This window comes from Shewanella sp. 10N.286.51.B7 (genome assembly GCF_002873615.1).
Classification (GTDB): Bacteria; Pseudomonadota; Gammaproteobacteria; order Enterobacterales; family Shewanellaceae; genus Shewanella; species Shewanella electrodiphila.
On sequence record NZ_MCUF01000025.1, the window covers coordinates 1 to 57,671 of the forward strand.

Below are 57,671 nucleotides of genomic sequence, written 5' to 3' on the forward strand. Positions count from 1 at the left end.
TGTGGACGATATGCCCATGTGCCCTTACAAGGATAGTAAAAATAGGTCATCGCTAAGAGCCCCATATCTTTAAAATTAGTGCCTCTTAATTGAGAGCAGTTAGCCCGTTGCTCACGTAACGGGCTATTTTATGTGTGGAATTATGATATTTAAACTAAGATCTATGGGGAATTGTTAGTGTGCAAAAGATGAATTAACGAAGTTGTTAGTTGTGCTTCAAGTCGAGTGTTGACATAAATCTTGTTGATTAGGCTGAAACAACTCAAATGCCTAACTTAATTAGCTATCAACTCCAAAAGTTTATCAATTATTGGTTGGTTAGCTTTTGGGAAATTATAATTTTTAAGTTCTGAACAAGGAATCCATTTAATTTGTTGTCCTTCGATACCTTCTGCATTGCCTTGGAAGTCTTTTACTAGGTGTATGTCTAGCAATACATGCTTATCAGGATAATCATGTGATATTTCCATAAACGAAGTCGTAGCGTTAATATCTAAATTTACTTCTTCTTTAAGCTCTCTAATTAGAGCCTGGGAGACACTTTCATTATTTTCCACCTTGCCACCTGGAAATTCCCATTTACCACCTTGGTGAAGGTGCTGGTGTCTTTTAGCAATTAATATCTCTTGCTCTGCATTAACTATAATGCCAACCGCAACATGGATTCTTTTCATTTTTTTCCTATTCAATGTTTAAAAAAATCGCCTTCATCGAAACCTTCACTATCGAGTGTTTCGTGATCAAATTCTGGCTTCACAGGTATGGCATGTTTTTCACTTGCCCAGTCACCCAGATCTATCATTTTGCAACGCTCACTACAAAAAGGTTTAAATTTTTCGTCAGGCGTCCAGTCAACATTTTCTTGGCAGGTTGGGCATTTTACAGATATAGGCATATAAATTACTCACTGTTAGTTACAGGGAGATAGTAAAGACTTTAGTGGCAAGTAGCTAGTTTGAATTTAACTAAATTATCTGTGTGTTTTTGGTTCTCAAAACCGACAAAGTGGATGGCGTATCTATTTTTATGGCCGCTAATTGTTGGATAACAACTTTGGTTGCAATTTATTTTTACTCTGATCAAAGACAAAGTTTGAACGCTGTTTCCTTGATAAAACCCCTGCTGCGCTTCAGAGGAGCGGAATTCAGCAGTACTTCTCGTTAGATCTAACAATAGCTTTATCGGTGTCAATATTGGTAAAAAATTTTCAACCCAACTGCGAAGATCTGCTTGTCTTTGTGTCCAATCCTTTGATAACCAAAAATGCAATTGTGGTAAATCAAAATTGCAGCAGGCTCCTGGCATGCCAAAGCGTTGTTTCAGCGCTGCAATAAACCTATCTTTTTTTAAATGACAACCAATTCGCTCATTGGTTTGAAGGGGGGCTTTTGAGGCATTGAGTTGATCGATGATATGTTGAATTTGTTTTTTATCTACGTGAGGTAAAGCGTGCCACTTACTTAAAACAATGAGTTGCTTATCAATGTCTTTGAGAATATCTGTTCGATAATCACATCTGTCTGTTAATTCGGCAAGAGAAAATAATGGATAAAAACAATGGTGTTGATGATCTGATTCAGTGTGCATCGCTAACTGGTCAGCCAAATACTCTAAACGAAGGTAGCTCCTCGTTTTTTCGTTAAGCGGTTGCTCATAAATCAGTTCGTTATTCATTATTATTATCTATGCTGTTGATGCTTGGTCAAGGTAGCTTGAATGTAATAACTGAACAGTTTTACGTACTTCTTCTAGGGGAAGTGTGTTGTCAATGACTGCATCAGCCTTTGATAATCTTAATTTCCTAGATATTTGACGGTTTATGATTTTTTCAACTTGTGTTGAATTAACCCCATCTCGCTTAGCTGTTCTTGCTACCTGTTCATGTGGTGGAATATCCACCACTAAAGTCGTATTGACTAAACTATCTAACCCATTCTCAAATAGCAAGGGTACAACCATAATAACATAGGGAGAATTAGCATTTTTGACTGCTGCTAACATTTGTTTTCTAATCAAAGGGTGCAGTAAATTATTTAACCATTGCCTTTCTTGCTCATCGTCGAAAACTTTAGACCTTAATTTAGTTCTATCGAGCTTTCCTGATGAATCTAAAATATCCATGCCATAGTGCGAAACAATCTGACTTAAACCTGTTGTGCCTTGCTCAACTACTTCTCGGGCAATCATATCGGCATCAACAAGTTCAATTCCGAGTTCTGAAAATTGATTCGCTATTGTGGTTTTGCCTGAGCCAATCCCCCCAGTTAAGCCAACTATGAAGTTTGCCATATTAAACCAGCGTTCCTAAATACCAATTAATGATATCTTGACCCCAAATAAGTGCTATCCAACCAGCAATCGCAATATAAGGACCAAACGGAATTGGATTATCTCTACCGAGGTTTTTAGCCAGCATCATTGATATACCCACAATTGCGCCAACTAAAGATGACAGCAAAATAATTAAAGGAAGAAATTGCCAGCCTAGCCATGCACCAAATACAGCGAGTAACTTGAAGTCACCGTATCCCATGCCTTCTTTTCCGGTCACTATTTTAAACAGCCAAAATACAGACCAAAGGCTTAAGTAACCCGCAGTTGCACCAATAATAGCGTCTGCTGGACTTGCATAAATTCCTTTGAGGTTAATAATCAGGCCTAGCCATAAAAGAGGTAAGGTTAATTGATCTGGCAATAACATTTCATCTAAATCAATGCCGGTAAGTGCTACTAATACAAAAGTAAGTATTGAAGCAAACAGGAATTGCCACGTTGGCCCGAAATGCCACGCTAATGTGGCAATAAGCAAACCTGTGATTAATTCAAAAACTGGATATCTGGCACTAATTTTAATTTTGCAGTTAGCACATTTACCGCCCAGCGCTAGCCAGCCTAAAATTGGTAAGTTATGCCAAGGCTTAATATCTGCTTTACATTTAGGGCAAGCGGAACCAGGAACAACTAGATTATATTTCTTTGGAAAATCATCAATGGGTTTATTGAGTCTTTTCTCACCCACTTCTTTGACGATATCAGGATGGTACTCAGCTAGATAATAATTGCACTCACTTTGCCATTCCCGTTTCATCATCACAGGGAAGCGATGAATGACTACATTTAAAAAGCTGCCAATAGTAGCTGCAAAAATAAAGCTTATTGAAATAAAGAGCCAAGGGCTTTGGCTCATAGAGCTTATAAAACTATTAATAAAATCATTCATTCTTATTCTTATTCTTATTCTTTTATATTGTTATATGAACTGGTTGCTAACCAACAACTTTACCCATTTGGAATATAGGTAGATACATGGCCACAATAAGTCCACCCACAACAGTACCAATGACGACCATCATGATGGGTTCAATTAGGCTTGATAAGCCGTCAACTGCGTCATCAACTTGCATTTCATAAATATTGGCAACTTTATTCAGCATGTCATCCAAGCCTCCTGATTCCTCACCGATCATCACCATTTGGGTCAGCATGTCAGGAAAAAGGCCTGTGGTGCGCATGGCTACATTCATCTGCATCCCCGCCATCACTTCTTGGCGAACCTTTAGTAATGCCTTTTTATATACTGCATTACCAGAAGCGCCAGCAGCTGACTCTAATCCGTCGATTAAGGGGACACCAGCAGAGAATGTCGTTGCAAGTGTACGGGCAAATCTTGCCATGGCTCCTTTATGTAAAATAGGACCAATTGCAGGAATTTTTAAAATTAATATATCAACTTGATCTCTTACTGCTTGTGAATTTCTGTGAGCCCTTACAAATGTAAATACTAACGCAAAAATAATAGCAGCAATGATGTACCAAGATGATTCAAGTGCTCGTGAAATCTTTAATACAAATTGAGTGAAAGCTGGTAATTCAGCACCAAATCCTGCAAATATTTCTTCAAATTGAGGTACGACAAATAGTAGTAATAATACTGTAACGGCTATGGCTACAATTACTACTGCAGCAGGGTAAAACATTGCTTTTTTAATTTTGGATTTAAGCGCCTCTGATTTTTCACGATAAGTTGCAATTCTATCAAATACAGCATCAAGTGACCCTGAATGTTCTCCAGCTGCGACGAGATCAACATATAGGTCATCAAAATATATTCTATGAGGACGCAATGAATCTGATAATGGGATACCTGATTGCACATCATTTAGAATAGTACTTAGAAGTTCTCTTACTTTAGCTTTTTCGTGGCCTCGGCCAAGAAGTTCGATGGTAGTCACTAAAGGGACGCCGGCAGATAGCATGGTTGCTATTTGTCTCGTAATCATCGCAATGTCCATTGCAGTGATTTTTTTCTCAGATTTGAATAAGGAAGCGGACTTTTTACGGACACCTTTAGGGGTAACGCCTTGGGCTTTTAATATACTTCTAATTTCAGATATTGTAGCACCTCGAAGTTCACCTGAGGTTCTTTGGCCATCCCTGTTGACACCCTTCCATTCAAAAGTAAATGTTTTTGGTTGATGCTTAACATCTTTTTTCGACTTTTTGTTTAATCGTGGCTTTCTTCTAGTGGTTGCTGTTGCCATAAAGCAAATCCTTTTCTATTTATTATGTGCAATGCTTAATTCAAGTAATAATTATTTAATTGAAGCTTGTTACTCGATTTACTTCTGCAATACTTGTAATGCCTTTAGTGACTTTTAGTAAACCTGATAAGCGTAAATCTCGCATACCACTAGCCTTAGCTTGACTCGCTATTTGCAAAGAGTTGCCCCCTTCCATAATGGTTCTTGATATTTCGTCTGTCATTTTCATCACTTCATAAATACCAACGCGGCCTTTGTAACCACCAGAACAGTGCTCACAACCAACAGGTTTGAACACAGTAAAACCTTCAGAAATTAAATCTTCAGAGAAACCTAGGCGCTGTAGTTCTTCTTTTGGTACATCTTCTGGTGCTTTACATTCAGGGCATAACCGTCTTGCTAGACGCTGGGCGATAATCAAATTAACTGAGCTAGCAATATTATAGCCAGGCACACCCATATTGATTAAACGAGTCAATGTTTCCGCTGCCGAGTTGGTGTGAAGAGTTGATAACACTAAGTGACCCGTCTGTGCAGCTTTAATGGCGATTTCTGCGGTTTCTAAATCTCGAATCTCACCGACCATGACCACATCGGGGTCTTGGCGTAAAAAAGAACGTAATGCAGAGGCAAAGGTTAAACCAGCTTTTAAATTAATATGAACTTGGTTAACCCCTTCGAGGTTTATTTCGACCGGATCTTCAGCGGTAGAAATATTTCGCTCTTCGGTATTAAGAATATTGAGACCAGTATATAGGGATACGGTTTTACCAGAGCCCGTAGGCCCTGTAACTAAAATCATACCTTGAGGTTTGGCAAGCATTTCCTCATAAAGCTCACGTTGATCATCTTCATAGCCTAATTTTTCAATACCTAATTGTGCTGAAGATGAATCCAAAATACGCATTACAATTTTCTCGCCCCAAATGGTGGGCAAGGTACTGACACGAAAATCTATCGATTTAGTTCGTGACAGTTTCATTTTAATCCGGCCATCTTGTGGCACTCGACGTTCGGCAATGTCGAGTTTTGACATGACTTTTAAACGGGCAGAAATGCGGTTTGATAGATTGACTGGTGGCTCAGACACTTCATGTAATATACCGTCGATTCTAAAGCGAATGCGATAACGCTTCTCGTAAGGTTCAAAATGTAAATCTGATGCACCCTTTCGAATTGCATCAGTTAGAATTTTATTGATATAAATGACAATGGGAGCATCATCGCTACTATCAGTTTGCTCTTCTTCGTGCTTGTCAGTGTCTGTAACTTCGATATTTGCCAGAGCTTCCTCATCAATGCCGTCAAGCCCGAGACCAGAAATATCCTCTTCAAGTATTTTTTCTAAGGCAAGGATAAGTTTATCATCTTCAACAATAATGGCTTCAGCATGCAAGCCTAAGCTAAATTGAAAATCCTCTAATGCAGCTATATTGGTAGGATCGGAAGTCGCAATAAATAGTCGGTTACCGCGTTTGAATAATGGTAAACACTTATGATTTGCTATGAGTTTTTTATTGAGAATGTCACCTGGAATATCATTAAAATCAAATTCTGATAAGTCTAGTAAAGGAGCGCCATATTCTTCATAACACAGTTCAGCTATTTCACGGGAAGAAAGTAATTTTGATTGTATTATTGTCGTAACAAGTGATTTTTTTGATTTTCTAGATTGACTAATGGCGTCTGCAACTTGTTCTTCAGTTAACAAGTTTTTACGGATAAATAATGTAGATAGACCTAAGTTTAGACCAGACGTCGCCATGTTTTTTTGCTCTGCTAACATAATGATATAATTTGATTATGGCACAATAATAGAAAGCTTCCAAAGACAAAAAAAGCAGCAATATGCTGCTTTTTGTCAATTATACTTTAAAGTTTTAGGGATAGTTTGTGCTAACTACTAAAGTTATACACCTGCACCATCAGCACATTGAGTAGCAGTTGCACCTGATGCACCTGAAACTAAGGTTGCAGCATAAGTTACTGTTCCCGTATTTGTAATAGTTGCAGTTACTACACATGTACCATCAGAAAACGCTACATCTCCACCAGCCCCTTCTGCAAGAGTTGCTGAAGAAGTTAACCCTGCAGTTGCAGTAACTTCAGCATTGATTGTGTCACAAGAAATACCTGATTGAACACAAGTAACAGCTTTGGTTGTGAATGACGCTACACCTTTCATGGCTGCACCACCGTGTGCTGCACCTACATAGTCGCGGTAAGCAGGTAAAGCAATTGCTGCAAGAATACCGATGATCGCTACTACGATCATTAATTCAATAAGAGTAAAACCCTTAGCGTTTTTGATTTGGTTAATGCTTTTCATTTTTTATCTCTCTCTTTTTTGGTGCTTTAGTGTTGCTTCGGGTTTGTTCTTATCCTTGAAACTTAACATTAGTAAAGGCCCTTAATAATGTTAACTGGTGTCCTATCACCACAATCCTTCTAGCATTAATAAACTAGTGTATTTTTTATTAACTTTTTAAAACTGTTAATGCTTTTAAAAGTGCGACTCACCAAATGTTGCTATACAACGATGAAAGTAATTTGGTGGGTCAACCTATTACTTCATTCTTTCAAGTTTACAGTTACAGGATAGAGTAGAGATTAAATAATCGCCACTTTATCTACTAACGGCAACAAACAATATAACTTTACTGAAATATTGTTAAAGGAGTGTTTCAGTCAAGGTGACTTCAATCAATTACTATCAAAAACCAACAATTGTTACGCTTGTAACGCTTTGAAAAGTAATTTGTAAAAAAGTTTAGCTTGAAATTATACTCGCCTGTAGTGAACGTTATTATAAAGTTATCAAAAAAGGAATACCTTGCAGGCTTAAAGTGTAAAAAAAGCCAAAAAAATGTAATATAAGCCCTTGTTGGCACTGGTTTCGCAACAAAATGATGACAATTTTTGAGGTGTCGTGGATTAATTGACTGAAGTTTTTGAAAGTCAAAAATATGGCTTGTTCAGAAAATAAAATTAGTAGAAAAATGTACTATATCTTTAGTGCTTAAATATATGGTAAGACCACTTGAGATGATTTGAATACTTCAAAAAGTTAAGCGAATGCAATATTGAGAGTTTAGATTTGTATTTTGATGCTCAGCAACAAGAGGTTATCAATATAAGCTATTCTTAAGTATGTAACCTTAGATAAACAAACTAATTCAAGTAAGCTAATACAAGCTAGCTTAGATAAGTAACCCTAAGTTAGTTAATCATCTCACTGGATGGATATTATTTTACTTTCTAATTAGCTTTGAGATGAAGTATTAAAAAAGCACTCTTGAGTAGAGTGCTTTTTGTTGGATAATTTATAGTATTAGGCAGACTCAATACCGTTACTAGTGTTATGAAGTATTAGAATGTAAACCTCGATCGTTTAGCTCTAACGTCTAGTTGCCAAATGCTAATAACTGAGTGCTAAAACTAGCCTTTTAACCTTAACGACAAATCCAACGCTTTTACATGTTTTGTTAGCGCGCCTACAGAAATATAGTCCACACCTGTTTTCGCAAAGTCAGCAATGGTATCGATGGTGACATTACCCGATACTTCAAGCTTTGCTCCTTTCCCTTGCGCTTTGAAGTCATGGTTAAGTGCCACTGCTTCTATCATCATAGTGACATCAAAATTATCCAGCATAATAATGTCAGAGCCTGCTTCTAATGCTTCGGTTAGCTCGGCAATTGATTCGACTTCTACTTCTACTGGTTTTTCATTATCTAGCTCTCGAGCCGCTTTAATCGCTAAATCAATGTTGCCGCAGGCCATGATATGGTTTTCTTTGATTAAGAATGCATCAAATAAACCAATGCGGTGATTCTTGCCGCCGCCGCAAGTGACTGCATATTTTTGTGCTGTACGCAGGCCCGGGATGGTTTTTCGAGTGTCTAGTAGTCGAGTGTGGGTACCCGCTAACTTGTCAACATAGTGTTTGGTTAAGCTGGCAACACCCGATAAGGTTTGGATGAAGTTCATTGCCGTGCGCTCGCCAGTTAAAATAGCTCGAGCTGGCCCTGATAATTCACACAGCACTTGGTTGGGTACTAATAAGTCACCGTCATCAACATGCCAATGCAGCGCTACATCTCCTCCGAGTTGATTGAAGACTTGTTCAGCCCATGCTTTTCCGCAAAAAACGCCTTCTTCTCGAGTGATTAATACAGCTTCTGCGTATTTATCGGCTGGAATAAGTTGTGCGGTTATATCAGCAGCTAAAATATCTTTGGGTGTATGGGAAGGGGTATGACCTAAGTCTTCATCAAGCGCTGTTTTTACGGCTTGTCGGATATCGTTTTCAATCATGTGCTTAGTCCTTGCTATTACAGCGACATCAAGCTGGAGTATGTCAAATTCAGCCAGCTGATAATAAAACAGGTATGCAGGCAACTTTACCACAGTTGTTATTTTAAAATATAGCATTGAGCTGTTACATTGAGCTTGTTTAATTAACTACAAAGTTCTTTTATTATCTTCTCTTTACTCGGCATTAAGTGACTTAACTGTAATATGAAAAACATGATTCAAGCTGGGTGGCATCAAGCCGCCCGTATATGTAAGTCGCCACACTTTAATCAACGACCTTTAAATGAAGTGAGTGGCTTGGTGATTCATAACATCAGTTTACCTGCGGGTTGTTATGGTTTACCTCATATCGACGGTTTATTTCAGGGATGTATAGATGCCACTGCTGATCCTAGTTTTAGCGAATTAGTGGGACTTGAAGTCTCTGCTCATTTTTTAATTCGCCGTGATGGGGAAGTTGTGCAATATGTAAGCTGTGATGACAGGGCTTGGCATGCAGGGGTTTCTAGCTTTAATGGCCGTGAAAACTATAATGATTTTACCATTGGTATAGAGCTTGAAGGGACTGATACAGAACCGTATACCAATGAGCAATATCAAGTTTTAGTGCAATTAACCTTGGAGTTGTTTAATGAATATCCTATGCTTAATCAAAGTAAAATTGTAGGGCATTGCGACATAGCACCTGGACGTAAAACAGACCCAGGGGAGAGCTTTGATTGGCAACGCTATTTGGGAATGCTATCGGGTTAAGTGTGAGTCTCAATTAATGCACATTCTCGATTGCAGTTGATTCATATACCAACATCAACCAGATTTTTTAAGCTTTCACTTCTAAAGCTGTAAACAGGAGTCACATGGCACTATTTTCTTTATTAATTGCGATCATGGTCGAAAGGCTTAAGCTTTTACCTGCCAATTGGCAGTTTGATTCAATGCTAGCCAAGTATCAGCAATTGTTTTGGAAAGATAACAAGTTTGATTCACCGCTTGCTGTTTCTGCAGTGGTGTTAATTCCTGCCATTATTGTTTTTCTTATATTATTTCTCATAGACGGTGTGTTTTATGACTTGGTTACCCTGTTGTTATGGGTTGCAATTGCTATTTTTTGTTTAAGTCATCAATCTCTTCGTAGTAGTTTTAAAAAGTACATGTTGGCGGCCTGCCGTGGAGATGTACAAGCTTGTTACCATTACGCTGAGCACCTAGATTGTACTGAATGTTTAGATGCCATTGATGAAAAAGATTTAGGCCAGCAAATCGGTAAAACGGTTGCTTGGGTTAATTACCGCTATTACGGCGCAGTGGCATTATTTCTGATTTTCTTTGGCCCTGTTGGCGCAGTACTTTATTGTTCAGTTCGTTTTTATGAGCAATATAATCAACAGAATAAACTCGATATGCCATTTATCAGTCAATTACTCTTTTTGCTTGATTGGATCCCGAGTCGGGTGTTCAGTTTTGGTTTTGTGTTGAGTGGGCATTTTGCATCTGGGATCTCTGAATGGCGCAAGCAAGTATTTAACGCTAACAATTCAGCTAAAAATATTGTCACTTATACCGCGCTCGCCGCTGAAACACTTCCTGAGTCAACTTCAGCTCCTGTTTGTGTACAACCAACACTGGCATTACTGGCACTCAGTAAACGTAACTTTATTTTGCTGCTTACCGTACTATCGGTGCTAACGATTTTTGGATTAGTGAGTTAGGTTGACGCGAGATTGCTAATCTTTATAAATACGAATGATTAATATTAATTAATGTATAACTAATATTAAATTGAAATAGAAAAACAGTTTTTATTTTTTAACCATTCAATTGCTGCATTTACTGCTAATGTTTAACAGAAATTGTGGCTGATGTAATCACTTTAAATAGGTTTACTTGATTCGCAGCCCTTCCGTGGTCACGTTTAGTAAATGGTCAGACCCCTTTGAAGGTTTTTTTCGTTATGCTCTTATTCTATTACGAAGTCGAGCGTTTAAAACCTTCACCTAACATCCATTCAACACTAGCCTAACTAGACATCAAATGTTTGATTTGATAAAGTGCGCTATCTCATATAAATTGGTAAGACCAATTGACAACGGAGCTGAGGGCCAAATGGCTTATAGCAAAATAACCCAGCCTAAAATTTCAGATGTGATCATGGAGCAACTAGAGCGCATGATCCTTGAAGGTAGTTTACAGCCTGGCCAGAAGTTACCGCCTGAGCGTGAACTGGCTTTGCAGTTTGAAGTGTCTCGCCCTTCATTACGCGAAGCGATCCAGAAGCTAGAAGCCAAAGGGCTTTTAATGCGTCGCCAAGGTGGTGGCACCTATGTAAAAGAACAACTATGGCAAAGCCTCGCCGATCCTATTGTTGAGTTGATGCATAACGATTCAGAAAGTCAGTACGACTTACTGGAGTTTCGTCATGCTACAGAAGGGATGATGGCTTATTTTGCCGCACTTCGAGGAAATGACGCTGATATGCAAAGCATTAAGCGTTCTATCAACGAAGTGGAAGCTGCAGCAAATGTTGAAGCACAAGCAGATGCGATTGTACGTTTTTATCGTGCAGTTGCCGAAGCTTCACATAATGTGGCGATGTTACACCTAGTACTTAGTTTAACCCCTGTGTTGCACAAGAACGTAGCACAGAACTTAGAGCTTCTAAGCCGCCGCGAAGAAGCATCTACAATGGCGAATGAGCACAGACGAGCATTACTCGCTGCTATCGTTCGTCGCGACCCTGATGCGGCACGTGAAGCCTCGAACGAACATTTAAGTTACATCGAGGAAGTCATGTTGTCTGTGAGGGAAGAAGACAGTCGGTTGCAGCGTAGCTTGCGCCGTTTAAAGAGCGGTGTTTGATACAAATTATAGTGAAACCTCATTATAAATTGACCGAAACACATTAATTATCAGTATCTAGAGAAGGACAGCGACATGTCTGAAGATATGCTACAAGACTTAGATCCATTAGAAACTCAAGAGTGGGTAGATTCACTGCAAGCGGTATTAGAGCAAGAAGGCCCTGAACGTGCGCATTTTCTACTTGAACAATTAATCGATAAAGCTCGCCGCAATGGTACTCATCTACCATATAAAGCGACTACCGCTTATTTGAATACGATTCCTTCAGGCCAAGAGCCGCATATGCCTGGCGATCAGGAAATGGAACGTCGCATTCGTGCAATCGTTCGTTGGAATGCACTTGCAATGGTATTACGTGGTTCTAAAAAAGATTTAGAACTAGGTGGTCACATTTCAAGTTTTGCCTCTAGTGCGACTATTTATGACGTGTGTTTTAACCACTTCTTCCGTGCTCCAAATGAAAAAGACGGTGGTGATTTAGTTTATTACCAAGGTCATATCGCACCGGGTATTTATTCTCGTTCGTTCCTTGAAGGGCGTATTAGCGAAGATCAAATGAACGGTTTCCGTCAAGAAGTTGATGGCAAAGGTTTATCTTCATACCCGCATCCTAAGTTAATGCCTGACTACTGGCAGTTCCCGACGGTATCGATGGGTCTTGGTCCTATTCAAGCAATCTATCAAGCACGTTTCCTTAAGTACCTTACTGACCGTGGCTTAAAAGATTGTTCAGAGCAAACTGTTTACTGTTTCTTAGGTGATGGTGAGTGTGATGAGCCTGAAACATTAGGTGCTATCGGTCTTGCTGCCCGTGAAGAGTTAGATAACTTAGTCTTTATCGTTAACTGTAACTTACAACGTCTTGATGGACCTGTTCGTGGTAACGGCAAGATCATTCAAGAGCTAGAAGGCGAGTTCCGCGGCGCAGGCTGGGAAGCAGTTAAAGTGATTTGGGGTCGCTACTGGGATCCATTACTTGCACGTGACACTAGCGGTAAATTATTGCAGTTGATGGAAGAAACCGTTGATGGTGAATACCAGAACTGTAAAGCGAAAGGTGGTGCGTACACTCGTGAGCACTTCTTTGGCAAATATCCTGAAACAGCCGAAATGGTTGCTAACATGTCAGATGATGACATTTGGCGTCTAAACCGTGGTGGTCATGATCCAGTTAAGATTTATGCTGCACTACAACACGCTAAAAACACCAAAGGTCGTCCTACAGTAATCCTTGCTAAAACAGTAAAAGGTTACGGAATGGGTGATGCGGGTGAAGGTAAAAACATCGCGCATAACGTGAAGAAAATGGGTGTTGAGTCGCTTAAGTACTTCCGCGATCGTTTCAATATCCCAATTAGCGATGATCAGTTAGAAGATATTCCTTACTATCATCCTGGTGCTGACTCAGAAGAAGTTAAGTACCTAAAAGCGCGCCGTGAAACTTTACATGGTGCTATGCCAAAACGTCTTGAGAAATTTTCACAAGATATCGAAGTACCATCATTGAAGATTTTCGACTCAGTACTTAAAGGTTCTAACGGTCGTCAAATCTCAAGCACAATGTCATTTGTACGTATTTTAACTGCATTGTTAAAAGACAAAAAAATCGGTAAGCAAATTGTACCGATTATTCCTGATGAAGCACGTACCTTTGGCATGGAAGGTTTATTCCGCCAAGTGGGTATTTATGCTCATGAAGGACAAAAATACGAACCACAAGATTCAGATCAAGTTGCTTACTACCGTGAAGATAAAACCGGCCAAGTATTGCAAGAAGGTATTAACGAGTTAGGTGCAATGTCATCTTGGGTTGCTGCGGCAACAAGTTACTCGGTTAACGATACCCCAATGATCCCGTTCTACATTTACTACTCAATGTTCGGTTTCCAACGTATTGGCGACATGGCATGGGCAGCAGGTGATATGCGAGCTCGTGGCTTCATGGTGGGTGGTACATCTGGTCGTACTACATTGAATGGTGAAGGTCTTCAGCATCAAGATGGTCACAGCCATGTATTAGCTAACACTATCCCTAACTGTATTTCTTATGACCCGACTTACGGTTACGAGATCGCAGTGATTGTTCAAGATGGTATTCGTCGCATGTATGGTGAGCAGGAAGATGTTTTCTACTACCTAACAACGATGAACGAAAACTACGAACAACTTGCTATGCCAGAAGGCAGCGAAGAAGGCATTGTTAAAGGTATCTACAAGTTAGAAACCCTTCAAGGTAGTGGTAAAGGTTCTGTCCAGTTAATGGGTAGCGGTACTATCTTAGAGCAAGTGCGCAAAGCAGCTGTCGCGTTATCAAAAGATTTTGGTATTACTGCAGATGTATTCAGCGTGACTAGCTTTAACGAGTTAACTCGTGATGGCCAAGCAGCTGAGCGTTATAACATGCTCCATCCGACTGAAGAGCCAAAAGTACCTTATATTTCTGAAGTGCTATCAAAAGATGCGCCAGCAATTGTTGCTACAGATTATATGAAGGTTTACGGCGAGCAATTACGTGCTTACATTCCTACAGATTACAAAGTGCTAGGTACTGACGGTTTCGGTCGCAGTGATAGCCGTGACAACTTACGTCACCACTTTGAAGTAGATGCTAAGTTCATCGTTGTTGCTTCATTAAAAGCCCTTGTTGACCGTAACGAAATACCAGTTGATGTGCTCACTAAAGCCATCAAAGAATATGGTATCGACGTTGATAAGATTAATCCACAGTACGCATAGAGAGAAACAAAATGGCTGAATTAAAAGAAGTTTTGGTTCCTGATATCGGTGGTGATGAAGTTCAGGTTATTGAAGTCTGTGTTGCAGTTGGTGATGACATCGCTGCAGAAGATTCAATTCTTACGGTTGAAAGCGATAAAGCGACAATGGATATTCCAGCACCATTTGCTGGTACCGTTGCAGAGCTAAAAGTAGCTGTAGGGGACACGATTTCAGAAGGTAAACTGATTGCAATGCTTAATGCTGCATCAGAATCGGCACCTGCGGAAGCTGCAGCGCCGGCTCCTGTTGCGACTCCAGCATCTGCGCCAGAAGCGACAGCTCCTGTAGCACCTGTGAGTGCAACGCCCGTAACTGGTGGTACAGAAATCATTGAAGTCTCAGTGCCTGATATTGGTGATGCTGATAACGTCGATATTATCGAAGTACTCGTTAGCGTTGGCGAAACCATTGAAGCTGATACTGGCTTAATTACCCTTGAAACAGACAAAGCGACAATGGAAGTGCCTGCGCCTTCTGCTGGTGTTGTCAAAGAGCTTAAAGTCGTTGTTGGCGACAAAGTCTCTCAAGGTTCATTAGTACTGATGTTAGAAGTAGGCGCGACCGCTGCTGCACCAGTAGCAACACCTGCTACAAGTGCACCAGCTCCTGCGGCTCCTGCAACTAGTACTGTTGAAGTGAAAGAAGTGGCAGTGCCAGATATTGGTGATGCTGCTGATGTCGACGTGATTGAAGTTTTGGTTGCCGTTGGTGATGTGCTTGAAGTTGATACGGGATTAATTACCCTTGAGACAGATAAAGCAACCATGGAAGTACCAGCGCCATTTGCAGGTAAGCTTGTTAGTTTAACGGTAAATGTAGGCGATAAAGTGTCTCAAGGTAGCATCATTGCTACCGTTGAAACCATATCGACTGCTGCGCCAGTTGCTAGCGCACCCGCTCCAGCTACTAGTGCACCAGCACCCGTTGCTGCGGCTCCTGCGCCAGTAAAAGCTGCGCCAGTGCCACATCATCCAAGTGCGGGCAGTCAGCCTAAAACAGGTGCAGTACATGCATCACCAGCTGTTCGCCGCTTAGCGCGTGAGTTTGGTGCTGACCTGACTTTAGTTAAAGGTACAGGCCGTAAAGGACGTATTCTTAAAGAAGACGTTCAAGCATTCATTAAGTATGAACTTAGTCGTCCTAAAGCGTCTGCTGCTACAGCTGTTGCTGGTGGCGCAGGTGGCTTAAATGTGATTGCTGCACCTAAAGTTGATTTTAGTAAGTTTGGTGAAGTGGAAGAAATTCCATTAAGCCGTATCCAGAAGATTTCTGGGCCTAACTTACATCGTAACTGGGTCACTATTCCACATGTGACCCAATTTGATGAAGCTGATATCACTGAGTTAGAAGCATTCCGTAAAGAGCAGAATACACTTGCTGCGAAAAAGAAAGCAGATTACAAGATAACTCCGCTGGTCTTTATGATGAAAGCAGTAGCAAAAGCATTGGCTGAATTCCCAGTGTTTAACTCAAGTTTAAGTGCAGATGGTGAGTCATTAATCCAGAAGAAATACTTCCACATTGGTGTTGCAGTTGATACACCAAATGGCTTGATGGTTCCTGTTGTGCGTGACGTTGATAAGAAAGGCATTGTTGAGCTTTCACGTGAGCTAATGGACATTTCTGTCCGCGCTCGTGATGGCAAGCTTAAGTCTGCAGATATGCAAGGTAGCTGTTTTACTATCTCAAGTTTAGGTGGCATCGGTGGTACTGCGTTTACCCCAATCGTTAACTATCCTGATGTGGCTATCTTAGGTGTGTCTAAGTCGGAAATGAAGCCTAAATGGAATGGCAGTGACTTTGAGCCTAAGCTCATGTTGCCTCTGTCATTGTCATATGACCATCGTGTAATTGATGGTGCAATGGCTGCGCGTTTCAGCGTGACATTATCTAGCATTCTTAGCGATATCCGTACGTTAATTTTGTAAAGAAAAAGGCTGCTCACTGTGAGCAGCCTTTTTTATCTCGTCACAGGATTGTGATCAGTATCAAACAAAGGGTAAAATGCGGCCACCTTACAAGATTTGCCCACATTTTGCAGTTTGGACGGTTTTTCCGCCAACAAGAGAAAAATAGAGGAAAACATGAGTAACGAAATCAAAACTCAGGTAGTAGTACTTGGTTCAGGCCCTGCAGGCTATTCAGCAGCATTCCGAGCTGCAGATTTAGGTTTAGAAACGGTTATTGTTGAACGTTTTAGCACGTTAGGCGGTGTTTGTTTGAATGTGGGTTGTATCCCTTCAAAAGCACTTTTACACGTAGCTAAAGTGATCGAAGAAGCGAAAGAAGTTGCGCATCACGGTGTTGTATTCGGTGAGCCAACTATTGATTTAGAAAAACTTCGCGGCTTTAAAGAAAAAGTAGTTGGTCAGTTAACTGGCGGATTAGGCGGAATGTCTAAAATGCGTAAAGTTGATGTGGTTAATGGCTACGGTAAATTCACTTCGCCAAACACTATTGAAGTACAAGGTGAAGACGGCGTTAAAGTGATCCACTTTGAACACGCGATTATCGCTGCTGGTTCACGCCCAATTGAGCTACCGTTTATTCCACATGAAGACCCACGTATTTGGGACTCGACTGACGCACTAGAGCTTAAAGAAGTGCCTGGTAAGTTGTTAGTTATGGGTGGCGGTATTATTGGCCTAGAAATGGGCACAGTTTACTCATCAATCGGTAGTGAAATTGACGTGGTTGAAATGTTTGACCAAGTTATTCCAGCTGCAGACAAAGATATCGTTCGTATCTTCACTAAGAAGATCAAGAAGAAATTCAACTTGATGCTTGAAACCAAAGTGACAGCGGTTGAAGCAAAAGAAGACGGTATTTACGTCACAATGGAAGGCAAGAAAGCACCAGCTGAACCTATCCGTTACGACGCTGTTTTAGTGGCTATTGGTCGTACACCAAACGGCAAATCTATCGATGCTGAAAAAGCTGGCGTTAATGTTGATGAGCGTGGCTTTATCAATGTTGATAAGCAGTTACGTACTAACGTACCTAACATCTTCGCTATCGGTGATATCGTTGGTCAACCAATGCTTGCTCACAAAGGTGTGCATGAAGGTCATGTTGCCGCTGAAGTTATTTCAGGTCTTAAGCACTTCTTCGACCCTAAAGTTATCCCATCAATTGCTTATACTGACCCAGAAGTAGCGTGGGTAGGCCTAACTGAAAAAGAAGCAAAAGAGCAGGGCGTTTCATACGAAACCGCTAGTTTCCCTTGGGCTGCAAGTGGCCGCGCAATTGCTTCAGATGCAAGTGACGGTATGACTAAGTTAATTTTCGACAAAGAAACTCATCGTGTTATCGGTGGTGCTGTTGTTGGTGTTAATGGTGGTGAATTATTAGGTGAAATTGGCCTAGCAATTGAAATGGGTTGTGATGCTGAAGATTTAGCACTAACGATTCATGCTCATCCAACATTACATGAGTCTGTTGGACTTGCTGCGGAAGTTTACGAAGGTTCAATTACTGATTTGCCAAATCCAAAGGCAAAGAAGAAAAAGTAAGCGGTAACAACTGTAGCATTTTGTAATAAAGCACCTTTCGGGGTGCTTTTTTTTGGTCTAAGTTTACATGTAAGTGATATATTAAAAGAATGTATCAATAGTGATATTTTATCTGTTCAGTTACCGTCAGGCATGAAGCCTATTTTTTCTTGCAAGGAAACGCCCAAACAAAACGATTCGTCATAAGAGTACTCACATAAAAATGATAAAACGCGTGAACCAGTTTTTTACTATCGTGTTTCTGGCTATTGTTTTTTGCACGCAAGCCGCTGCGGTAAACCTTGTACAGCGACTTTTTGATGCCAAAGATGGACTCGTTGATTACACCATTAATGATATTACGTTTGATGATTACGGTTATGTGTGGCTAGCGACTCAGCAAGGTCTTTATAGAGTCAGCAGTTCAACTGTACGTCGAATAGACCAGCCAGGTAGTGCAGATGCGTTAAATTACGAAAATATCAAATCATTAATCAAAGTGGGCAAGACTCATCTGTTACTCAAAAGTGATATATCACTCACCCTTTATGATATTTCAACAAATCAATTTTATAATCTGCTAATAGACCCTGTTGATAACTTTGATAACGACCCTATTACCAGTCACACCACACTCGCTAATGATAATGTGATGCTATTAACAGAGTCGGGACGTGTGATGACGCTTGATAGCAGCACATTGCAGTTAGATTACGGCCTTGTATTGGATGATACTTTGTCTTGGAATAGCATCAATCATTTACAAGATAATCAAATTATATACTCCAGTACCAATAGGATTGAGCTTAGGAATGCCCTGGGCGAGTTACAATCTAGCATTGATTGGAATGTACCAAATACATCGATTCGTGGTTTATTTATCGACAAAAAACAAAATATTTGGGCATATTCAAACAAAGGCCTTTTTAGCGTTGATTTTACTAACAAAAACATTAGCAAAGTCAGTATTGCCCCATTTAATATCTATCAATTAGTTGAAGATAAGCTCGGTCATTTATGGATGTCGACCACTTCAGGTCTCCTTTCTTGGCAGCCTGATAGTCAAGTGATTAAATCTTATAAAGATGAATTAAAACGTGATTCTGACATTGACTATGTTGATGATATTGCTATCGATGAGCATGGTTTAATTTGGATAGGTGGATCGGGAGAAGGATTAGCTTTATTGGCCCTTAAACCTGATTTTCTATTAGATTATTTCAACAAGGCATCTCCATATAAACTGGTCAATGAAATGATTTGGAGCATCTATGCCGAGGGTGACAAGTTGTGGTTAGGTGGAGATGGAGGACTTAATATTGTTGATAAGCAAGCAGTATCGACGAGCTTATTTTTACCTGATGAGTTTGAAAGCAGTGACTCAGTGTACAGCTCTTCTTCGTTAGATGATAAACACCTTGTATTAGCAACAACCAATGGCCTTTTTGTATATGACAAACAGTCTAATCAAGAAATCGACTTTTCAGAGTTTGCACCTGATAGTAATAACTTAAGGGGAAAGGAACTATTTATTTCATATAATGACCCACAGTTTAATGGTCGTACCTGGTGGGGAACACATAACGAAATTCATTATTGGCAACCTGGTTTTTTGGATATAAGGCAGGTGCCATTATTTACAGGTGACGAGAGGCATTCAAAAACCAAGGTTTCAAGTATATACCGTGATCTAAGCAATAAGCTTTGGGTCGGCGGTAACAAGTACCTAGGCTATCTTGATGAGCAGAACAAGCTAGTGTCTTTGTCTGATATCATTGTCAGTCAATATCCCAATGTCGGCATCAATAATATTCTTCAAGTCGATGATAACCATTTATGGTTAGGCACTTATCAAGAAGGTGTATTGTTATTCAATTTGCAAACCCATGAAATCACTTCATTTAACGATGTATGGAATGTGGAATGTGATACGATTTATTTTTTCGAGAAAACCGCACGTTATAATCTTATTGGTTGTGAAAACAGCTTAATTCGTCAAGATATAAAAAGTGAAGCAATAGAAGTATTTTCTGTTCACGATGGTTTTACTGCATCAGAATTTAATGAAGCAGCCGCGTTTTATGATCCCAAGGCAGGCCTGTATATCGGCAGCCCTGACGGGGCTATGCTAGTCGATGTAGAGAAGTTAGAACATCGCAGCCGTAGTCAACAAATCTCTCTAGAATCAATTTCAGTTTATTACGAAGCAGAAACCGAACTATATCTGCTCGCTGATTCATTTCAAACTGTTCGCCCAGATGCCAAGTTGATTAGTTTCCAAATGACCACGTTTGATTATATTGATACGGCACCAATTAGTATTAAATATCGTTTACGATTAGATGGTTCGAACAAGAAATCGAATTACATTCTGTTGGAAGGCCAAACTCAAATTAATATTGCTGATTTAAGAGCTGGGGCTTATACCCTGGAATTACTTCATAAACAGCAAGGGGTTTGGTCAAGTGAGCCGTTCCAATTTCAATTTACAGTTGATGAATATTGGTGGGCATCACAATGGTTTAAAATGCTGGTGTTGTTCACTATATTATTTATCGCATTTACATCGGTATGGTTACGTCAAAAGCAAGTTCGAAGAGTCATTGGTATTAATAGCGCGTTAAGAGAAAGCGAAGATAAGCTACGCCAGTCTTTAAGAGGCAGTGATTCGGATTTATGGGAGTGGGATAATAATTCAAACCGTATTCATTTTGAGAATCAATCAGGTATTTTAGGTGAAAGACGGCAGTTTTCTTATTTAATTTCTGACTTACCCATTATCGAAGAAGATAAAGACACAGTGAACCAACAATGGATTGGTTTACTCAAAGGTGAACACAATTCAGTGGATGTTGAGTTTCGCTACTATCGAGGTGAGGAGAAGATCGGTTGGCTGCGTATTCGTGGGCGAGTGGTGTCACGCGATGCTGAATCTGGGCAATTAACTAAAGTTGCTGGGATATATACCGAAATTTCGGAGCAGCGAGAACTGCAAAACGAAATAGATCTGTTCGCCAAAGCGTTTGAGAACACGTCAGAAGGTATGTTGATTCTTGATCATGACAAAAAAATCAAAGTGCTCAATAGTGCGGCAAATACGTTATTAACTAGTAGTCATAATCAGTTAATCGGGGCATTTTTTGAGTCATTGATACCCTCACAAAACGAATCTGAAATTATTGATAATTTACTGAAAAGTAAGCGTTCATGGAATGGTGAGCTGACTTTTATTGGCGAGTCTAAGCAGTATTTCCCTGTGTGGGCCAATATTTCTGTCATGCTAGATAAGCAAGGTAATACCCAGCATTATGTGGTGGTTTTCTCTGATATCACAGTCCGCAAACAAAATGAGTTAAACCTTCGTCATTTAGCCAACAACGATATGCTGACTGGTTTAGCAAACCGTTCTATGTTCAATAGCCGATTGAGTGCTATCACACAGCAAGCTCAGCGAACCAATGAAAAATTAGCATTATTGTTTTTAGATTTAGATCGCTTTAAGCATGTGAATGACTCATACGGACATAGTATGGGTGATGCTTTGCTGGTGGAAGCCGCGAAACGATTGCAGCGCAGTGTGGGTGACAATCATTTTGTGTGTCGTTTTGGCGGTGATGAATTTGTGATTTTATTGAGAGATGCCGATGATGTTGATCAAATAAACTTGATCGCTGAAAAGATCCTTCAAGAAATTGGCGCCCCCTTTAAATTATTTGGTCGAGAGTTCTTTGTTTCGACCAGTATTGGGATCAGCATGTGGCCTGAAGACACACTCGATCCTGAAACCCTGATTAAAAATGCTGATTTGGCCATGTATCACGCTAAAGATGAGGGACGAGGCAATTTCCAATATTATTCAGCAGAGCGAAACGCCGAAGCGCAATATCATTTAAGAATTGAATCAGAATTACGTAAGGCATTGGAAAATAATGATCTAGCGCTTTTCTACCAACCACAAATAGATATTCTTCAAGGAGATAAATTTATTGGGATGGAAGCGCTCATTCGTTGGCAACATCCTGAAGATGGATTTATTCGCCCAGATGTTTTTATCAAAGTGGCTGAATCATGTGGATTGATCATTGATATTGATCTTTGGGTGCTAAGACAGGCTTGTACAGACGGCGCACGTTGGTATGCATTGTATGACCAACCTTTTCAATTATCGGTCAATGTATCCGCCGTTCAGTTCAGACAAATTGATTTTATTGACAGTTTGAAAGCGATATTAGAAGACACGGGGATGCCACCTCACTGCTTGGCGATAGAAATCACTGAAGGCGTGCTGATGAAAGAATTACAGGTGGCTGTCTCACATTTAACCAAGCTAAAACAGCTAGGCATTGAAGTGGCAATTGATGATTTTGGTACAGGTTATTCATCTTTGGCTTATTTACGAAATTTTGAAGTGAACACACTTAAGATTGATCGTTCTTTCTTGATCGATATTGCGACAAACGAAGCTGACCAAGCCATTGTAAGCAGTATTATTGAGCTTGCGAGAAATTTAAAGTTACATGTGGTAGCAGAAGGTATCGAGTCAAATGAGCAAATGGAGCAAGTGTTTAGCCGTGGCTGTTATATCATTCAAGGCTATTACTTTGCCAAACCTATGCCGCGAGAACAGCTAGATGCCTTTATTGGTATAACAGAAACAAGCTCAACTGGGATAGACGTAATTGATGCTGAATAACATTGAAATTCAAACTCGAAAACGACTTAATGAAAATACTAACTGTTAATTTAGTGTTTAAAAGGTTTTATTAATGTTGGGGTTTCTTTGTTAGAATGGCGCCGATAATAACTTTAAGAAAGGGATCCTTTATATGGGGCGCAAAATCACACTGCTAATGTTACTGAGTATAGTACTGAGTATGGTCATAAGTATGGCTTATGCTCAAGAACGACCTTCAGTCGGATTAGTATTAAGTGGTGGTGGAGCAAAAGGGTCTGCTCATATTGGCGTGCTTAAAGTACTAGAGAAAAACCGCATCCCGGTGGATTATGTCACGGGTACCAGTATTGGCTCCTATGTCGGTGGTATGTATGCACTGGGTTATACCGCCACTGAAATTGAAGACATCATGCTTAACTCTCCATGGGCAGAAGGTTATTCAGATACCATTCCCCGTGAAGACCTTTCATTTCGAGACAAACAACACCGCGATAAATTCAATATCCCCATTAACGTAGGTTATAAAGATGGCGGCCTTGCTGCGCCCAGTGGCTTGTTACGAGGCCAGACTATGTCGCAGTTATTGCGTGACTCAACCGATTTGGTTGAACAGTTTGGCGACTTCGACGACTTAGCTATTCCGTTTCGCGCCGTGGCCACTGACTTAACGACCAGCCATGCTGTGATATTAGCAAAAGGCAGTATTGTCAAAGCCATGCAAGCTTCAGCGACCGTTCCTGGCGCACTTCAACCTGCTGAGATAGATGGTAAATTATTGGTTGATGGCGGTATATCCAACAATATGCCTATCGATGTGATTAAAGCGATGGGCGCCGATGTTGTGATAGCGATTGATATTGGCTCACCATTGGCCTCTAAAGAAGAACTGGATAGCACGATAGCGGTACTTGAACAGCTATCGACTATTCTGACCATGGCCACGACTCAACATCAGAAGACATTACTGGTTGAAGGTGATGTGCTTATTCGTCCTGCCATTGATGATATGAGCACCACTGATTTTGAAATTATGCCTCAGGCATTAGAAGCGGGTCGAATAGCAGGTGAAGCAGCATTGCCAATGCTGGCTCATTTAGGCGTCAGTGAGAAAGAGTATCAGCAATATCAAGCTGATAAAAAACAAATCAAAAACCGACTAGTGAATCAAGTTAACCGTCCTGCTACGCAAATCGTATTCGTCAATGATTCCAAGGTTAGTGAGCGATTGTTACGTGAGGAGTTGAACCTTAAAGAAGGTGAGGTTATCACCAAAGAAGCATTAGAGGCTGGAGTAAAGCGGCTATATTCATTGAATAAGTTCGAGCGTGTTGATGCTGAATTTGAAGACACTGAAGAAGGACGCATACTAACCATCAATACACATGCTAAATCTTGGGGACCGAATTATTTTGATGTTGGCTTTAATTGGGAAGATGACTTTACGTTAGACTCAGCGATAACCTTAAGCTTAGCCTACACCATGGGTGAACTGACTAATAATGGTGGAGAATGGCGCAATGAAGTGCAGTTAGGGTACGAGAAACGTATTAGTACTGAATTTTATCAGCCGTTCAGTAAAGACCAAGATTACTACGGCCGTGTTCATTATGAATATGAAATCAAAGATTGGGATTTCTACGATGGCAATGAACGAGAGTATGAACTAAAAAACGCCTTACATCAGTTTGCGGTTGGCGTAGGTTACAATTATTCCCATGCAGGCTTAATTGAATTAGGTGCCGTGGGAGAAGCCGGTACTTTATCAAACCGTGCCGTGTCGCAAATCGATTTGGATTACAAGTCGAAAGGGGGTTACTTCATGGCAACCTTCGATACGCTAAATAGCATTAGTTTCCCAACCGAAGGACAGCGTCTCACATTTAAAGCATCAGTTCGTGATGAAGAATATAAAGGCGCCATAATCGAAGATTCCGGTGAGCTATCATGGCACTACGAAGCAGATTGGAAAGGTGCGTTAAAGCTAGGTAATCACGCTATTGTGGGCAAGGTAGAGCTTGCAACCGTTGATGTGGACAGAGAGTTTACATTACATGTCTCTGAGCTTGGTGGCTTTTTAAACTTATCGGGGTATCACAAAGGCGCATTAGCTGGGGCACATAAAGCATTTGGTGCGTTAATTTATCAATATGACTTAGGACGTGATGTATTACTGTCAGATGTTCCTTTATACCTTGGTACCAGTTTCGAAGGCGGTAATGTCTGGGTTAATAGAGATAATGTAGATTTAGATGATCTGATTTATGCTGGCAGTTTATATCTTGGTACAGACACTAGCTGGGGGCCTGCAGCCTTGGGCGTGGGCTTTACTGACACGGGTGAACAAGCATTCTATCTATTCATCGGTAAAAACTTCTAACCGTTAAATAGCATCATAAAAAAAGCTGCCATAGGGCAGCTTTTTTTATGATGTAAATACCAGTATCACCCGAGTACCTCAGTTAATAAGCCGAGATGCTCGAGTTGATGGTGACCAATTTGCCAGCGAGATTGCTGGGCAAGTTCAGCTGCTGGTATAGCCACCGTTTGCATTGAAGCGGCTCTTGCGGCGATTAAGCCATTGAATGAGTCTTCTATCGCCAAACAATTCGCCGGAGAAATACCCAGTGCATTCGCGCAGTTAAGATATACCTCAGGATGCGGCTTACCGTATTGCAGGTTTTCAGCAGACTCTATCGCCATGAAGTAATTTTTAATGCCTAATTTTCTCATGACTGCTTCAATTAAATCGGATGACGAAGATGTCGCCAGCCCAATCTTAAGCTGCTTTTGCTGGCATAACTTTAAGGCTTCAACGACACCTCGCATCGGTTCGCCTTCAGTTTCGATAAAGGCGACGACCTTATCAATAATCTGCTGAGCGACGTGCTGATTGTCATAGTTAGGCCAAGGGTGTCTTTGATACCAGTAATTAACGACAGCATCGATTCTCAAGCCTGTTGTTACCTCTGCATCCACCAAATTAATTGGTACACCAAATTGATTCATTACTGCGACTTCAGCTTGTTGCCACGCAGGCTCAGTGTCGATAATTATGCCATCCATATCAAAAATAACGGCCTCTATTGGAGTGGAACTCATGACGAACCCTTTTGTTAATTGAATAAACATTCAATAAGCTTGAATAAGTAATCTTTAGAGTCTGATAACTCTATATCTGTACAAAGACTATGCAGAATAGCAAAAAAAATAGCAAAAAATCATCTATGTTATTCAATTGCTTTGTAGGATTAATTTAAATCCTGTGAGACTATTAAGCTGATGAATTAAATCATTTTTTTTGTTGTTTAAAACTATTGTCTAATTTTATTTGTTTAAAGTGGCTGTTAAATTGTGCTGCGAGCTAAAAATTAGCATCGATTTCGTCTCCATTAGAGTGTGATCTAATTCATACTTTTGCAAACCTGTAGTATACTACGGGTCGGATTTCAAGCCCGAACCTGTGGAATGGTCATTTTTTATGTTTTTCATAGACAATGACGTTCAGTTTCGCTGTTAGGCGCCAAACAAAGAGGAATGTTGCCGTGCTAGAAGCATATCGTAAACACGTCGCAGAACGTGCTGCAGAGGGTGTTGTCCCTAAGCCATTAGATGCACAACAAGTGGCTGAATTAGTGAAGTTAGTTGAGACTCCGCCTGCTGGTGAAGAGGCCGTAATTCTTGACTTATTAGAGAATCGTATTCCCCCTGGTGTTGATGAAGCTGCGTATGTTAAAGCGGCATTCTTAGATGCAGTTGCAAAAGGCACTGTATCGTCACCAATTCTATCTACTGAGCGTGCTACTGAACTACTTGGTACTATGCAAGGTGGTTACAACATTGAGCCGCTTATCGCTCAATTAGATAATGATGCACTTGCGCCAATCGCAGTGACTGCATTATCAAATACCCTATTAATGTTTGATGCTTACCACGACGTGGTAGAAAAAATGCAAGCAGGCAACGCATTTGCTAAGCAAATCGTTACTTCTTGGGCTGAAGCTGAATGGTTCTTAAACCGTCCAAAACTTGCAGACAAAGTATCACTTACCGTATTTAAAGTATCAGGCGAGACAAACACAGATGACTTGTCTCCTGCTCCTGATGCTTGGTCACGTCCAGACATCCCGTTACACGCTTTAGCGATGCTAAAGAATGCGCGTGAAGGCATCGTACCTGATGCTGCTGGCACAGTGGGTCCAATCAAAGAAATTGAAGCACTTAAAAACAAAGGCAACCCACTCGTTTACGTGGGTGATGTTGTTGGTACGGGTTCTTCACGTAAATCAGCGACTAACTCAGTATTATGGTTCATGGGTGATGATATCCCTTATGTACCAAACAAACGTGCTGGTGGTTTCTGTTTAGGTGGCAAAATCGCACCCATCTTCTTTAACACTATGGAAGATGCTGGCGCATTACCAATCGAGCTAGACGTAAGCAAAATGGAAATGGGCGATGTTATCGACATTTATCCATATGAAGGCGTTGTTAAGCGTGGTGGCACTGATGAAGTCATCTCTACGTTTGAGCTGAAAACCGACGTGCTACTTGATGAAGTTCGTGCTGGTGGCCGTATTCCACTGATCATTGGTCGTGGCTTAACAGACCGTGCTCGTGAAACGTTAGGTCTTGCTGTTTCTGAAGTATTTGTTCGCCCACAAGATGTTGCTGCGTCTAGCAAAGGTTATACCCTTGCACAAAAGATGGTCGGTAAAGCATGTGGCGTAACAGGCGTTCGTCCAGGTCAGTATTGTGAGCCTAAGATGACCTCTGTTGGTTCTCAAGATACCACAGGTCCTATGACGCGTGATGAACTTAAAGATTTAGCATGTTTAGGCTTCAGCGCCGATTTAACTATGCAGTCTTTCTGTCACACCGCTGCATATCCAAAACCAATTGATGTGAATACACATCAAACACTACCTGATTTCATCATGAATCGTGGCGGTGTTGCACTTCGTCCAGGTGACGGGGTTATTCACTCTTGGTTAAACCGTATGCTACTGCCTGATACTGTAGGTACTGGTGGTGATTCACATACGCGTTTCCCAATTGGTATTTCTTTCCCTGCGGGTTCTGGCTTAGTGGCTTTCGCTGCTGCAACAGGTGTAATGCCTCTTGATATGCCTGAATCAATTTTGGTTCGCTTTAAAGGTGAGATGCAACCAGGTATCACATTACGTGACCTTGTACATGCTATCCCGCATAAAGCAATTGAAATGGGTTTATTAACGGTTGAGAAAAAAGGCAAAATTAATGCTTTCTCTGGCCGAGTATTAGAAATTGAAGGTCTAGAGCACCTTAAAGTTGAGCAAGCATTCGAATTGTCTGATGCTTCTGCTGAACGTAGTGCTGCTGGTTGTACTATTAAGCTAGACAAAGATCCTATCATTGAATACTTAAACTCTAACATCGTGATGTTGAAGTGGATGATCTCTGAAGGTTACGGCGATCGTCGTACGATTGAGCGTCGTATCAAAGGTATGGAAGAGTTCATCGCGAACCCTGAGCTAATGAGCGCTGATAGTGATGCAGAATATGCAGAAGTTATCGAAATCGATTTAGCTGACATCAAAGAGCCTATCCTTTGTGCACCAAACGATCCAGATGATGCAGTATTATTATCATCTGTTGTTGATACCAAAATTGACGAAGTCTTCGTTGGTTCTTGTATGACTAACATCGGTCATTTCCGTGCTACAGGTAAGATGCTTGATAAATTTGCAACAACGCTACCAACTCGCTTGTGGATTGCTCCACCAACGAAGATGGATAAAGACCAATTAACTGAAGAAGGTTATTACGCCATCTTTGGTCGTGTTGGTGCGCGTATCGAGATCCCAGGTTGTTCATTATGTATGGGTAACCAAGCACGTGTTGCTGAGAACTCAACAGTTGTGTCAACTTCAACACGTAACTTCCCGAACCGTTTAGGTACTGGTGCTAACGTATACTTAGCTTCTGCTGAGTTAGCTGCCGTAGCTGCACTATTGGGTCGTTTACCTTCTCCAGCAGAGTATCAAGAATACGCGAAAGAGTTAGATGCAACAGCAGCTGACACTTACCGTTACTTGAACTTTAATGAGATTGAGTCTTACACCAAGAAAGCTGACAGCGTGATTTTCCAAGCTGCAGTTTAATCTTTAATAAGATGACTTACGTTTAAAAGCGTAAACTGAAAAATGCCAGCGATTAAGCTGGCATTTTTGTGTCTGGGGTTTGGGTTTTGTAGGGTGGTAGCTTGCTGCTGGGTAAAATGTCCAAACTACGTTTGGAAAAAGTCGTGGGTTATCCACCCACACCCGACTAAGAGGGGAAACAACAGCAATCCCCCTCTTGGCCAGTGCAGGATGGAATCCTGCGATTTTAATCCAAACTGAATTTGGAAATCACAACTTAAGAATACTTAATATTCATATCAATTAATGGCTCACGAGAACCTTTCTCTGCACGTAAACGGGCTAAATAACGTTCCCAGATCTCTACTTGATGGGTGCCAAATTCATGCAATAATTTCCATGAGAATAAGCCTGTGTCATGGCCGTCATCAAAAATGATTTTTACCGCATAGTTGCCTACTGGTTCAATACCCTTGATGTTTACGGCTTTTTTGTGGGTGACTAAAATCGGATTACCATGGCGCTGCACTTCTGCAGACGGAGAGTTAACTCTTAGCATTTCACAAGTGATGTTAAAGACATCACCGTTATCAAAAGTAACCTCAAGTAACTTTGATTTACGCTTTAACTTTAGATTAGTAACAACTGGGCTTTTGTCTTGCTGGCTCATGAAATAGCTCTCTTTTAAGATGCTGTCAGCAACAGTTAAGTTAGCTTGCTGGCAATGATAGACAATAAAAAAGGTGATAGGCCATTGTGGCACTAATCACCTTTATTTTGCTAATCCTGTCGATGCTAAATTAGTTTTAGATCACAGAACGTTTTAGCTTACTGAAAAAGTAAATTCAAGCAGCGCTTAAAGAATAAAGCGGCTTAAGTCTTCATCTTCAACCAAGGTATCTAGATGATCTGTTACATAAGCTTCGTCAATCACAAAGGTGCTGCCAGACTTCTCTGATGCATCGTATGAGATTTCTTCCATCAGCTTTTCCATTACGGTATGAAGACGACGTGCACCGATGTTTTCAGTGGTCTCATTAACCTGCCAAGCGGCATGGGCAATTTTTTCAATACCTGATTCAGCAAACTCAACTTTAACGCCTTCAGTACCCATCAGTGCAACGTATTGCTCGGTTAACGAAGCGTGTGGCTCAGTTAAGATACGTTTAAAGTCATCAGCAGTTAATGCGCTAAGCTCAACACGAATAGGTAAACGACCTTGAAGCTCTGGGATCAAATCAGATGGTTTTGACATCTGGAAAGCACCAGAAGCAATAAACAAGATATGATCAGTTTTCACCATGCCGTGTTTAGTGGTAACGGTACAGCCTTCAATTAATGGCAGTAAGTCACGTTGCACACCTTCACGTGATACATCAGGACCTGAACTTTCGCCGCGCTTACAAATTTTGTCGATTTCATCTAAGAATACAATACCGTTTTGTTCAACCAAATCGATAGCTTGTTCTTTCATGTCTTCTTGGTTGACTAGTTTGGCGGCTTCTTCTTCGATAAGTAGCTTAAAGGCTTCTTTAATTTTCACCTTCTTGCGGTTTTCTTTAGTCTGGCCCATATTTTGGAACATACTTTGAAGCTGGTTAGTCATTTCTTCCATGCCAGGAGGAGACATAATTTCAACGCCAACTTGTGGTGCTGCTAAATCAATATCAATCTCTTTATCGTCTAGCTGGCCTTCACGTAATTTTTTACGGAAAATTTGACGAGTATTTGAGTCATCTTTTTGCTCAGTATTCCAGTCATCTTTTGGCTTTGGTAGCAAGACATCTAGGATACGTTCTTCAGCAAGTTCTTCTGCGCGGTGACGGCCTTTTTTCATTTGCTGTTCGCGTGTCATCTTGATGGCTGAATCCGTTAAGTCACGGATGATTTGTTCAACTTCTTTACCGACATAACCCACTTCAGTAAATTTAGTGGCTTCAACTTTAATGAAAGGCGCGTTAGCAAGTTTTGCTAAACGACGTGCAATTTCAGTTTTACCGACACCAGTTGGGCCAATCATTAAGATGTTTTTTGGCGTCACTTCTTGACGAAATGATGCTTCAAGTTGCATGCGTCTCCAGCGGTTACGCAAAGCAACAGCAACTGAACGTTTTGCATTTTGTTGACCAATGATGTGCGAGTCTAATTCGTGGACAATCTCGCGAGGGGTCATTTCAGACATAAATAATTCCTTACGTTCAATTTAGTAGTCGATTTGCTCAACCGTTTTGTGTTGGTTGGTATATACGCAAATATCACCAGCAATGGTGAGTGACTTTTCAGCAATTTCTCGCGCTGACAAGTCAGTGTTTTGTAGTAATGCTAAAGCAGATGCATGGGCGAAATTACCACCTGAACCAATAGCAATTAAGTCATGCTCAGGTTGTACCACATCACCGTTACCAGTAATGATTAATGATTCTTTAGTATCTGCAACAATTAGCATGGCTTCTAGGTTGCGAAGCATTTTGTCGGTACGCCAATCTTTAGCCAGTTCGACTGCTGATTTTAATAAGTGGCCTTGATGCATTTCGAGCTTGGTTTCAAAGCGCTCAAAAAGAGTAAATGCATCAGCTGTCCCGCCAGCAAAGCCAGCGATTACTTTATTTTGGTATAAGCGACGCACTTTACGCGCATTGCCTTTCATGACGGTATTGCCGAGGGAAACTTGGCCATCACCAGCGATGACAACTTGATTATTGCGGCGAACAGAAACGATAGTAGTCACGGTAAATCCTCTTAACGACGGCAGCAGTAAAATTGAGTCTGCTGCTGGTTGATAAAACAGATATGGGGATGGTTAGAATAAATTCAAGGGATAAAAAAAGCGCTTACGTCAGTAAGCGCTTTTTAAAGCTGCATTTGCTTAAATAATCATAGAATATTTGAAATTAATATTCCCACAACCAGATCTGGCAGCCATTTATGCCTGCACGTTGCAGTTTATGCCTTGCACGTTCAGCGGCGCGTTTTGACTCAAATGGGCCAAGAATGACTTTATGCCAAACGCCTGTAGTACCTTGAGTCGCTCTTACTTGGGCTTCAAGACCTTGAAAAGCAATCATGGCTTTCATTTCTTCAGCGGGTTCGAGCTTTCTGAATGAAGCGCACTGCATTTGATATGGGCCTTTAGACTTGAGTGCGTCTTCAGGTACGTCGATATCAATGCTTTTGTTTGCTAATTCTTCTAAGTAAGTCCACTCTTCCGTTGGTTTTGGTGGAAGGGCATTAGGATCTTTCTTAGCAGGTTTAGATACCGGCTTTTCAACTGTTTTAGTCGCTGGAGTCACCTGTTCAGTGGCATTGTCTGAACTACCATTAATAGACCATAAAAAGTAACCAAAACCAACAACCAGTGCAATAACAATAAAGGTCGGCAAATATGGAATAGAACGCTGTTGCTGCGCTTTTTTTCCTCTAGATGCCGGACGCTTTTTAGGACTAGGCTTTTTATTAGCGTAATCTCTGCTCATGTTACATACGCTCTAGCGTTTCGATACCTAACAGAGATAACCCTGTTTTTAGTGTCTTAGCGGTAAGTTGCGATAATAGTAAACGGCTTTGCTTTTGCTCTTCAGTTTCAGCAGCAAGAACTGGGCAAGCTTCATAGAAACTTGAGAACTCACTGGCTAGCTCATAGACATAAGCACACATCACGTGAGGTAAGCCCTTTTCGGTCATGCGGGTTAACACTTCACCAAACTGAGCAAGCTTAGTGCCAAGCTCTTTTTCTTTATCGTGTTCAAGTACGATTTTAGCTTGGCTCAAGTCTATGTTTTCAGCTCGTTTGAAAATACCAGCGACACGAGTGTAGGCATAAAGTAAGTAAGGCGCGGTATTGCCTTCAAAGCTGAGCATTTGTTCAAAGCTAAAGATGTAGTCACTGCTGCGGTTCTTAGAAAGGTCAGCGTATTTCACTGAGCTAATACCAACTACGCGGGCGATTTCTAATAGTGTGGCTTCATCCATATCTGGATTCTTGCTACGGACTAGTTCGATTGCACGGGTATTGGCTTCATCAAGTAGGTCAACAAGCTTAACAACACCACCACTACGAGTTTTAAATGGACGGCCATCGGGGCCATTCATAGTACCAAAACCTGTATGCTCTAATGATAAACCTTCACGAACAAATCCAGCGGTTTTAGCAAGCTTGAACACTTGTTGGAAATGCAGTGCTTGGCGTAAATCGACAAAATATAAAGCGCGATCGGCTTTTAATACATTTGAGCGGTAACGCATAGCGGCTAAGTCAGAGGTGGCGTATAAGTAACCGCCATCTGCTTTTTGAATAATGACAGGTAACGGTTCACCTTCTTTAGTGCGGAATTCTTCTTGGAATACCACTTTGGCGCCATTACTTTCACTGAGTAAGCCTTTAGCATCGAGGTCGTTAACCACTTGCTCAAGGTCTGCGTTGTATGCACTTTCACCGTGTACGTCAGCGCGAGTTAAGCTCACCCCTAAACGCTCATATACCTCATGACAATGATGCAGTGAGATATCGTTAAATTCTTGCCATAACTTATTGCAGTACTCATCACCTGATTGTAATGAAACAACGAGGTTACGCGCACGAGTGGCGAACTCTTCTGACTCATCAAAGCGGACTTTAGCAGCACGGTAAAAAGTTTCTAGGTCTGAAAGTTCAAGTTCAGCTTGCTCACCGTTGGCTGCACGTAATTCTTCCATATAGGCTAATAACATGCCGAATTGGGTGCCCCAATCGCCAACATGGTTTTGACGTATCACGTCATGACCTAAAAATTCCAGTGCACGAACGACACTGTCACCAATGATGGTTGAGCGTAAGTGACCTACGTGCATTTCTTTGGCAAGATTTGGTGAAGAGTAATCTACAACGATGGTTTGTTTAGTCGGCAATGTCACGCCTAAAGTATCATCGTTAAGTGCATCTTGTAGTTGATTGGCCAGTGCGTTTTCATCAATAAAGAAGTTAATAAACCCTGGGCCTGCGATTTCAACTTTAGCGACATGGCTAGAAGCAGGTAAATTGTCGATGATTAATTGGGCAATATCGCGGGGATTCTTTTTAGCGACTTTTGTCAGCATCATCGCCAAGTTAGTGGCTAAATCTCCATGAGTTTTATCTTTAGTTCGCTCCACCTGAATACGAGCCTGAAAATCAGCTGGGACAAGGCCTTGTTGCTTGAAAGATTCGATGGTTTGTTCTAGTAAAGATGCAATATGTGATTTCATGGGCGTTTATTAGCACTGACTTAAAGTGAAAGACTGGGGTAACCGACTATTTTAGCCGCTATTGCTATGCAATTGCTATCTCGAAGAGTCAATTATTCGAGATTTTTTTGATTTGAAATAAATAGCAGCATAATCGGCTGATTTTGCATTACGAGCTATGTTGCAATAAGGCCGATGTTGGCAAAGCGAGCGAAGCTGCCATAAGAGGTATGCTGCAACAATATTACATCAAATCTTGTGGATCTCTGTCGATGCTCCAGCGGCAGCGTTTGCTTTCTGTGAGCGCTTCGATTTGCGGTAAAATTTGCTCAAACTCCTGCTGCAAACGTTGACGGTTTTTAGCTTGAAACAATAATTGACGGCGATATTTTCCCGCTTTGCGATCAAGTGGTGCTGGCATGGGCCCAATGACTTCAAAATCTTTATCTTGGGGTAATAAATTCGCCACTTGTTGCAAAAAATTGTCGGCATCTTCAGCTAAGTGGGCATCAGCGCGAAGCAGTACCATGTGCCAAGCTGGTGGAAGTAACGCTTGTTGGCGCTCTTCTAGCTGAGCTCGGGCAAATTTCCCATAACCGTTTTTGAGTAAGTCATGCAAAATAGGGTTTTCGCTTTGGTGGGTTTGCAGTAATACTTTTCCGGGTTTGTCTGCACGACCTGCACGGCCTGATACTTGAGTATAGAGCTGAGCAAAACGCTCCGGTGCTCTAAAATCGGCACTAAACAATGCCCCATCAACATCCATTAAACCGACCAATGTGACATCAGGAAAGTGATGTCCTTTGGCTAGCATTTGGGTGCCGACTAATATTTTATACTCACCTTTTAAAATGCTATTAAGCTGCTTTTCTAATGAGCCTTTTTTACGGGTGGTATCACGATCTATTCGCACCACTGGGTATTGCGGAAACTCTTGCTCAAGAGCTTGTGCCAGTTGCTCCGTGCCTGTTCCGTGCCCCATTAACATCGTACTGCCACACTCATGACACTGGTGTGGGATAGCATATTGATTACCGCAATGGTGACAGCAAATCTCATTTAAACCCTGATGCACAGTAAAGAAAGCGTCACAACGATCGCACTCGTGTAAATGGCCACATTCATGACATAAAAGTGCAGGGGAAAATCCGCGGCGATTTAGAAACAGTAAGACTTGATTGCCTGCATCAAGGTGCATACGCATCTCGTTAATCATCGAGGCTGACATGCCTGACTTTAGCGGTTGGGAGCGGATATCAATGATACCTTGCTTAACCTTTTGAGCTGCGCCTGCTCGTTCTGCGAGTTCAAGGTGGGTGTATCGCCCTGAAATGGCATTTTGTAAGGTTTCTAGCGATGGGGTCGCCGAGCCAAGTATCACTTGTACTTTTTCTAAGTGACCACGCATAACCGCGAGGTCACGGGCATGATAACGCACACCTTCTTGTTGTTTGAAGCTGCTGTCATGTTCTTCATCGAGAATAATCAGCCCAGGATACGCCATTGGCGTAAATAACGCTGAGCGAGTACCAATGATAATTGCCGCTTCACCACAGCGAGCCTGTCGCCAAGCTTCGAGGCGTTGGTTATCAGTTAGCGCCGAGTGAATAACGGCAATAGTGACATCAAAACGACGCTTAAAACGGTTAATCGTTTGCGGAGTTAAGCCGATTTCAGGCACTAAAATAAGTGCCTGTTTACCTTGTTTTAAAATGGTTTCTAAAATCGACAAATAGACTTCTGTTTTACCTGAACCAGTGATACCTTCAAGTAAGCTGCAATGAAACCCTTTTTGTTGATTTAACACTGAAACAGCAACGGCTTGTTGTTTGTTGAGCTTTAAGGGCGTTTCAGTCATATTAAGTTGTTCACGCCAACTTAAATCGGTTTCATTAACGACGAGCTGACGCTCAACCCAGCCTTTATCTTCAAGGGCTTTTAGAGCCACTTTACTGAGTTCTTGGGTGGTGAAGTCATCTTGGCTAATGGATGATTGCTGGAGTAATTCAAACAGCTTTTTTTGTGCTGGTGCACGTTTTAACACGCTAATGTCGACAGCCTTACCTGCATCATTAAGACTAAAAAAAGTGACGGTTTGTGGTTGAGCACTTAAGCCTTTACGTAATGCAACGGGCAGTGCCTGACTGAGCATTTGCCCTTGACTGGCAAAGTAATATCGTGCAGCCCACAAGGTCAACTTATAAAGCGACTCAGGCAGTAAGGGGTTTGTGTCCAGTAGCTCAGAAAAAGGTTTAATCTTATTGGCTGGTACGTCGCACTCTTGTTTAATCGCAGTGATTAAGCCTACAAGTTGTTGTCTACCAAAAGGAACTTTTACCCGCAGTCCAAGCTGTATTTGTGATACGTTGGATTCAGGAACTTGGTAACTAAAGGTTTGCCGCATTGGAACGGGCAGAGCAACCTCAACAAACACAGGCATAATTCATCATCATTAAGAATTGAGAAGGTCTAGTTTACTAGAGCCTGAACATAAAGAAATAGGATAAGAGAAAATTGATGTCAAAAGGAATATTCAATAAAGCTGTATTGGCTCTATCACTTTTTTTATTTTCAGTTGTGGCTCAAGCTGCAATGAGCCACATCAGTATCAACAGTCGTCAATTTGAAGTCGGCCAGCATCCAAAAATCAAACTGAATATTGTCGCGGGTAGAAATGACTTCTCTCGAATTAGCTTTCACCTTCGCCAAACTAATGGTTCAAAAGAGGTGATGGAAGAACTGATGGTTCAGCCTATCAGTGGCTATATGTTATTTGCGATTGGTGTGGATGAAGTGACCGACCCCAATGCTAAGCTTATTGTCAGTGAGTATAAGGGCAATAGCTGGCGCCAATATGCTGTATTGCCGGTATTTGATTCGCCTTTTATTAAAATTACCGACAAGACTGAAGTTAGAATTGATACGCGTAATCAACCTAAAAAAGTCGCTCCAATGCCTTATTCGGGTGATAAGATTGCACAGTCTACAGCCGTTAATAATCCACAAACTGAATCCCATAACATAGTGAAAACATCTATATCCGTTGATGCAGTGAGTAGATCGGATTCAACTCCTACTGTTAGTGCGGACTGTATGATTGAGCGTGCGCCTTCTGATACCTTGTGGCGCATTGCATCTCGTTATCAAAAGCAATGGAACACCAATGTATATGGTGCGATGTTGGCAATTTATGATGCCAACCCCAATGGTTTTTCAAAGCAGAAGATTCATTTGATTAGACAAGATGTGACACTGAATTGCCCGTCACAAACTGAATTAAATCAATATGTAAACAAATCAGAAGATAAGGCTGCCTTTGAGGCATTACAGCAGCAACATAGCGCAAATTAATTTTCACTTGTTTGACTTGGACAGATACTGTACTATTGCGCGCCTTAACGCTATTGTTATGAACGCATGTGGTGCTCAACTTCGGGTTGGGAGAGCGACATGGCCTGCTATTGAAGGTAATCCAAATGAAATCAGGTATCCACCCAGACTACGCTGAAGTAACTGCAACTTGTACTTGTGGTAACGTAATTAAAGTAAACTCTACTGTAGGTAAAAACTTACATTTAGACGTATGTGGTGCATGTCACCCGTTCTACACTGGTACTCAGAAAGTTGTTGACACCGGTGGTCGTATCGACAAATTCAACAAGCGCTTTGGTGCACTTGGTAAGAAGTAATTGCGACTGTAATTATTTTAAGAAAAAGACGCCTTCGGCGTCTTTTTTTGTTTTAAGATCAAATTCCTTTCAAAAAAATTAATTTTTTAGTTATAAATTATGTTGTGCCGCTTAGGTTAATAATATTGTTATTTAGGCAAACTATTTGTAACTTTATGAAGCTATTTCCGCTTTTTTATGTCAAATCTTGTTATTTTTCTACAATTTTAAGTCTTTGATTCTTATTATGATGATTAATTTAAGCTTGAAAAATTATGACTTGATTAAATTCTGCTGATTAAAGATAACTTTTGTTAAATTTTCATTTATACTGCCTGCCAAAGCGCTTAATAGCTCCTTGTGATACTTTCTTAGTATTTTGCTTATTGGGTGTTTTGACTGAATTTAACTTTATTTCGCAGTATAAATTGCCTCATTCAGGAACATAAAATGTCTGACTTTCGCCAGCAAGCTCTCGATTATCATGAATTTCCAATTGCAGGTAAAACTGCAGTTAGTCTTACTAAGCCCGCTCAAACGAGTCATGACCTGTCGCTGGCCTATAGTCCAGGTGTTGCTGAGCCAGTAAGAGAGATAGCGGCGAACCCTGATGATGCTTACCGATATACCAATAAAGGTAATACTGTTGCAGTTATCTCTAACGGTACCGCTATTTTGGGGCTGGGTAACTTAGGTCCGCTAGCATCAAAGCCTGTTATGGAAGGTAAAGCATTATTGTTCAAACGTTTTGCCAATATCGACTCGACAGATATTGAAGTGAAGCACAGAACCACTGCTGATTTCATTAACACGGTTGAATCGATTGCTGATACGTTTGGCGGCATTAACCTTGAAGATATCAAGGCCCCTGAATGTTTTGAAATTGAGCGTGAACTTATTGCCCGTTGTAATGTGCCTGTTTTTCATGATGATCAGCATGGTACTGCGATTGTGACAACTGCAGGTATGATCAATGCGTTAGAAATTCAAGGCAAGAAAATCGAAGATGCCGTCTTTGTTTGTCTTGGTGCTGGCGCTGCAGCGATTGCGTGTATGACCATGATGGTAAAATGTGGTGCGCAACGCGAAAATGTTTATATGCTTGATAGACAAGGTGTGATTCATACCCGTCGTGAAGACATTAATGAATATAAAGCATTGTTTGCTAATAATACGGATAAACGCACTCTACAAGATGTGATTAAAGATGCAGACGCATTTTTAGGTTTGTCGGGTGCAGACTTATTAACCGCTGATGATATTGCTTTGATGGCGCCAAATCCGGTTATTTTTGCATGTTCAAACCCTGACCCTGAAATTAAGCCTGAATTAGCACACGCGACTCGCAGTGACTTGATCATGGGCACTGGCCGCAGTGATTACCCTAACCAAGTGAACAATGTGTTGTGTTTTCCTTTTATCTTTAGAGGTGCATTAGATGTACGCGCATCTGAAATAAACGATGAAATGAAAATTGCTGCGGTTAAGGCGTTAGCAGCGATTGCTAAAGAGCCTGTTCCTGCTGAAGTGTTAGCAGCTTACCCTGATGTTAATTCAATGAGTTTTGGCCCTGAATACGTGCTGCCAAAACCAATGGACCCACGTTTATTGAAAAATATTGCCAGTGCAGTGTCTCAAGCTGCAATCGATTCAGGTGTAGCAGTGCTCAATACTGTTCCTACTGAATATAAGCTATAAGTAATAGCACAGCACAGTGAGAGAAAAAGGGCGTTAGCCCTTTTTTTGTATCTACAATTAATCTAAAACAGATAGAGTTTGCGTTTTACTAGCTGCTATTGAATAATCAAACTCAGTTAAGTGGATGTTATCGCTAACCAATCGTTAAATATGATAGATAGAATTGCGCTTATAGCAGGACGCCGATAAATGAAGTTAACCAAAATTTTGACTACAAAGTTAACCAGTTTTTGGTTGTTATCATTGACTGCGGTTGGTGCTATTTTCTTTATTGGTGCATTAGTTAGCTTTGTTCAACTGACATACAAATTTCAACAGCAAAAAGTGACCCAGTTAGAGACGATGCTGGTACAACATTACCAACCCGATAGTCATTGGGATTTACGCGCTTGGCTACCTCCGATTTTAATTGCTTACAACGCAAACAGTTTCAAGCTAACTCAAGGCGATGACATCGTATTTGAGTATTACTCGCCAACACCGCAAAACAATCCCACCATATACAAGCACATTATTGATCCCAAAGCGGATACAGCAATGGAACTTAAGTTGCCGCAACCGTATTTATTGCATCAATTAGGTTGGTATGAACTCTTAATTATGCTTGTATCACTTGTGGCTATTGGGCTTTTTGTTCGTTATGGATTGAGATGGTTTACACATGAATTGGATGGTATTGAGCAGATAGCGCAGCGCAGTAAACTGGTTCTGGATGGTAAACATGCCGAGGCGTTAAGTGCGGCGGGTAATGGCCGACCGAGATTAATTAATCGTGCAATGACCAAGTTATTAGAGCAATTACAAGATGCGCAAAAAGAGCGTGGACGCTTTGATCAGTTTATTCGCTCAAAAACCTTTTTAGACCCTAGCACCCGCATTGGCAATCGCATTTTTTTTGAAAATAGGCTAGAAGCCTTAACCCATCACAACTGTATGATTGCCCATGGCGCTGTGATGCTAATTAACTTTGATGACTTAGACCTATTGCAACAGCAAGAGGGGGATGAAGTTATCAATGAACAATTGAATGATTTAGTTCAAGCCATCAGTACATTACTGCAACCTTATGAGGATGTAGTTTTCGCTCGTTATGACTTTAATCAGTTCGCAATAGTCGTGCCTCAAGCCTCGTTAGCTGAAGCTGATACCTTAGCGAACAAACTGCTAAAATTAGGCATTAGCCAACTAAAAAACCAATCTGATACACAAGATAATTATGTTCATTTAGGTGCTGCATTTTATAAAGCTGGCGACATGCAGGAACAGGTGCTTGAAGAAGTCGATATGGCGCTTAAAGCTGCGCAACTACAACGGACCAATAATTGGTTTATGTACGATAAAGGCGCAGTGGATAAAGAAATTGCCAAGGGCTCTGTTCGCTGGAGAAGTTTTTTAGAAAACACTTTAGTTAACCGCCGCTTTGTAGCGATAACTGAGAATGTTATCGACAGTGATGGCCATGCTTGCCATAAAGAAGTATTTAGCCGAGCGATTGATAACCAAGGTAACGAAATTAGGGCGACATTGTTTATCCCTATGGCCAATAAGTGTGGCTTAATGCCGCAAATTGAAAGGCAGTTGATTGAAACCGTGCTATTTGAGCTTATGGCACACAACAAAGACAGCTTTAGTATCAATTTGAGTTATGACTCATTAACCAGTCGAGCTTTCATACGTTGGTTAAGAACCACGTTAATGGAACAGCGACATCTTGCCTCGCGGCTGATATTTGAGGTATCAGAAGATATTGTGGTTAAGCATCAACAAGATTTGATGGAAAATTTGAATTTGCTTCGCAAAATAGGAGCGAGGCTATGTGTTGATCATGTTGGGCTGCAAGTGGTTGGCACGCATTACATTCAAGAGTGTCACTTTGACTTAGTCAAATTGCACCGCTCTATTATTCATCAAATCCATCTGAAATCCGAAAACCAACTATTTATTAGAAGCCTCATTGGGGGGTTATATCGCGCTGAAGTGCAGGTTTTTGCTGAAGGTGTGAGTCGTTTTGAAGACTGGCAAACCTTGAAGATTTTAGGCGTAAGTGCAGCTCAAGGTGATTACTTTAACCAATAAACTTCCTATCCTGCTTACCTTTAAATGCAAATCTAATACTGGATTGGTACAAGATTTGTATTAATCATCTACCGCGTCAATTTATACAACTTAATAACCTAATAGTGTGTCAGGTTGTGACCTTGTTGTGGCTTTGGATCTTGAGAATTAACAAATAACATTCTATCTTAAGTGTATACACTTTCATTGCTGTTATTTTTCTATAAAATTAAGTGATTAGCGGTTAATATGTCATACGATATTTTTTTGACATGCTTTTTAATGCTAACTGTTCTTTCTGTTACACACTTGTTGGTGTATCTGGTTTAAGTGAAAGCGTCATCGTTACATTTTTATAGCGGATATTTTTTATTTTTATATCGTCTCTTCGCTGATTATCAAGGCACAGGTTTTTGAATGAAAAATGGTTTTTTAAGTAAGTTGACATTCTGGCGCCAAACTCAAGCATCTACTGAACTTGGGTTGTATATCAGTGCGGACTCGATCTGTGTATATCAAGGCGAAATTAACACTGAAGATGAGCAAGATTCTGATCTTGAAACTCAAAATCAAACAAAGTCGGATATATCAGGGATTACTAAAAAAATTGCCTTTAATGGTGAGAATTGGACAGAAGCATTTGCCGAGATAAAAGATATTTTCGGTCATGCAAAGCTGAAAATAGTATTGGGTGAATCGTTTTATCAATTGATTGTGGCAGATAAACCCAATGTAGAAGCCAATGAGTTAAGCCAGGCATTATTATGGTCGGTAAAAGACTTAGCGACAGAGCCTGTGACCAATATTCAATTGGATTACTTTGAATCATCGCTGACAACCACTGGAAAAATTAATGTCGTTGTCGCAAATAAAATGCAATTGTCGACATTAGCTCAAGCTTGCGAACAACATGGGTTTACCATTGAAGGTATTAGCATTGAAGAATTAGCGATGCCGTTGCTGTTTGATGATGCTTCAACCCATATGGTGGTAAGTCACGTACCTGAACATGATTTATTGCTAACAGTGGTTAGAGAAGGTGAATTATTCATGCAGCGTCGAGTGAGAGGTTTTGCTCAAATCGATAAAGCCACAGCCGCCGACTTACAATATGGTTTAGCTGATAATTTAAGTCTCGAAATTCAACGTTCAATGGACTATTTCGAAAGCCAATTAAGGCAAGCGCCTGTTGGTTCTATTGATTTATTAATCGGCGGTGAATCTCAAGCATTGGTGCCATTAGTGGCGCAGAATTTTAATCAAAAAGTCAGTACCACTGACCATGAGTCGGTGACTGAGCATCTAGCCATGATGGCTTTCAAAGCGTTAACGCGAGGTGCTGCGTGATAAAAACCACAATTAACTTATATAGCGCTGACTTACTGCCTGCAAAATTAAGGCTGTCATTTCAACGAATGATGATGATGGTGGCGGGATTACTTGTTATCAGCTTTGTGAGTTGGATGCTTGGCTATTGGTTGGTTTCGAATGTGGAAGCTGACAGGGCTAAGGTATCAACAGAAAAACAGCTGTTAGATACGCAAAAGCAGCAACTAGAATTACAAGTTTCTACGCGTGTTCCAGAGCCAGACCTGGTTGCAAGAGTCGAATTAGAGCAGCAGCGTTTAGAATTGAAAAAACTATTATCTACTGAAATAAACCAAAGAGATAATGTCATCAGTCGTGGCTATTCAAATTTGTTGACTGATTTGGCGAGTGTTTCAGATGGCTCTGTATGGCTTAGCCACATAGCAGTCAACGAACAGCGATTTGAGTTTGAAGGCTTTGGTTCTAAACCCCAAAGTATCCCGAAGTGGGTTGAGGCTTTAAAGCATACAGAAACGCTCAAAGGTTATGCTTTTTCGACCATGACGATGAACCGTGGTGAATCGCAACCGTTAGCCTTTAAATTATCTAGCACTCCTGAAGTGGAGGCTAAACAATGAAACAATTTTGGCAACAATTAGAATCCAAGTTCGATGTGCTAAGCCAGCGAGAGCGTGTACTCATTACTGTTGCAGCGCTAGTACTTATTGGCATGGTCGTTTATCTACCCGTTGAGAGCGTATTTAAAGAAAGACAAAAACTTTCAAGACAGCTTGTTCAAATTGAAGCGGAAAATGACGTTTCAAGACAACAGATTGATTTATATCAGCAACGTTTAGCGATGGATCCTAATACTGATTTCCGTAATCGTTTAAGCCATATTGAACAACAAACTCAATTAATTGATGCTGATTTAGATGCGCAAATGGTTTCAATGGTTCCAGCGAGTTATATGCCGACAGTACTCACAAATCTGTTAGGCCATGTTCAAGGGGTAAAATTACAATCATTTGCTTCTATCGCACCGACACCTTTGCTACAGGTGGGTGAAGAACACAAAATGAACCTTTACAGTCACGGTATTAAATTGACCTTAGAAGGCAGCTATTTTTCAATTCTAAAATTTGTTGAAGCAATTGAAGATATGCCAGATAAGTTATATTGGAAACGCCTTAATTATCACGTTGACGAACATCCAAATGCGACGGTTGAAATTGAACTTTATACCTTGAGTATTAATAAGGAGTTTATCAGTGTTGCAGAATAAACCGATGTTTATACTCCTTGTATTAGGCCTAACTGCGGTGAGTCAGGTTGCTGATGCCAAAGTGTTAAGGGATCCGACCTTACCTGGGCAAGGGTATGTCACTGTTTCCAGTAATAGCGAACGGGCAGATTCATTAGTGCTTAATAGCATTGTAAATAGCGCCAAGCCACATGCCGTCATTAATAATAAGATTGTATTTGTTGGTGACCGCATTGATGGGATAAGAATTGAATATATCGGAAAGAGTTATGTCAATTTATCTGACGGAAGAAAACTTAAACTATTTCAATCGATAACAGAGCGATAGGACAAAAATAATAATGAATTTAATCAAATATGTGACCCCTCTGCTATCTCTTTGTTTACTTGGTTGCCAAACTACAGATAGACCTGATCCTACGACGGCTAAATCTGAATTAAGTCAATCATTGGCTGAAGCAGAAACAGCAAAAAATATCATTCCTCCACCTGCGCAAATGCCTGAAGATGTTCAGCGTGAGCTCAATGGTTCAAGCTTATTAGGCAGCACAAGTCCAACATTGCCAAAAGAGCGTCGTTTTGACGTTTCAGCGAACGATGTTGAGGCAAAAGTGTTTTTCCCAAGTTTAGTTCAGGGCACGCCGTTAAGTGTTGCAGTCCATCCTGATGTGACTGGCACCATTTCAATTTCTCTTAATGGTGTAACACTCTCAGAAGTGATTAAAGTTGTTGAAGATATTTATGGATATGAGGTTAGCCGAGAAGGGCGCATTTTACGTATTTTCCCATCAGGGATGCGCACAGAAACTTACCCTCTAAATTACTTGTATATGGAGCGTGAAGGGCTATCGTTGACTTCGGTCAGCTCAGGGCGTATTTCTGACGGTAATGACAACTCAAATTCGAACTCGAATAACAACTCTTCAAATAGCAGTAGCTCAAATAGCAGTAATAACTCCAATAGCAGTAGCAATAATGACAATACTGATAACACCAATGGCACTTTTATTCGCTCAACAACCAAAACCAACTTTTGGGGTGAGTTAGAAAAAACCTTAGTGTCTATTATCGGTAATACTGGTGGTGGACGCCAAGTTGTAGTTACCCCGCAAGCGGGCTTAGTCACTGTTAGGGCTTATCCTGATGAGTTACGTCAAGTAAGTACCTTTTTAACCAAGGCTGAAACGCATCTTCAGCGCCAAGTTATTTTAGAAGCTAAAATCTTAGAAGTGACTCTATCTGATGGCTATCAGCAAGGTATTCAATGGGATAACGTCTTAGGCCATGCTGGCAGCACAGATATTAACTTTGGTACTTCTCCTGGTTCGGGTTTAAGCGATTCAATTACGAATGTAATTGGTGGTGTGACGTCAATTAGTTTAACTGGCACCGATTTCAGCACCATGATTAGCTTGCTAGATACCCAAGGTGATGTTGACGTGCTTTCGAGCCCTCGTGTTACCGCATCTAATAACCAAAAAGCGGTTATTAAAGTGGGCAACGATGAGTATTTTGTCACTGACGTATCGTCAACTACTGTAGCTGGCACAACTCCAGTCACCACTCCTCAAGTGGAATTAACCCCTTTCTTTTCTGGTATTGCATTAGATGTGACGCCGCAAATTGATGCTGACGGCAATGTATTACTTCATGTGCACCCATCAGTGATTGATGTATCAGAACAAATTAAAGAAATTAAAGTCAGTGGCTCTAGCCTTGAATTACCGTTGGCACAAAGCGAAATTCGTGAGTCTGACACTGTGATTAAAGCGTCTTCAGGTGATGTTGTGGTGATCGGTGGCTTAATGAAGAGCGAAAATATTGAAGTGGTATCAAAAGTCCCATTGTTAGGTGACATTCCATTTATGGGAGAAGCCTTTACCAATCGCAGTAAATCGACGGTTAAAACAGAACTTATCATCATGCTAAAGCCGACAGTGGTAGGTGCTGATACCTGGAGTAATGAATTACAACGCTCTAAAGATTTACTAGACCGTTGGTACCCCGAGCAGGAGTAACGGTTAGTACCGTTAAGGATTGCCATGTACCAACAGCATTTTGGTCTAGATCAATTACCGTTTACATTAACCCCAAATACGCAGTTCTTTTTTGGGTTAACGCCTCATGTTGAGGCATTACAGGTATTGCAAACAGCAATCGAAAATGGCGAAGGCTTTATAAAAGTAACCGGTGAAGTAGGGACAGGAAAAACCCTTATCTGCCGTAAGCTACTGAATGAGTTACCCGATAATTATCAATGTGCTTATGTTCCTAATCCATATCTAAATCCTGATGAATTACGTTGGGCATTAGCGACAGAATTAGGGATTTCGTTACAAGATAATATTAACCAGCAGCAATTAACTGGATTAATTCAAAACCGTTTACTAGAGCTTAATCGCCAAGGGTTAAAAGTCATTTTAGTGTTGGATGAGGCCCAAGCTCTACCCAATAAGAGTTTAGAAACATTAAGACTGTTTACTAACCTAGAAACTGAAAGCACTAAATTGATTCAAGTGGTATTGTTTGGTCAACCTGAATTAGATAATAGGTTGCAAGACAGTCAATTACGTCAATTAAAACAGCGGATTACTTTTAGCTATAGCTTACGCCCTTTGTTGTGGGATGAGATCCAAGCGTATGTTGATTATCGCCTGTCTATTGCAGGCTATCGTGGCAAAGCACTGTTTAGCGATAAAGATATCAAGTTGATTTCAAGTGCCGCGCGAGGCATCCCACGCTTGGTGAATGTGATCGTTAATAAAGCCTTATTACTTTGTTTTGCTGAAGGCGGTAATAAAGTACTCACTAAGCATTGTAAAGCCGCCATTGTCGATACTGAGGATGCAGAGTCACTGCCGACATCAGTGCAAAATAGAGGGTGGTTATACATTTTATTAATCATAGGCGCTTCACTGGTCATGTTATGGGTTACTAATGCTGACTGGTTATCGACGTTAAGAGAGTCAATATGAGCGTTATTAATAAAGTTTTAAAAGACCTTGATAAACAAAAGCAACACTCGGCATCAACGACGGGAGAAACGTCCGATTCTGGCTTTGTGAAACCAGAGGTGCAGTTTACTAGCCAAGTAGAAGCTAATGCACCCGATGAGCAGTCATCCCGAAAAGGGATGTATATGTCGATTGTCATGTTCCTTGCTGTATTCCTGATTGGGCTTATGTTTTATCGTCAAGGCGTGCAGCTAAAAAACTTACAACCACTGACTGAAGCAACACAAGAAGAAGCTGAACAGCCGCTCATTGCAGGTTTAGTCGATGAAGATACGCTCACTAGTGACGATCTACCTGACTCAATAACAGACGATGAAAGCCATAGCGTTGAAATTACTAAAACAGCTAATAGCTTAGCTAAATCTGACAATGACTTTAACGAAGAGTCTGAGGTGAGCGCAGATGTAGCTGAAACTGATTTAGCAAGAGCTCAGAATTTGCAAACTGTAGCGGTAGAAGCTGAACCACAGGCGAATCAATCCGTGGTAAAAGTTGATTCAAAAAATACTTCGGTCACTGTAAAAGACACATTAGCACCCTCGTTGGATGATAAAGATAACGGTTCGGTGAAAGTCAGGTTTGCGCAGAATACACGTACCTCAACAATCGTTGAAGATGTAAAGGCAGATGTAGGGAGTAACAGCCGCGCTGCTAAGTCCTCTAAAGCAGAACAAGCTATTGTCTCTAACACGAATGCTGCAACAACAAGCAGTAATAAAGGTGTCATGGCGGTAAAGGAAGTGATACTGACAGATGCTGAGTTAGCGCAAAAGAAATTTGAAATTGCTGAGGTCGCTGAGCAGCAACAGAAAATAGATAAAGCAGTAAAGTATTACTATGAAGCACTAATACTTGAGCCTTCAATGCATCAGGCCAGAAAGCAATTAGCGTCTTTGTATTATGCGTTGAATAACTTAGGCCGAGCTGAACAAATTTTAGCTCAAGGGGTGCAACAATTTCCTGAGGAAATTGAATTGGCCATTTTAAAAGCGAAGGTTGAAAATGCTTCATTTAGCCCTATGAAAGCACTAGATACACTAGAAGCTATCAGTGATAACAGCGACTGGGCTAGAGATAAATGGATTTTACAAAGTGATATTGCCCAAAAGAATAGCCGTTATGAACTGGCTGAGTCAGCATATCGCTCGCTGATAACCATTGAGCCGTCTCAAGCACGCTGGTGGATGGGATTGGCCTACGCGCTAGATTCGCAGCAGCAATATTCGCAAGCTGCAGATGCATATACAAAAGCTTTGTCTTATCGAGGACTGTCAACTGGCGCTATGACTTATATTGAACAACGATTAATTCAACTTGGAGGTAGCCAATGAAACCAAAATTGAAAATGCGTTTAGGCGATCTTCTCGTTCAAGAACACATTATTACTGACGATCAGTTAACCCAAGCCCTTTCTGAACAGCGTAATTCAGGTAAAAAGCTTGGTCGTACCTTGATTGACTTGAATTGTATTACTGAAGATCAGTTACTTAAGTTCTTATCTCAGCAGTTAAACTTACCTTATTTAGATATTAGTCGACTGTCGATACCGACTGAAGTCGTTAACCTTATTCCTGAAGTACAAGCTCGTCGTTATCGTGCTTTAGTGGTTGAAGCCACCGCTGATACGGTTACATTGGCGATGAGTGATCCTGCTGACTTGCAAGCCATCGATAACTTAGAAGTCTTTGTCGCGCCTAAAAAAATTACCATTGCGGTTACCCCTGAACAGCAACTATTAGATGCGTTCGATAATTTGTATCGCCGTACGGGTGAAATTGCCAAAATTGCGGGTGAATTAGAAGAAGAGTACGCCGCTGATGACATGTTTGATTTGGCGAGTATTACTGACAGTGATAGCGACAATGAAACGACAGTCGTTAAGCTACTGCAATCTATTTTTGAAGATGCAGTGCAAATGCGGGCTTCGGATATTCATATTGAACCGGGTGAAAAAGTACTGCGGATCCGTCAACGTATTGATGGTCAGCTGCATGAGAACACCCTTGATGAAGTCAATATTGCCTCGGCGTTAGTATTAAGATTAAAGCTGATGGCTGGATTGGATATTTCAGAAAAACGTATGCCGCAAGATGGTCGTTTTCATATTGAAATTAAAGGTCATAAAATCGATATTCGTATGTCGACGATGCCGATATATCATGGTGAATCGGTGGTAATGCGTTTACTCGATCAATCCGCGGGTTTATTGACATTGAATGAAACAGGTATGCCAGATCATATCCTGCAGCGAATTCGTAAACAAATTAAGAGTCCTCACGGTATGTTGCTAGTGACAGGTCCTACAGGTAGCGGTAAAACCACGACTTTGTACGGTATCTTGAGCGAGCTCAATAAGCCAGACACCAAGATTATTACGGTTGAAGATCCGGTCGAGTATCAACTGCCACGTATTAACCAAGTGCAAGTTAACCATAAAATTGGTTTAAATTTCTCGAATGTACTGCGAACCACCTTACGTCAAGATCCCGATATCATCATGGTAGGTGAGATGCGTGACCAAGAAACGGTTGAAATTGGTCTTCGAGGCGCATTAACGGGTCACTTTGTATTATCGACTTTGCATACCAATGACGCCATTACTAGTGCATTACGTTTACTTGATATGGGCGCAGCGAGTTATCTTGTCGCAAGCGCGCTACGGGTGATTATTGCCCAGCGATTAGTTCGACGGGTATGTCCGAACTGCATGACAAGTCATCAACCCAATTCAGCTGAGTTGGCTTGGATTAATTCTGTCGCCAAAAAAGACTTCACAGCTGCAACCTACAAAATAGGCACTGGTTGTCAAAGTTGTAATGGCTCTGGTTATCGTGGCCGTATTGGTATTTTTGAAATTTTAGAGCTTGATGAAGCCATGGTTGATGCCATGCGTACGGGGAATCCACAAGATTTTGCTCATGCGGCGAAACAAAGCCCGACGTTTGTGCCATTAGCTGATTCAGCATTTGAGTATTTATACAATGGTATGACTACCATTGAAGAAGTGGCTAAATTAGTTGAAGACGTCAGCGAAATACCTGGTGCAGAAGCGATGTCCAGTAATAGTGGAACTGGGGTGTAATCATGCCGACTTACCAGTATCGAGGACGAAATAATCAAGGCGCATCAGTTGAAGCGTTTATTGATTCAGCTAATGAAAGTAGTGCGGCTGATGCGTTAATGTCTCGCGGCATCATTCCTCTCGAACTGCGTGAAGTGAAACAATCTCAACCTTTTAAGCTTGGCAGTATTTTCGCGAGTAAAGTGTCGTTAGAAGAGTTACAAATTTTCACTCGACAAATGTACTCATTGACTCGCTCAGGTATTCCCATTTTGCGTGCTATTGCAGGTCTTGCAGAAACAACGCATTCACAACGAATGAAAGATGCGTTGAATGATATATCTGAACAATTGACATCGGGTCGCCCTCTGTCGGCTGCAATGAACCAGCATCAAGATGTATTTGATTCATTGTTTATTTCAATGGTTCATGTGGGTGAGAATACCGGTAAATTGGAAGATGCTTTTATCCAGCTTTCTGGTTATATCGAGCGTGAACAAGAAACCCGCCGACGCATTAAGTCTGCTATGCGCTATCCAATTTTCGTACTCATCGCCATTACGATTGCGATGGTGATATTGAATATCATGGTGATCCCTAAGTTTGCCGATATGTTTTCTCGCTTCGGTGCTGATTTACCATGGGCAACTAAATTGTTAATGACGACATCGAGCTTATTTGTCAATTATTGGCATGTCATGCTAGTTGCGCTCGTAGGAGCAATTATTGGCATACGATATTGGCATCATACCGAAAAGGGTGAACGTCAATGGGATAAGTGGAAGCTACATATCCCAGCAGTGGGGTCGATTATAGAACGCTCGACACTCTCACGTTATTGCCGCAGTTTTTCGATGATGTTGGGTGCAGGTGTACCCATGACTCAAGCGTTAAGTCTAGTTGCAGATGCCGTGGATAATAGTTATATGCATGATCGGATTGTTGCGATGAGGCGAGGAATAGAGTCGGGTGAGTCAATGCTTAGGGTGTCAAACCAAAGCGGTCTGTTTACTCCATTAGTGCTGCAAATGGTGGCAGTGGGTGAAGAGACAGGCCAGATCGATCAACTACTTAATGATGCAGCAGATTTCTATGAAGGCGAAGTGGATTACGACCTTAAAAATTTAACCGCCAAACTAGAGCCTATTTTAATCGGATTTGTGGCTTGTATTGTGCTCATTCTAGCCTTGGGGATTTACTTGCCAATGTGGGATATGCTCAATGTGGTTAAAGGGTAACGAGCATGCTGAACTTTGAAAGTAAGCTGTTGTCTACATTGCAGTTAGCAATTAACAAATCTGAGTTGATTGCATAATGCGAAAACAACAGAAGTCAGAAAACGATCTACTGAAGACGTATGCACGTATTATTACGCTGACATTAGTCTTGGTGGTAATGGCTGTGATTAGCACTAAGCATTTTTCTAGTGTGGACAGTATTGGCACTAAAAGTTTAGAGCTAGAGCATAGCCGTATGTTGTACGTGCTAGCGATGGTAAAGAGCCAATGGCTCAATCAGGGGAGACCTGATTCGCTCAAGCTGAACTGGGAGAATATTACTGTTGGTTTAGGCAATAAACAGCTTGAAACAGATAGCCTTGGCACCAGTTCAAATATTATAAAGATGTCAAAGCAAGGCTGGCCGCAACTTAATGAGCCATCTTCGAAAGGCTGCAAAGAGTTATGGCAACAGTTAATGGCAAGTGATTTGCATGATTTAAAAGCTGCGGTTTCATATCAAAATGAGACAAAAATTTGTCGTTTTTCGACAGAGCAAAGTGGCAGTATTAGCTATCAAGGTATATCAGGAAGAGTGATTTTTATTGATAGCAAGAGCTAATATTTAACTAATACAAATGTTTAAATGTATAAATGGTGCTAAAATTTATTTACAGGATAGCTTTAGCTAGGTAACAATGGTCTTACGACTGTAATTACGGTCTGACAAATGTAAGGCGTAAAATAGGTAACTTATTATGAAATTAAAACAGCAAGGCTTTTCGTTAATCGAATTAGTGATTGTTATCGTGATCCTTGGTTTATTAGCTGCGACTGCAATTCCACGCTTTTTGAATGTCACTGAAGATGCGCAAAATGCCAGTGTTGATGGCGTTGCTGGTGGACTTGCTACGGCTGTTGGGTTCGTTAGAGCACAATGGGAAGTGGATGGTCGTCGTAATACGTCGGTAATTTTAGATGGTACTGTTGTTTCGTTAGATACGCGTTTTGGCTTTCCAACAGGTACATCAAATACAGATGCGACTTCGATGAGTGATGACACTTGTCAGGAAGTTTTCGATAACGTGCTGCAAAGTGCTCCACGTAATGTAATTTATACTGATGACGCCCGCGATCAACGTTATACCGTTCGAGCTCAAGATGGTATCGGTGGTTCACCTACATCTATTGACGGTACGACAGTGACTGGGATTGATTTGTGTGTCTATCACCAAGTAGCTTCACTTACGTTAGATCAGACTACCGGTGTACCATCTCCAGCCCCAGATTTAACGACAAGTGGTGCTAAAGGAGTGACATACAACCCTGGCACAGGACAAGTACTTAGTTTCAGTAACGACTAATTACGAGTAATAAGTGAAAGCTGCATTAATAGCAGAGGCTTAAGCTTTAAAAGAATCACCACAAAATATGGAATATTGAGTGGGAATTGTAAGAAACAACTAAATAAACAGATGTACAAAATTCACATATTTTGTTTTCAATAAAGGGTCGACATTATGCATATCAAACAAAAGCAACAAGGTTTTACATTAATTGAACTAGTAGTAGTTATTATCATTTTGGGTATTTTAGCTGTTACTGCAGCACCTAAATTTATCAATCTACAAGGTGATGCTCGCGTGTCTGCGTTAAATGGCTTGAAAGCTTCGATTCAAGGGGCAAATACACTTGTGTATTCAAAAGCTGCACTTGCTGGATTAGAAAAAACTGAAGGTGCAACTGTAACAATTGGAGGAACTGTTGCAGACCCAATTACCGTTACTACTGACTATGGATATTTAACCGCTGGTGAATTAGATGACTTCCAAAATGCATTAGAAGTTAGTATTGCTGAAGGAGATAACCCTTCTGCAGATGGGCTGACTACAGATTGGATTGTTGACACTTCAGCCGGTACATTCTGGCAAGTGGGTGCACCTTCAACATGCTCCTTTACTTATGCAGCCGCCGCATCAGCGACTGAAGTTCCAACGTTTACTGCAATCCCTGATCCTTCGCTTTGCTAAGTTGAGTGAATGGTTAAAGCCCGCATAGTGCGGGCTTTTTTGTGGCAAAAATATGAGTTTTAAAAGCCTTTATGTGCTTTGCGTAACACGCAGCTAATATTGAATGGTGATAAAATTGTTGTGATAAAGGAATAAGCTCGTGAACAATATATATTGTTTCATACGGGCTGTAGTTGTTCTATTTTAATGAAGGTTTTCAAATGCAAAAACAGCAAGGTTTTACGTTAATTGAGTTAGTTGTGGTTATTATCATTTTAGGTATTTTAGCGGTAACAGCTGCACCTAAATTTATTAACCTTCAAGGTGATGCTCGCGTATCGACATTGCAAGGTGCTAAAGCGGCAATTCAAAGTGCGAATAGTTTAGTGTATTCAAAAGCAGCGCTTGCTGGTGTAGAAAAAGGTGATACAGATGGTAAGGCGACTGTCGATATAGGAACTGGAACAGCATTGAATGTTGTTTATGGTTATACTGCAGGAACCGTTACAGACATCATCAATGCTGTTGATATTTCTAGTGATGATTGGACAATTACGGAAAGTAGCGGAGTAGTATCTATTCAGCAAGTAGGAGCTCCTGCTGGATGTAATATCATTTATACAGAATCTCAATCTGAAGGTGCTTTACCTATATTCACTAGTGATGCTAAAGATGAAGATGGTGATGCTTTATTAATGCCAACGGCTTCTGAATGCTAATTAGTTTTTAGCTAGTTTAAAGGTCTGCTTGCAGGCCTTTTTTATTATCTGTATTTAAAAAATAACCTGAAAAATACAAACTTCCTTTATGTATATACGATTGTATTTTTAATAAAGGATATCAAGACGTTTGTGTTATATTTTGCCATACTGTATATAGAGAAATGTTACTAAAGGCACTGACCATTCGAATGTTTCAAACTCGGGGTTTAAAAAATACATTGGGGTTTTCACTCATTGAGTTAGTCACTACTATTTTAATAGTAGGGATTGTTGCTGTGTTTGTTTTGCCTAAATTATTACCTGAATCAAGCTATAGTGCCCATGCTCTTCGAAATGAATTTATCAGTGAGCTTAGACACGTTCAAATAAAAGCATTAAATAACAGTGACCGTTGTTATCGTATTAGTGTTTTTTCAGATGGTTACCAACTCAGCACTTATCAACATAATATTAATAACGCCTTTGCAGGTTGTATTGATGCACAGCTTATTCGAACTGAAGTGAAACAAGATTTTAGTAGTGGTGCAATCATCGAGCTAGCAAGTAATGGTAATACTGATTTTACTATGGATTTTGACAATCTAGGTCGAGCTAACCTTGGCTGCAATGGGGCGTGCTTTGTCGTAAAAGCAGATGAAACGCTAAATATTGCGATGGAGTCTGAGGGGTATGTGCATGCTTTATAATTTATCTTCCTCAAGAAACCTATTAGTAAAATCTCTTCATAACAGCGTGATTAAAAACTCACAGGGTGGTTTTACCTTAATCGAACTTGTTATTGGCATGCTGGTATTAAGCATTGCAATAGTGATGCTTACGTCAATGTTATTACCTCAAGCTGATAGAGCTGTTGAGACATTATCTCGAGTTCGCTCTGCTGAATTAGCGCATTCGGTCATGAATGAAATTTGGGGCAAACGTTATGATGAAAATACTAATGCTAATGGTGGTATCCCTGCTTGTAACTCTACTTCACCATTAAATCCCGGGGCGAATTGTACAGATGAAGGTGATTTTGGAGTTGATGGCGAAGGCCGAAATGATTTTAATGATGTAGATGATTATCACGGATTAAATATTACAGATCTGATGCTTGATTCCACTCAAACCTATGCTGATGTTTATATTAATTATGACATGAAAGTCACAATCGCTTACCTAAATGGCCAAGCGCAAAAGCTTATCACCATAGATGTAACAACACCTTCAGGGGAAGTTATTACTTACCAAGCGGTAAGGAGTAACTATTAATGAAAAGTAAAAGAGGTTTGCAACAAGCTGGCTTTACGTTAGTTGAAATGGTCACTGTGATTATCATTCTTGGCATTCTGATAGTAGGTGTAAGCAGTTTTGTTATATTTGGTACACGTATTTTTGTTGAATCTAGTTCTGTTGATCAAGTTCTAGGCCAAAGCCGCTTTGCTGTAGAGCGAATGACCCGTGACATTCGACATTCTGCGCCAAACAGTGTCCGACTCCGAACAGCTAGTTTAGGCATCTTTCAATGCATTGAGATGCTTCCAATAGAAGCCAGTAGTAGTTATCTTGAACTACCTATTTATCCTGATTCTGCTTCGAGTACTGGCACCATTGTTGATAATAATATTACTGTTAACAATGGCATGTTTGCGATTGTATATCCTCTTGCTAATGAAAGTATTGGCGGTGTTAATGATATTTATCAAGCATCAAGAAATAAGCGCTTTGAGGTGCAAAGTGCCACTTCAGCAGCCGATAGAATAACCCTGACATTTACTAATTCAGTTCAGTTTGCTGAACAGTCGCCAATTAAGCGGATTTACTTCGCTAATCAACCGATTAGTTATTGTTTTGAAAGCCCAGTAGGCTCATCTGAAGTGAGTTTGTATCGTTATTCAAATTATGGCTACATAATCAGCCAGCCAGTGCCATCGAATATGGGCACTGGTGTGTTAATGGCTGAAAATATTACTAATAGTTTACTTACAGAACCTGCAATTAAAGTGACAGAACAAAACTTAATGACCAACTCAATTGTGCACCTTGAGCCTCGCTTTAGTGTTAATGGTGAAACCTTCAAGTATCAGCATCAAGTGCAGGTGACCAATGTACCTTAATCACTTATCACTAAAAGACGGTCACATGAATACTAGGCTGCGTAAGCAACAAGGTAGTGCGCTGGTGATTGCCGTATTTGTGCTGATTGTGATGTTTTTACTCGCGGGTACCTTAATTCGAATGCTGGAAGATGGTGATGAGTCAGTCAATGTTGAAGTGTGGGGAGCTCGAGCGCTTTTTAGTGCCAATAGCGCTGCAGATGCTGAGTTAGCTAAATTATTTCCGCTGTCAGGTGCTGTGGGTGTTTGTAGTGCGACTTCCACTTGGACTCCACCTAGTTCAGTAGGTTTTCATGGTTGCACTGTCGCCGTGACCTGTAACCCTATTAGTGTAGATGGAGTTACGCAGTATCAAATAACCAGTAATGCAGTGTGTGAAACTGGAGATTGTGCTGGAAATGCAGCTACGAGCAATTGTTTAAGAGTCAATCGCCAAGTGGAGGTAGAAGCACGTGGGGATTAATCGATACCTGACAACTATAAAACTAATAACGCTGTTAATGGCTACAGCTATGTCATTTAGTGCGGCTTCATTTGATGAGATTGATGAATCCGTTATTTTTGCAGCGGTGGCTCAAGGACATCACAATGACAATAACAGTGGCTGTAACTCTATTAATAATCCGCAGCTGACAATATATCCTGGTTCAAGAATTAGTGGCACAAATGGCGATGATTTATCTTATTGCTCCATAAATACTAACAATGGCTTACCTACTGATAGCTGCGATACTGCTACAGGAGGTGATAGGCTGTGTACTATTACTGGCGCTTCTATTCGCGGTCTAAAAATGAATGGTAATCAGGCCTTTGAAAGTAGTGATGGCTCAGCTGGTAGTATTGGTTTTTGTAATTCTGGCGATCAAATATCGCTGGGAGATAACGGTGATACTCAGTTTAATTCTTTAAGCCTTTTTTCTGATTGTACGGTGACATTTTCTTCTGATAATGATGAATATCGATTTAATGCAATACGAGCGGGTAGTGGGTCAATACTGAAGTTTCCCGAAGGGGATTATTGGATTAACTCCCTTCAACTTGATGCGCCTAGTAAAATAGAAACGACTGGACGAGTAAGAATATTTATTGGCACGAGCTCACAAATTAACGGCGGTACAATTAATTCTCTTGCAGAAGCTGGAGTGCAAGTTATTGCCTATAACAATTTAACCTTAAACAATCAAAATGTGAATGGTACATCCATTCCAGCAACGATAAATGCCAATGTGTATAGTGACGAGAGGATTACCATAAACTCTGGTGCTATTAATGGCAGAGTGACATCTAAATACCTTGTCATGAATAGCGACGGCCAAATTAATGAGCCTGTTGAACCTGTCATACCTTTCCACATCCAATATGGCAAAGCAACGTCGACTTCTGTGGCTTTTGATGATGCCTTTCCTGCGGGCGTAACACCGCTTGTGTTTATCATGCCGACGATTTCTGAAACCAATCCACTCTCCACTGATGGCCCCCAAAGTGCTTTTTTGTCAAATATCAGCGAAACAGGCTTTACATGGGCAAGGCAAGAACCACCAGGGAATATAGTTTCTAGCGCAGATATGCCAGAAGTGCAT

The 57,671-nt window shown here is 40.8% G+C and carries 47 protein-coding genes (1 of these 47 running past the window's edge); 31 read left to right on the forward strand and 16 right to left on the reverse strand.

The window, feature by feature from the left end; all coding sequences use genetic code 11:
* Positions 1-275: 275 nt before the first annotated feature.
* The 9 genes from mutT to nadC all read right to left on the reverse strand — a co-directional run bounded on the left by mutT (position 276) and on the right by nadC (position 8,858).
* A complete protein-coding gene (gene mutT / locus BCU84_RS07175; RefSeq protein WP_102527405.1) occupies positions 276-674 on the reverse strand; it encodes an 8-oxo-dGTP diphosphatase MutT in 399 nt (132 codons plus the stop codon).
* An 11-nt stretch (positions 675-685) separates the two neighbouring features.
* Positions 686-895, reverse strand: coding sequence for a DNA gyrase inhibitor YacG (gene yacG, locus BCU84_RS07180; protein ID WP_102527406.1), 210 nt, complete (start codon positions 893-895; stop codon positions 686-688).
* 41 nt (positions 896-936) lie between these two features.
* On the reverse strand, positions 937-1,674 hold the full coding sequence (zapD, locus tag BCU84_RS07185) for a cell division protein ZapD (RefSeq protein WP_102527407.1): 738 nt from the start codon (positions 1,672-1,674) through the stop codon (positions 937-939).
* A 9-nt stretch (positions 1,675-1,683) separates the two neighbouring features.
* Positions 1,684-2,289, reverse strand: a complete 606-nt coding sequence (gene coaE, locus BCU84_RS07190) for a dephospho-CoA kinase (protein WP_102527408.1) — start codon at positions 2,287-2,289, stop codon at positions 1,684-1,686.
* A 1-nt stretch (position 2,290) separates the two neighbouring features.
* Positions 2,291-3,220, reverse strand: a complete 930-nt coding sequence (locus tag BCU84_RS07195) for an A24 family peptidase (protein WP_102527409.1) — start codon at positions 3,218-3,220, stop codon at positions 2,291-2,293.
* Between the two features lie 46 nt (positions 3,221-3,266).
* Positions 3,267-4,541, reverse strand: coding sequence for a type II secretion system F family protein (locus tag BCU84_RS07200; RefSeq protein ID WP_102527410.1), 1,275 nt, complete (start codon positions 4,539-4,541; stop codon positions 3,267-3,269).
* A 55-nt stretch (positions 4,542-4,596) separates the two neighbouring features.
* Positions 4,597-6,306 carry a type IV-A pilus assembly ATPase PilB gene (pilB, locus tag BCU84_RS07205; protein ID WP_102527492.1) on the reverse strand — a complete coding sequence of 570 codons (1,710 nt, stop codon included), beginning with the start codon at positions 6,304-6,306 and terminating at the stop codon, positions 4,597-4,599.
* Positions 6,307-6,450: 144 nt separating this feature from the next.
* On the reverse strand, positions 6,451-6,870 hold the full coding sequence (locus BCU84_RS07210) for a prepilin-type N-terminal cleavage/methylation domain-containing protein (RefSeq protein WP_102527411.1): 420 nt from the start codon (positions 6,868-6,870) through the stop codon (positions 6,451-6,453).
* A gap of 1,109 nt (positions 6,871-7,979) precedes the next feature.
* A complete protein-coding gene (gene nadC / locus BCU84_RS07215) occupies positions 7,980-8,858 on the reverse strand; it encodes a carboxylating nicotinate-nucleotide diphosphorylase (RefSeq protein ID WP_102527493.1) in 879 nt (292 codons plus the stop codon).
* 204 nt (positions 8,859-9,062) lie between these two features.
* Between nadC and ampD the strand changes: the two genes are divergently transcribed.
* The 8 genes from ampD to BCU84_RS07255 all read left to right on the forward strand — a co-directional run bounded on the left by ampD (position 9,063) and on the right by BCU84_RS07255 (position 25,038).
* The gene (gene ampD / locus BCU84_RS07220) at positions 9,063-9,611 is read left to right on the forward strand and encodes a 1,6-anhydro-N-acetylmuramyl-L-alanine amidase AmpD (RefSeq protein ID WP_102527412.1); all 549 of its coding nucleotides are present in this window, start codon (positions 9,063-9,065) and stop codon (positions 9,609-9,611) included.
* A 104-nt stretch (positions 9,612-9,715) separates the two neighbouring features.
* Positions 9,716-10,567: a beta-lactamase regulator AmpE gene (gene ampE / locus BCU84_RS07225; protein WP_102527413.1), complete on the forward strand. Its 852-nt coding sequence runs from the start codon at positions 9,716-9,718 to the stop codon at positions 10,565-10,567.
* A 394-nt stretch (positions 10,568-10,961) separates the two neighbouring features.
* Positions 10,962-11,714, forward strand: coding sequence for a pyruvate dehydrogenase complex transcriptional repressor PdhR (pdhR, locus tag BCU84_RS07230; protein ID WP_102527414.1), 753 nt, complete (start codon positions 10,962-10,964; stop codon positions 11,712-11,714).
* A gap of 75 nt (positions 11,715-11,789) precedes the next feature.
* Positions 11,790-14,453 (forward strand): pyruvate dehydrogenase (acetyl-transferring), homodimeric type, encoded by a 2,664-nt coding sequence (aceE, locus tag BCU84_RS07235; protein ID WP_102527415.1) that lies wholly within the window; start codon positions 11,790-11,792, stop codon positions 14,451-14,453.
* Between the two features lie 11 nt (positions 14,454-14,464).
* Positions 14,465-16,423 (forward strand): dihydrolipoyllysine-residue acetyltransferase, encoded by a 1,959-nt coding sequence (aceF, locus tag BCU84_RS07240; RefSeq protein WP_102527416.1) that lies wholly within the window; start codon positions 14,465-14,467, stop codon positions 16,421-16,423.
* Positions 16,424-16,579: 156 nt separating this feature from the next.
* Entirely contained in the window at positions 16,580-18,007 is a 1,428-nt protein-coding gene (lpdA, locus tag BCU84_RS07245; protein WP_102527417.1) for a dihydrolipoyl dehydrogenase, read from the forward strand.
* A gap of 214 nt (positions 18,008-18,221) precedes the next feature.
* Positions 18,222-22,679 carry an EAL domain-containing protein gene (locus BCU84_RS07250; protein ID WP_198589545.1) on the forward strand — a complete coding sequence of 1,486 codons (4,458 nt, stop codon included), beginning with the start codon at positions 18,222-18,224 and terminating at the stop codon, positions 22,677-22,679.
* 133 nt (positions 22,680-22,812) lie between these two features.
* On the forward strand, positions 22,813-25,038 hold the full coding sequence (locus BCU84_RS07255; RefSeq protein WP_241906380.1) for a patatin-like phospholipase family protein: 2,226 nt from the start codon (positions 22,813-22,815) through the stop codon (positions 25,036-25,038).
* A gap of 65 nt (positions 25,039-25,103) precedes the next feature.
* On the opposite strand, the gene hxpB is transcribed toward BCU84_RS07255, so the two are convergent.
* Positions 25,104-25,760, reverse strand: coding sequence for a hexitol phosphatase HxpB (gene hxpB / locus BCU84_RS07260; protein WP_102527419.1), 657 nt, complete (start codon positions 25,758-25,760; stop codon positions 25,104-25,106).
* A 443-nt stretch (positions 25,761-26,203) separates the two neighbouring features.
* Here hxpB and acnB point away from each other — a divergent pair, with 443 nt between their 5' ends.
* Complete coding sequence (gene acnB, locus BCU84_RS07265) at positions 26,204-28,801, forward strand: bifunctional aconitate hydratase 2/2-methylisocitrate dehydratase (protein ID WP_102527420.1); 2,598 nt, start codon at positions 26,204-26,206, stop codon at positions 28,799-28,801.
* Positions 28,802-29,057: 256 nt separating this feature from the next.
* Here the strand turns inward: acnB and BCU84_RS07270 are convergent, their stop codons facing one another.
* The 6 genes from BCU84_RS07270 to priA all read right to left on the reverse strand — a co-directional run bounded on the left by BCU84_RS07270 (position 29,058) and on the right by priA (position 36,419).
* Positions 29,058-29,450, reverse strand: coding sequence for a gamma-butyrobetaine hydroxylase-like domain-containing protein (locus tag BCU84_RS07270; RefSeq protein ID WP_102527495.1), 393 nt, complete (start codon positions 29,448-29,450; stop codon positions 29,058-29,060).
* Positions 29,451-29,636: 186 nt separating this feature from the next.
* The gene (gene hslU, locus BCU84_RS07275) at positions 29,637-30,962 is read right to left on the reverse strand and encodes an ATP-dependent protease ATPase subunit HslU (protein WP_102527421.1); all 1,326 of its coding nucleotides are present in this window, start codon (positions 30,960-30,962) and stop codon (positions 29,637-29,639) included.
* A 21-nt stretch (positions 30,963-30,983) separates the two neighbouring features.
* The gene (gene hslV, locus BCU84_RS07280; protein WP_102527422.1) at positions 30,984-31,508 is read right to left on the reverse strand and encodes an ATP-dependent protease subunit HslV; all 525 of its coding nucleotides are present in this window, start codon (positions 31,506-31,508) and stop codon (positions 30,984-30,986) included.
* 163 nt (positions 31,509-31,671) lie between these two features.
* Positions 31,672-32,253, reverse strand: coding sequence for an SPOR domain-containing protein (locus tag BCU84_RS07285; RefSeq protein WP_102527423.1), 582 nt, complete (start codon positions 32,251-32,253; stop codon positions 31,672-31,674).
* A gap of 1 nt (position 32,254) precedes the next feature.
* A complete protein-coding gene (argS, locus tag BCU84_RS07290) occupies positions 32,255-34,000 on the reverse strand; it encodes an arginine--tRNA ligase (protein ID WP_102527424.1) in 1,746 nt (581 codons plus the stop codon).
* A 223-nt stretch (positions 34,001-34,223) separates the two neighbouring features.
* A complete protein-coding gene (gene priA / locus BCU84_RS07295; protein WP_102527425.1) occupies positions 34,224-36,419 on the reverse strand; it encodes a primosomal protein N' in 2,196 nt (731 codons plus the stop codon).
* Positions 36,420-36,496: 77 nt separating this feature from the next.
* Here priA and BCU84_RS07300 point away from each other — a divergent pair, with 77 nt between their 5' ends.
* The 22 genes from BCU84_RS07300 to BCU84_RS07405 all read left to right on the forward strand — a co-directional run.
* On the forward strand, positions 36,497-37,330 hold the full coding sequence (locus BCU84_RS07300; protein ID WP_102527426.1) for a FimV/HubP family polar landmark protein: 834 nt from the start codon (positions 36,497-36,499) through the stop codon (positions 37,328-37,330).
* A gap of 125 nt (positions 37,331-37,455) precedes the next feature.
* The gene (rpmE, locus tag BCU84_RS07305) at positions 37,456-37,668 is read left to right on the forward strand and encodes a 50S ribosomal protein L31 (RefSeq protein WP_102527427.1); all 213 of its coding nucleotides are present in this window, start codon (positions 37,456-37,458) and stop codon (positions 37,666-37,668) included.
* A 429-nt stretch (positions 37,669-38,097) separates the two neighbouring features.
* Entirely contained in the window at positions 38,098-39,345 is a 1,248-nt protein-coding gene (locus BCU84_RS07310; protein ID WP_102527428.1) for a malic enzyme-like NAD(P)-binding protein, read from the forward strand.
* A 189-nt stretch (positions 39,346-39,534) separates the two neighbouring features.
* Positions 39,535-41,421: an RNase E specificity factor CsrD gene (csrD, locus tag BCU84_RS07315; protein WP_102527429.1), complete on the forward strand. Its 1,887-nt coding sequence runs from the start codon at positions 39,535-39,537 to the stop codon at positions 41,419-41,421.
* Positions 41,422-41,817: 396 nt separating this feature from the next.
* Complete coding sequence (locus BCU84_RS07320; RefSeq protein WP_102527430.1) at positions 41,818-42,747, forward strand: MSHA biogenesis protein MshI; 930 nt, start codon at positions 41,818-41,820, stop codon at positions 42,745-42,747.
* A complete protein-coding gene (locus tag BCU84_RS07325) occupies positions 42,744-43,346 on the forward strand; it encodes a PilN domain-containing protein (protein ID WP_102527431.1) in 603 nt (200 codons plus the stop codon). The genes BCU84_RS07320 and BCU84_RS07325 overlap by 4 nt, the downstream gene beginning before the upstream one ends.
* Entirely contained in the window at positions 43,343-43,993 is a 651-nt protein-coding gene (locus BCU84_RS07330) for an MSHA biogenesis protein MshJ (protein WP_102527432.1), read from the forward strand. Before BCU84_RS07325 ends, BCU84_RS07330 begins: the two co-directional genes overlap by 4 nt.
* Positions 43,980-44,300: an MSHA biogenesis protein MshK gene (locus BCU84_RS07335; RefSeq protein WP_241906381.1), complete on the forward strand. Its 321-nt coding sequence runs from the start codon at positions 43,980-43,982 to the stop codon at positions 44,298-44,300. Before BCU84_RS07330 ends, BCU84_RS07335 begins: the two co-directional genes overlap by 14 nt.
* Before the next feature lie 13 nt (positions 44,301-44,313).
* The gene (mshL, locus tag BCU84_RS07340) at positions 44,314-45,990 is read left to right on the forward strand and encodes a pilus (MSHA type) biogenesis protein MshL (protein ID WP_102527433.1); all 1,677 of its coding nucleotides are present in this window, start codon (positions 44,314-44,316) and stop codon (positions 45,988-45,990) included.
* Between the two features lie 24 nt (positions 45,991-46,014).
* Positions 46,015-46,947, forward strand: coding sequence for an AAA family ATPase (locus BCU84_RS07345; RefSeq protein ID WP_102527434.1), 933 nt, complete (start codon positions 46,015-46,017; stop codon positions 46,945-46,947).
* On the forward strand, positions 46,944-48,317 hold the full coding sequence (locus tag BCU84_RS07350; RefSeq protein ID WP_102527435.1) for a tetratricopeptide repeat protein: 1,374 nt from the start codon (positions 46,944-46,946) through the stop codon (positions 48,315-48,317). The genes BCU84_RS07345 and BCU84_RS07350 overlap by 4 nt, the downstream gene beginning before the upstream one ends.
* Positions 48,314-50,068 carry a GspE/PulE family protein gene (locus BCU84_RS07355; protein ID WP_102527436.1) on the forward strand — a complete coding sequence of 585 codons (1,755 nt, stop codon included), beginning with the start codon at positions 48,314-48,316 and terminating at the stop codon, positions 50,066-50,068. The genes BCU84_RS07350 and BCU84_RS07355 overlap by 4 nt, the downstream gene beginning before the upstream one ends.
* A gap of 2 nt (positions 50,069-50,070) precedes the next feature.
* A complete protein-coding gene (locus tag BCU84_RS07360) occupies positions 50,071-51,285 on the forward strand; it encodes a type II secretion system F family protein (protein ID WP_102527437.1) in 1,215 nt (404 codons plus the stop codon).
* Positions 51,286-51,361: 76 nt separating this feature from the next.
* Positions 51,362-51,886, forward strand: a complete 525-nt coding sequence (locus tag BCU84_RS07365) for an MSHA biogenesis protein MshF (RefSeq protein WP_133146625.1) — start codon at positions 51,362-51,364, stop codon at positions 51,884-51,886.
* A gap of 136 nt (positions 51,887-52,022) precedes the next feature.
* Complete coding sequence (locus BCU84_RS07370; RefSeq protein WP_102527439.1) at positions 52,023-52,628, forward strand: type II secretion system protein; 606 nt, start codon at positions 52,023-52,025, stop codon at positions 52,626-52,628.
* A 156-nt stretch (positions 52,629-52,784) separates the two neighbouring features.
* Complete coding sequence (locus BCU84_RS07375; RefSeq protein ID WP_102527440.1) at positions 52,785-53,294, forward strand: type II secretion system protein; 510 nt, start codon at positions 52,785-52,787, stop codon at positions 53,292-53,294.
* 200 nt (positions 53,295-53,494) lie between these two features.
* Positions 53,495-53,992 carry a prepilin-type N-terminal cleavage/methylation domain-containing protein gene (locus tag BCU84_RS07380; protein ID WP_102527441.1) on the forward strand — a complete coding sequence of 166 codons (498 nt, stop codon included), beginning with the start codon at positions 53,495-53,497 and terminating at the stop codon, positions 53,990-53,992.
* 191 nt (positions 53,993-54,183) lie between these two features.
* Positions 54,184-54,681, forward strand: coding sequence for a type II secretion system protein (locus BCU84_RS07385; RefSeq protein ID WP_102527442.1), 498 nt, complete (start codon positions 54,184-54,186; stop codon positions 54,679-54,681).
* Positions 54,671-55,246, forward strand: coding sequence for a type II secretion system protein (locus BCU84_RS07390; protein ID WP_102527443.1), 576 nt, complete (start codon positions 54,671-54,673; stop codon positions 55,244-55,246). Before BCU84_RS07385 ends, BCU84_RS07390 begins: the two co-directional genes overlap by 11 nt.
* The gene (locus BCU84_RS07395; protein ID WP_102527444.1) at positions 55,246-56,091 is read left to right on the forward strand and encodes a prepilin-type N-terminal cleavage/methylation domain-containing protein; all 846 of its coding nucleotides are present in this window, start codon (positions 55,246-55,248) and stop codon (positions 56,089-56,091) included. Before BCU84_RS07390 ends, BCU84_RS07395 begins: the two co-directional genes overlap by 1 nt.
* 25 nt (positions 56,092-56,116) lie before the next feature.
* The gene (locus BCU84_RS07400; RefSeq protein WP_198589546.1) at positions 56,117-56,554 is read left to right on the forward strand and encodes an MSHA biogenesis protein MshP; all 438 of its coding nucleotides are present in this window, start codon (positions 56,117-56,119) and stop codon (positions 56,552-56,554) included.
* 49 nt (positions 56,555-56,603) lie between these two features.
* Positions 56,604-57,671 carry the 5' end (the start) of a DUF6701 domain-containing protein gene (locus BCU84_RS07405; RefSeq protein WP_241906382.1) on the forward strand. It continues 3,507 nt past the right edge of the window, so the window shows 1,068 of its 4,575 coding nt (coding positions 1-1,068); it begins with the start codon at positions 56,604-56,606; its stop codon lies off the right edge, out of view.

Bases quoted from the DNA above. Each gene is read 5' to 3' on its own strand.
- BCU84_RS07345 (WP_102527434.1), top strand. From the start codon at position 46,015: ATGTACCAACAGCATTTTGGTCTAGATCAATTACCGTTTACATTAACC.
- BCU84_RS07400 (WP_198589546.1), top strand. From the start codon at position 56,117: ATGAATACTAGGCTGCGTAAGCAACAAGGTAGTGCGCTGGTGATTGCC.
- BCU84_RS07300 (WP_102527426.1), top strand. From the start codon at position 36,497: ATGTCAAAAGGAATATTCAATAAAGCTGTATTGGCTCTATCACTTTTT.
- nadC (WP_102527493.1), bottom strand. From the start codon at position 8,858: ATGATTGAAAACGATATCCGACAAGCCGTAAAAACAGCGCTTGATGAA.
- ampD (WP_102527412.1), top strand. From the start codon at position 9,063: ATGAAAAACATGATTCAAGCTGGGTGGCATCAAGCCGCCCGTATATGT.
- BCU84_RS07390 (WP_102527443.1), top strand. From the start codon at position 54,671: ATGCTTTATAATTTATCTTCCTCAAGAAACCTATTAGTAAAATCTCTT.
- csrD (WP_102527429.1), top strand. From the start codon at position 39,535: ATGAAGTTAACCAAAATTTTGACTACAAAGTTAACCAGTTTTTGGTTG.
- BCU84_RS07355 (WP_102527436.1), top strand. From the start codon at position 48,314: ATGAAACCAAAATTGAAAATGCGTTTAGGCGATCTTCTCGTTCAAGAA.
- BCU84_RS07195 (WP_102527409.1), bottom strand. From the start codon at position 3,220: ATGAATGATTTTATTAATAGTTTTATAAGCTCTATGAGCCAAAGCCCT.
- pilB (WP_102527492.1), bottom strand. From the start codon at position 6,306: ATGGCGACGTCTGGTCTAAACTTAGGTCTATCTACATTATTTATCCGT.
- BCU84_RS07330 (WP_102527432.1), top strand. From the start codon at position 43,343: ATGAAACAATTTTGGCAACAATTAGAATCCAAGTTCGATGTGCTAAGC.
- BCU84_RS07360 (WP_102527437.1), top strand. From the start codon at position 50,071: ATGCCGACTTACCAGTATCGAGGACGAAATAATCAAGGCGCATCAGTT.
- BCU84_RS07320 (WP_102527430.1), top strand. From the start codon at position 41,818: ATGAAAAATGGTTTTTTAAGTAAGTTGACATTCTGGCGCCAAACTCAA.
- BCU84_RS07380 (WP_102527441.1), top strand. From the start codon at position 53,495: ATGCAAAAACAGCAAGGTTTTACGTTAATTGAGTTAGTTGTGGTTATT.
- ampE (WP_102527413.1), top strand. From the start codon at position 9,716: ATGGCACTATTTTCTTTATTAATTGCGATCATGGTCGAAAGGCTTAAG.
- pdhR (WP_102527414.1), top strand. From the start codon at position 10,962: ATGGCTTATAGCAAAATAACCCAGCCTAAAATTTCAGATGTGATCATG.
- hslU (WP_102527421.1), bottom strand. From the start codon at position 30,962: ATGTCTGAAATGACCCCTCGCGAGATTGTCCACGAATTAGACTCGCAC.
- BCU84_RS07255 (WP_241906380.1), top strand. From the start codon at position 22,813: ATGGGGCGCAAAATCACACTGCTAATGTTACTGAGTATAGTACTGAGT.
- argS (WP_102527424.1), bottom strand. From the start codon at position 34,000: ATGAAATCACATATTGCATCTTTACTAGAACAAACCATCGAATCTTTC.
- BCU84_RS07385 (WP_102527442.1), top strand. From the start codon at position 54,184: ATGTTTCAAACTCGGGGTTTAAAAAATACATTGGGGTTTTCACTCATT.
- aceE (WP_102527415.1), top strand. From the start codon at position 11,790: ATGTCTGAAGATATGCTACAAGACTTAGATCCATTAGAAACTCAAGAG.
- zapD (WP_102527407.1), bottom strand. From the start codon at position 1,674: ATGAATAACGAACTGATTTATGAGCAACCGCTTAACGAAAAAACGAGG.
- aceF (WP_102527416.1), top strand. From the start codon at position 14,465: ATGGCTGAATTAAAAGAAGTTTTGGTTCCTGATATCGGTGGTGATGAA.
- BCU84_RS07395 (WP_102527444.1), top strand. From the start codon at position 55,246: ATGAAAAGTAAAAGAGGTTTGCAACAAGCTGGCTTTACGTTAGTTGAA.
- BCU84_RS07285 (WP_102527423.1), bottom strand. From the start codon at position 32,253: ATGAGCAGAGATTACGCTAATAAAAAGCCTAGTCCTAAAAAGCGTCCG.
- BCU84_RS07365 (WP_133146625.1), top strand. From the start codon at position 51,362: ATGCGAAAACAACAGAAGTCAGAAAACGATCTACTGAAGACGTATGCA.
- BCU84_RS07350 (WP_102527435.1), top strand. From the start codon at position 46,944: ATGAGCGTTATTAATAAAGTTTTAAAAGACCTTGATAAACAAAAGCAA.
- mutT (WP_102527405.1), bottom strand. From the start codon at position 674: ATGAAAAGAATCCATGTTGCGGTTGGCATTATAGTTAATGCAGAGCAA.
- BCU84_RS07270 (WP_102527495.1), bottom strand. From the start codon at position 29,450: ATGAGCCAGCAAGACAAAAGCCCAGTTGTTACTAATCTAAAGTTAAAG.
- mshL (WP_102527433.1), top strand. From the start codon at position 44,314: ATGAATTTAATCAAATATGTGACCCCTCTGCTATCTCTTTGTTTACTT.
- lpdA (WP_102527417.1), top strand. From the start codon at position 16,580: ATGAGTAACGAAATCAAAACTCAGGTAGTAGTACTTGGTTCAGGCCCT.
- BCU84_RS07370 (WP_102527439.1), top strand. From the start codon at position 52,023: ATGAAATTAAAACAGCAAGGCTTTTCGTTAATCGAATTAGTGATTGTT.
- hxpB (WP_102527419.1), bottom strand. From the start codon at position 25,760: ATGAGTTCCACTCCAATAGAGGCCGTTATTTTTGATATGGATGGCATA.
- rpmE (WP_102527427.1), top strand. From the start codon at position 37,456: ATGAAATCAGGTATCCACCCAGACTACGCTGAAGTAACTGCAACTTGT.
- BCU84_RS07200 (WP_102527410.1), bottom strand. From the start codon at position 4,541: ATGGCAACAGCAACCACTAGAAGAAAGCCACGATTAAACAAAAAGTCG.
- priA (WP_102527425.1), bottom strand. From the start codon at position 36,419: ATGCCTGTGTTTGTTGAGGTTGCTCTGCCCGTTCCAATGCGGCAAACC.
- BCU84_RS07210 (WP_102527411.1), bottom strand. From the start codon at position 6,870: ATGAAAAGCATTAACCAAATCAAAAACGCTAAGGGTTTTACTCTTATT.
- yacG (WP_102527406.1), bottom strand. From the start codon at position 895: ATGCCTATATCTGTAAAATGCCCAACCTGCCAAGAAAATGTTGACTGG.
- BCU84_RS07310 (WP_102527428.1), top strand. From the start codon at position 38,098: ATGTCTGACTTTCGCCAGCAAGCTCTCGATTATCATGAATTTCCAATT.
- coaE (WP_102527408.1), bottom strand. From the start codon at position 2,289: ATGGCAAACTTCATAGTTGGCTTAACTGGGGGGATTGGCTCAGGCAAA.
- BCU84_RS07375 (WP_102527440.1), top strand. From the start codon at position 52,785: ATGCATATCAAACAAAAGCAACAAGGTTTTACATTAATTGAACTAGTA.